49 protein-coding genes and 1 riboswitch (2 of these 50 only partly in view) are annotated in these 57,671 nt (G+C 62.5%); of the genes, 21 read left to right on the top strand and 28 right to left on the bottom strand.

Translation table 11 applies throughout. The features are described 5' to 3' along the window. Positions 1–191, top strand: the end of a protein-coding gene (locus H8S23_RS06195) for an ECF transporter S component (RefSeq protein ID WP_186887461.1). It extends 382 nt beyond the left edge of the window; 191 of the gene's 573 nt are visible here — the last part of the coding sequence; its start codon lies beyond the left edge, outside the window; its stop codon occupies positions 189–191. A gap of 428 nt (positions 192–619) precedes the next feature. Continuing rightward, positions 620–1,342 carry a DUF5131 family protein gene (locus H8S23_RS06190; RefSeq protein WP_186887460.1) on the top strand — a complete coding sequence of 241 codons (723 nt, stop codon included), beginning with the start codon at positions 620–622 and terminating at the stop codon, positions 1,340–1,342. A gap of 512 nt (positions 1,343–1,854) precedes the next feature. Here the strand turns inward: H8S23_RS06190 and H8S23_RS06185 are convergent. The 6 genes from H8S23_RS06185 to H8S23_RS06160 form a co-directional block, all read right to left on the bottom strand. After that, entirely contained in the window at positions 1,855–2,364 is a 510-nt protein-coding gene (locus tag H8S23_RS06185) for a hypothetical protein (protein ID WP_186887459.1), read from the bottom strand. A gap of 599 nt (positions 2,365–2,963) precedes the next feature. Next, positions 2,964–3,776 (bottom strand): HAD family hydrolase, encoded by an 813-nt coding sequence (locus tag H8S23_RS06180; protein WP_186887458.1) that lies wholly within the window; start codon positions 3,774–3,776, stop codon positions 2,964–2,966. Between the two features lie 183 nt (positions 3,777–3,959). Next, positions 3,960–4,937 carry a DUF6198 family protein gene (locus H8S23_RS06175; protein WP_186887457.1) on the bottom strand — a complete coding sequence of 326 codons (978 nt, stop codon included), beginning with the start codon at positions 4,935–4,937 and terminating at the stop codon, positions 3,960–3,962. Positions 4,938–5,318: 381 nt separating this feature from the next. Next, on the bottom strand, positions 5,319–5,759 hold the full coding sequence (locus H8S23_RS06170) for an Hsp20/alpha crystallin family protein (protein WP_186887456.1): 441 nt from the start codon (positions 5,757–5,759) through the stop codon (positions 5,319–5,321). Between the two features lie 318 nt (positions 5,760–6,077). Next, positions 6,078–6,782 (bottom strand): NAD-dependent protein deacylase, encoded by a 705-nt coding sequence (locus H8S23_RS06165; RefSeq protein WP_186887455.1) that lies wholly within the window; start codon positions 6,780–6,782, stop codon positions 6,078–6,080. Then, a complete protein-coding gene (locus tag H8S23_RS06160) occupies positions 6,782–7,141 on the bottom strand; it encodes a hypothetical protein (RefSeq protein WP_186887454.1) in 360 nt (119 codons plus the stop codon). Before H8S23_RS06160 ends, H8S23_RS06165 begins: the two co-directional genes overlap by 1 nt. Positions 7,142–7,426: 285 nt before the next feature. On the opposite strand from H8S23_RS06160, the gene H8S23_RS06155 reads away from it, so the two are divergent. Next, positions 7,427–8,983 carry an acyl CoA:acetate/3-ketoacid CoA transferase gene (locus H8S23_RS06155; RefSeq protein ID WP_186887453.1) on the top strand — a complete coding sequence of 519 codons (1,557 nt, stop codon included), beginning with the start codon at positions 7,427–7,429 and terminating at the stop codon, positions 8,981–8,983. A 764-nt stretch (positions 8,984–9,747) separates the two neighbouring features. On the opposite strand, the gene H8S23_RS06150 is transcribed toward H8S23_RS06155, so the two are convergent. The 4 genes from H8S23_RS06150 to H8S23_RS06135 all read right to left on the bottom strand — a co-directional run bounded on the left by H8S23_RS06150 (position 9,748) and on the right by H8S23_RS06135 (position 13,243). Beyond that, positions 9,748–10,647, bottom strand: a complete 900-nt coding sequence (locus H8S23_RS06150; protein WP_186887452.1) for a transporter substrate-binding domain-containing protein — start codon at positions 10,645–10,647, stop codon at positions 9,748–9,750. 57 nt (positions 10,648–10,704) lie between these two features. Further along, positions 10,705–11,745: an ornithine cyclodeaminase family protein gene (locus H8S23_RS06145; RefSeq protein WP_186887451.1), complete on the bottom strand. Its 1,041-nt coding sequence runs from the start codon at positions 11,743–11,745 to the stop codon at positions 10,705–10,707. 75 nt (positions 11,746–11,820) lie between these two features. Further along, on the bottom strand, positions 11,821–12,552 hold the full coding sequence (locus tag H8S23_RS06140; protein WP_186887925.1) for an amino acid ABC transporter ATP-binding protein: 732 nt from the start codon (positions 12,550–12,552) through the stop codon (positions 11,821–11,823). Positions 12,553–12,562: 10 nt separating this feature from the next. Beyond that, a complete protein-coding gene (locus H8S23_RS06135; RefSeq protein ID WP_243165907.1) occupies positions 12,563–13,243 on the bottom strand; it encodes an amino acid ABC transporter permease in 681 nt (226 codons plus the stop codon). Positions 13,244–13,821: 578 nt separating this feature from the next. Between H8S23_RS06135 and H8S23_RS06130 the strand changes: the two genes are divergently transcribed. From H8S23_RS06130 to H8S23_RS06110, 5 genes are all read left to right on the top strand, one after another. After that, positions 13,822–14,730 carry a helix-turn-helix domain-containing protein gene (locus tag H8S23_RS06130; RefSeq protein ID WP_186887450.1) on the top strand — a complete coding sequence of 303 codons (909 nt, stop codon included), beginning with the start codon at positions 13,822–13,824 and terminating at the stop codon, positions 14,728–14,730. Positions 14,731–14,950: 220 nt separating this feature from the next. After that, a complete protein-coding gene (locus H8S23_RS06125) occupies positions 14,951–15,355 on the top strand; it encodes a hypothetical protein (RefSeq protein WP_186887449.1) in 405 nt (134 codons plus the stop codon). Positions 15,356–15,753: 398 nt separating this feature from the next. Beyond that, entirely contained in the window at positions 15,754–17,112 is a 1,359-nt protein-coding gene (locus tag H8S23_RS06120; RefSeq protein WP_186887448.1) for an MATE family efflux transporter, read from the top strand. A 601-nt stretch (positions 17,113–17,713) separates the two neighbouring features. Next, positions 17,714–20,302, top strand: coding sequence for a heavy metal translocating P-type ATPase (locus tag H8S23_RS06115; RefSeq protein ID WP_186887447.1), 2,589 nt, complete (start codon positions 17,714–17,716; stop codon positions 20,300–20,302). Positions 20,303–20,361: 59 nt separating this feature from the next. Continuing rightward, positions 20,362–20,634: a metal-sensing transcriptional repressor gene (locus tag H8S23_RS06110; protein ID WP_186887446.1), complete on the top strand. Its 273-nt coding sequence runs from the start codon at positions 20,362–20,364 to the stop codon at positions 20,632–20,634. Positions 20,635–20,967: 333 nt separating this feature from the next. On the opposite strand, the gene H8S23_RS06105 is transcribed toward H8S23_RS06110, so the two are convergent. The 10 genes from H8S23_RS06105 to H8S23_RS06060 all read right to left on the bottom strand — a co-directional run bounded on the left by H8S23_RS06105 (position 20,968) and on the right by H8S23_RS06060 (position 33,356). Next, positions 20,968–21,687: a DUF2461 domain-containing protein gene (locus H8S23_RS06105; protein ID WP_186887445.1), complete on the bottom strand. Its 720-nt coding sequence runs from the start codon at positions 21,685–21,687 to the stop codon at positions 20,968–20,970. 125 nt (positions 21,688–21,812) lie between these two features. Continuing rightward, positions 21,813–22,985: a M20 metallopeptidase family protein gene (locus H8S23_RS06100; protein ID WP_186887444.1), complete on the bottom strand. Its 1,173-nt coding sequence runs from the start codon at positions 22,983–22,985 to the stop codon at positions 21,813–21,815. Positions 22,986–23,184: 199 nt separating this feature from the next. Beyond that, a complete protein-coding gene (gene pyrE, locus H8S23_RS06095) occupies positions 23,185–23,826 on the bottom strand; it encodes an orotate phosphoribosyltransferase (protein WP_186887443.1) in 642 nt (213 codons plus the stop codon). 186 nt (positions 23,827–24,012) lie between these two features. Continuing rightward, complete coding sequence (gene pyrF / locus H8S23_RS06090; protein WP_186887442.1) at positions 24,013–24,711, bottom strand: orotidine-5'-phosphate decarboxylase; 699 nt, start codon at positions 24,709–24,711, stop codon at positions 24,013–24,015. A gap of 241 nt (positions 24,712–24,952) precedes the next feature. Further along, a complete protein-coding gene (locus tag H8S23_RS06085; RefSeq protein WP_186887441.1) occupies positions 24,953–25,876 on the bottom strand; it encodes a dihydroorotate dehydrogenase in 924 nt (307 codons plus the stop codon). Next, the gene (locus H8S23_RS06080) at positions 25,870–26,613 is read right to left on the bottom strand and encodes a dihydroorotate dehydrogenase electron transfer subunit (protein ID WP_186887440.1); all 744 of its coding nucleotides are present in this window, start codon (positions 26,611–26,613) and stop codon (positions 25,870–25,872) included. The genes H8S23_RS06085 and H8S23_RS06080 overlap by 7 nt, the downstream gene beginning before the upstream one ends. A 79-nt stretch (positions 26,614–26,692) precedes the next feature. Beyond that, on the bottom strand, positions 26,693–29,872 hold the full coding sequence (carB, locus tag H8S23_RS06075; protein ID WP_186887439.1) for a carbamoyl-phosphate synthase large subunit: 3,180 nt from the start codon (positions 29,870–29,872) through the stop codon (positions 26,693–26,695). Between the two features lie 287 nt (positions 29,873–30,159). Next, complete coding sequence (gene carA, locus H8S23_RS06070; RefSeq protein ID WP_186887438.1) at positions 30,160–31,284, bottom strand: glutamine-hydrolyzing carbamoyl-phosphate synthase small subunit; 1,125 nt, start codon at positions 31,282–31,284, stop codon at positions 30,160–30,162. Continuing rightward, complete coding sequence (locus tag H8S23_RS06065; protein ID WP_186887437.1) at positions 31,257–32,540, bottom strand: dihydroorotase; 1,284 nt, start codon at positions 32,538–32,540, stop codon at positions 31,257–31,259. The genes carA and H8S23_RS06065 overlap by 28 nt, the downstream gene beginning before the upstream one ends. 261 nt (positions 32,541–32,801) lie before the next feature. Further along, on the bottom strand, positions 32,802–33,356 hold the full coding sequence (locus H8S23_RS06060) for a hydrolase (RefSeq protein WP_186887436.1): 555 nt from the start codon (positions 33,354–33,356) through the stop codon (positions 32,802–32,804). Positions 33,357–33,544: 188 nt separating this feature from the next. On the opposite strand from H8S23_RS06060, the gene H8S23_RS06055 reads away from it, so the two are divergent. Then, positions 33,545–34,093: a cysteine hydrolase family protein gene (locus H8S23_RS06055; protein WP_186887435.1), complete on the top strand. Its 549-nt coding sequence runs from the start codon at positions 33,545–33,547 to the stop codon at positions 34,091–34,093. A gap of 403 nt (positions 34,094–34,496) precedes the next feature. Here the strand turns inward: H8S23_RS06055 and H8S23_RS06050 are convergent, their stop codons facing one another. From H8S23_RS06050 to H8S23_RS06040, 3 genes are all read right to left on the bottom strand, one after another. Further along, a complete protein-coding gene (locus H8S23_RS06050) occupies positions 34,497–34,853 on the bottom strand; it encodes a hypothetical protein (RefSeq protein WP_186887434.1) in 357 nt (118 codons plus the stop codon). A 17-nt stretch (positions 34,854–34,870) separates the two neighbouring features. Beyond that, positions 34,871–35,410 (bottom strand): DUF1697 domain-containing protein, encoded by a 540-nt coding sequence (locus H8S23_RS06045; protein WP_186887433.1) that lies wholly within the window; start codon positions 35,408–35,410, stop codon positions 34,871–34,873. 221 nt (positions 35,411–35,631) lie between these two features. Beyond that, positions 35,632–36,072, bottom strand: coding sequence for a hypothetical protein (locus H8S23_RS06040; RefSeq protein WP_186887432.1), 441 nt, complete (start codon positions 36,070–36,072; stop codon positions 35,632–35,634). A 355-nt stretch (positions 36,073–36,427) separates the two neighbouring features. Continuing rightward, a riboswitch (purine riboswitch) is annotated at positions 36,428–36,525 on the top strand. A gap of 152 nt (positions 36,526–36,677) precedes the next feature. Between H8S23_RS06040 and H8S23_RS06035 the strand changes: the two genes are divergently transcribed. The 3 genes from H8S23_RS06035 (at position 36,678) to H8S23_RS06025 (ending at position 40,715) form a co-directional block, all read left to right on the top strand. Beyond that, a complete protein-coding gene (locus H8S23_RS06035) occupies positions 36,678–38,000 on the top strand; it encodes an NCS2 family permease (RefSeq protein WP_243165906.1) in 1,323 nt (440 codons plus the stop codon). Positions 38,001–38,244: 244 nt separating this feature from the next. Beyond that, positions 38,245–40,020 carry an adenine deaminase gene (locus tag H8S23_RS06030; RefSeq protein WP_186887431.1) on the top strand — a complete coding sequence of 592 codons (1,776 nt, stop codon included), beginning with the start codon at positions 38,245–38,247 and terminating at the stop codon, positions 40,018–40,020. Between the two features lie 320 nt (positions 40,021–40,340). Continuing rightward, positions 40,341–40,715, top strand: coding sequence for a RidA family protein (locus H8S23_RS06025; protein ID WP_186887430.1), 375 nt, complete (start codon positions 40,341–40,343; stop codon positions 40,713–40,715). A gap of 391 nt (positions 40,716–41,106) precedes the next feature. Here the strand turns inward: H8S23_RS06025 and H8S23_RS06020 are convergent, their stop codons facing one another. The 3 genes from H8S23_RS06020 to H8S23_RS06010 all read right to left on the bottom strand — a co-directional run bounded on the left by H8S23_RS06020 (position 41,107) and on the right by H8S23_RS06010 (position 43,338). Continuing rightward, positions 41,107–41,838 (bottom strand): ABC transporter permease, encoded by a 732-nt coding sequence (locus H8S23_RS06020; protein ID WP_186887429.1) that lies wholly within the window; start codon positions 41,836–41,838, stop codon positions 41,107–41,109. Further along, entirely contained in the window at positions 41,835–42,566 is a 732-nt protein-coding gene (locus H8S23_RS06015) for an ABC transporter ATP-binding protein (RefSeq protein ID WP_186887428.1), read from the bottom strand. The genes H8S23_RS06020 and H8S23_RS06015 overlap by 4 nt, the downstream gene beginning before the upstream one ends. Positions 42,567–42,768: 202 nt before the next feature. Continuing rightward, complete coding sequence (locus tag H8S23_RS06010; RefSeq protein WP_186887427.1) at positions 42,769–43,338, bottom strand: TetR/AcrR family transcriptional regulator; 570 nt, start codon at positions 43,336–43,338, stop codon at positions 42,769–42,771. 857 nt (positions 43,339–44,195) lie between these two features. Between H8S23_RS06010 and H8S23_RS06005 the strand changes: the two genes are divergently transcribed. From H8S23_RS06005 to H8S23_RS05970, 8 genes are all read left to right on the top strand, one after another. Next, a complete protein-coding gene (locus H8S23_RS06005; RefSeq protein WP_186887426.1) occupies positions 44,196–44,639 on the top strand; it encodes a MarR family winged helix-turn-helix transcriptional regulator in 444 nt (147 codons plus the stop codon). A gap of 127 nt (positions 44,640–44,766) precedes the next feature. Beyond that, the gene (locus tag H8S23_RS06000; RefSeq protein ID WP_186887425.1) at positions 44,767–45,240 is read left to right on the top strand and encodes a MarR family winged helix-turn-helix transcriptional regulator; all 474 of its coding nucleotides are present in this window, start codon (positions 44,767–44,769) and stop codon (positions 45,238–45,240) included. Further along, the gene (ftsH, locus tag H8S23_RS05995) at positions 45,237–47,171 is read left to right on the top strand and encodes an ATP-dependent zinc metalloprotease FtsH (RefSeq protein ID WP_186887424.1); all 1,935 of its coding nucleotides are present in this window, start codon (positions 45,237–45,239) and stop codon (positions 47,169–47,171) included. Before H8S23_RS06000 ends, ftsH begins: the two co-directional genes overlap by 4 nt. Continuing rightward, on the top strand, positions 47,168–47,563 hold the full coding sequence (locus tag H8S23_RS05990) for a hypothetical protein (RefSeq protein WP_186887423.1): 396 nt from the start codon (positions 47,168–47,170) through the stop codon (positions 47,561–47,563). Before ftsH ends, H8S23_RS05990 begins: the two co-directional genes overlap by 4 nt. Before the next feature lie 584 nt (positions 47,564–48,147). Next, positions 48,148–48,645 (top strand): RNA polymerase sigma factor, encoded by a 498-nt coding sequence (locus tag H8S23_RS05985; RefSeq protein WP_186887422.1) that lies wholly within the window; start codon positions 48,148–48,150, stop codon positions 48,643–48,645. Continuing rightward, a complete protein-coding gene (locus H8S23_RS05980; protein ID WP_186887421.1) occupies positions 48,633–49,550 on the top strand; it encodes an RsiV family protein in 918 nt (305 codons plus the stop codon). Before H8S23_RS05985 ends, H8S23_RS05980 begins: the two co-directional genes overlap by 13 nt. 572 nt (positions 49,551–50,122) lie before the next feature. Further along, a complete protein-coding gene (locus tag H8S23_RS05975; protein WP_186887420.1) occupies positions 50,123–50,869 on the top strand; it encodes a gamma-glutamyl-gamma-aminobutyrate hydrolase family protein in 747 nt (248 codons plus the stop codon). A gap of 38 nt (positions 50,870–50,907) precedes the next feature. Next, entirely contained in the window at positions 50,908–51,372 is a 465-nt protein-coding gene (locus H8S23_RS05970) for an RrF2 family transcriptional regulator (RefSeq protein WP_186887419.1), read from the top strand. 514 nt (positions 51,373–51,886) lie between these two features. Here H8S23_RS05970 and putP read toward each other — a convergent pair. Both putP and H8S23_RS05960 read right to left on the bottom strand, forming a co-directional pair. Further along, positions 51,887–53,452 (bottom strand): sodium/proline symporter PutP, encoded by a 1,566-nt coding sequence (putP, locus tag H8S23_RS05965; protein WP_341479898.1) that lies wholly within the window; start codon positions 53,450–53,452, stop codon positions 51,887–51,889. A 1,198-nt stretch (positions 53,453–54,650) separates the two neighbouring features. Then, positions 54,651–55,283, bottom strand: a complete 633-nt coding sequence (locus H8S23_RS05960) for a manganese efflux pump (protein WP_186887418.1) — start codon at positions 55,281–55,283, stop codon at positions 54,651–54,653. Positions 55,284–55,526: 243 nt separating this feature from the next. Between H8S23_RS05960 and H8S23_RS05955 the strand changes: the two genes are divergently transcribed. Next, positions 55,527–57,671, top strand: the 5' portion of a protein-coding gene (locus H8S23_RS05955; protein WP_186887417.1) for an EAL domain-containing protein. 66 nt of this gene lie beyond the right edge of the window; only the first 2,145 of its 2,211 coding nucleotides appear in the window; the start codon lies at positions 55,527–55,529; its stop codon lies beyond the right edge, outside the window.

Here is a 57,671-nt window from a genome sequence, read left to right as displayed (position 1 = left end):
TTATCGTCATGACCATTGAAGGGCAGGCGCAGGGGGCCATCGTCACCCAGCTCTACACCAAAGGGGCCACCTCGCTGACCAACGCCGTGATGGCTGTGATCGCCTCGGTGCTTCTGGCGCGCGCGCTGCGTCCCGCCCTGCGCCGGGCAGGCATCCTGCCGCTGGACAGCGGCCGCTCCGCAAAGGGGTGAGCCCCGGGCCGGAAAACCGGTCCGTCTGCAGCTCTCCTGGCGGCATGTGAAACAACATCATAAAGCGCGCCTTGAAAAACTTTCGGTTTTCAAGGCGCGCTTTTTTTGAGACGGAAAACGCCCGGCCGCGCCGGGGTCGCGCATAGTAAATATCCTTTGCTGCTATTGTACATTTCCTTTCCCGATTTATCATGCTATAATAAAAATCCTTGTCGGTGAATTTTTTTGAAAGGTTTGGTGCGCATGGAACCTTTGAGGGATTTTCCCTGGAACAAGGATACGCCGAAATCGCTGGTGCACCAGTCGATCGTGTCAAAGAACAGTCACATGATTTTCAAGTCTATTTTGGAGCCGTACTTTGATAGATGACCCGCAGCGGCTTTGGTGAATCAAAGCCGCGATTTTACCCTAAACAAAGGAGGCCGCCTATGAATTGGGAGCCGTGGACCGGCTGTTACAAAATAAGTGATGGTTGCACAAACTGTTATTTTTACGGGCCATATGCAAAACGATATGGGCAGAATACAATTCTAAAAACAGACAAATTCGACTGGCCCATAAGGAGAAATAAAAAGGGCGAATATAACATCAAAGGGGATAAAATTCTCGCTACTTGTTTTGCCACTGATTTTTTCCTGCCCGAAGCGGACGAGTGGCGGGGCGAGGTCTGGGCGATGATCAAGGAACGGGCGGACATCGATTTTTTGATTTTGACAAAACGGATCGACCGCTTTCTCATATCGCTTCCGTCAGATTGGGGAGCAGGATATGACAATGTGAATATTGGATGTACTGTTGAAAATCAAAAATCAGCCGATTACAGACTTCCTTTATTTCTGTCTTATCCGATAAAGCGGCGATTTATCGCTTGCGCCCCACTTTTAGAAGCGATAGACTTGACCCCGTATCTTCATGGCGTAGAGCATGTTACCGTTGGCGGCGAAACAGGCCGGGAAGCCCGTGAATGCGACTATGATTGGGTACTGAATATCCGTGAGCAATGCGAAAAGGCAAGCAAAACGTTTTGGTTCAAAAATACAGGCTCACTTTTTAGGCGTAATGGAATAGTTGAAAAAATAAATCCTTTTAAGCAAGCAAGTATAGCCAAAGAACTTGGAATAGATATTTCAGATGGAAAAAGGTTGTTTTGACAGGGTTTTGAGCCAACTTGACCCAAAGTCCGGACGGGGTCTGTCTCCCACTGCCGCCCCGGCTGCTGCTTCCCGCCCTCCCCCATCTCATCTGCCCGCCCGCAAACATGAGGGAGGGAGGAAAAACAAATGGAGAAGTCTTTCGTAAAGATAGAATATCAAAACGCCTCTGGGGGCCGGATTTGTGTTGAGGACTCAGCTTCGGTCAAAGAACTGCTGGAACAGTCTGACCGGCAGATCCGATCCCAAAGGCGGCAAGACAGGCGATACCTTGATTTCAGCTCACAGATGAAGTGCCTGAAATCTCCCTGTCAGGCACATTGGAGGACACCGCCGATCCTATGGAAAGAGGGAAGCGCCTATCCTCGGCACCAGGATCCTCGATTCCGGTCCTTGTACCGCGGCTCTGGATACTTTTCCTATCTCATCAGGCTGTTTTTTGCCTTTAGAACTCCCGATACAACTACACAAAAAAAATAGCCGCACTGCGGCTATTTTTTTGCGGCATCTATTCAGATCTTTTCATACAGGCCGCTGAATGCGACATTGGGATTCAGCTCCTTGCCCTCTGTCACCGTGACGCCGCTGCGGCCCAGCGACAGGGTCAGGTTGCCCTGCGCCTCGCAGAGCGCGCCGCCGTCCTTGTAGACCGTGGCGTCTCCCTCCACCGTCAGGCCCTTGGCGTCCAGCACAAAATGGATGAGCCCCGTCTCGCTGCCCTCGGTGACGGTGAGCAGGATCTGGCCGGCGCTGCCCGGCTGCTTGGCATAACTGCCCACCCAGGCGGAGACGTCCTGCGCCACCTCGGAGGAGGACGGCGCAGCGGAAGAGGACGCGTCTTTCTGCGGGGTCGCGGTGGGCGCGGCGGTGGCTTTCGGCGTGGCGGTGGGCTGTGCCGCGGCGGAGGACGAGGAACCCGGCTGAGAAGAGGACGCGCCGCCGGCAGCGGAAGAACTGTTTCCCCCGCAGGCGGTGAACAGCAGGCAGGCCAGTGCGGCCAGGATCACAAGCTTCTTTTTCATAAAAAGCACCTCGCTTTTGTATTTTGAAGACGGGCGGCAGGTCGAATGGGGGCAAAAAAGCAGCAGGCAGCGCCGCGGCCCGTCCTCCTGCCAAACGCCCGGAAAAACCGATTTTTTGCGCTCCCGCAGCGCTGCGGGCCAAAAACAGCAGCTGCGCCGTCTTTGGCCCGCCCAGGCGTCCCCGCGGGGCAAGCGTAGGATGAGGCCGGCCCTGCGTGCAGGGCGTCCAAACGCCTGTTTTTCTGGCGGAACGCTAAAAAACAGCGCCGCAGCACCGCTGTGGCCGCACTGCCGTCAAAAGTGCGGGGCGGCAAGTTTTTGGCTCCCTGCCATGCTGCGCGGCAAAAAGCAGCCGCGGCGCGCAAAAGCTTTCTCCCCGGGTCTGCGCCCTTATCCCGGACTGCCTGCGCCGCAGAGACCGACCGTTTCCCTGCGCGGCGATAAAAGGCCGCCGCAGATCCCGGGGGACCGGCCGCGCCCAGCGCCATGCGGCGGGAAGCGGGTTTTCGGCACGAGGCTTTTCCCGGCAGGGCGCTCAAAAATTTTTCGCCGCCCGGCCGCCGCCCTTTATAGAATAAACGGAACAGCGCGCGATTTTACTACTTTTCACCCGAACCAAAAATTTTTTCCAGCACCTGGGCCGCGCCGTCTTCCCACACGGGGGGCGCGAGATAGCCGGTGAGGGCTTTGGCCTCGGGGCAGGCGTTGCCCATGGCATAACCGCGCCCGGCCGCCGCCAGCATCTCCAGATCGTTGGGGCTGTCCCCGAACGCGATCACGTCTTTCCAGTCGATGCCGTGCCGCTGCAGCACCTGACTGATGCCGGCCGCCTTGGTGGTGGCCACCGGATAAATGTCAAAGTGGTCCTGCCACTGCCGCGCGCCCTGCAGGCGCGGCTGCGCGCGCAGATAACGGTACACCTCGCCCTCATTGCCGATCAGAAAAGCGCTGAAAGGCGCTTCCCGCAGATGCCGGTCCCTGCCGGCAGTCTCATCAGTGATGCCGCCGTCCATGCCGGTGCTCTCCAGATACATCCGGCGCATCCGCTCATAGTTGCAGTAAGCGCCGTACCCGCTGGGGAAAGAAAAGCTCAGCGCGGCGCCGATGCGGATGCAGAACGCGGTCAGCTCTTCCACCAGATCCGGCGCATAGGAGGTCTCGCAGACCACGGCGCCGCTGCGGTCCAGCACGATGCCCCCGTTGCCGCACACACAGTAATCCGCCATCTCCCGCAGCGCCGCGGGCACCAGCTGCCGGATGCGGCCCGAGGCGACCATCACCAGCGCCCCCTGCTGCCGGGCGCGTTCCAGGCAGGCCAGCAGGCGGGGGGTGGGGTCCTGCCTCTCCCGGTCCACCAGGGTGCCGTCCACATCGCAGATCACTGCGCGCGGCAGATCATGGTTGTCTTTCAAACGCTCACTCCTCCTCCCGACAGGCGGGCCGCCGCAAAGAGCCAAAAGCCGTGTTCTCCGCGCCGACCGGCGTCCGCACCGCCCCAAACCCGGGACGCCGCGGGTATCCCGCCCACGCCGGCCGCAGCGCCTTGCGCAGAAAAAAAACGGCGCCCGCGCTTTTTCCACAAGCTCCGGCAAGCCCTAGACGCCTGTCTTTGCCTCTTTTTTCTCTTTTTCTTTTTTGTGGGCTTTTTTCTTCTTTTTGCCTCCCGGCACCGGGATCACCGGCAGTTCGGGCGCATCCACGGGGGTCTCGTCCGCAAAGCCCTTGAAGCCGCGCCCCAGCACCTCGTTGACCTCCGCCATCACCACAAAGGCCTTTTCGTCCAGCCCCTGCACCACCTCTTTGAGGTGGTAGGTCTCCCGGGGGCGCACCACCGTCATCAGGATATTGTGCTCATATCCCTGATACATACCCACGCCCCGCTGCAGCGTCACGCCGCGGTGGATCTCTTTCTGGATGGCGTCCGAGAGCGCCACCGGGTCTTTGTCGCTGATGATATAGCACATGTTGGCCTTGTCGAAGCCGTTGAGGATGCGGTCGTTCACCATGCCGCAGACGTAGATGGTGATGATGGCGTAAATGCCCGCTTCAATGTCGCGGAACATCAGCATCGCAAACAGCACCACGCTTCCGTCCACGATCAGAAACATCTTGCCCACCGACATGGACCGGAAGCGGATCAGCAGCAGCCGCGCCACCAGGTCGGTGCCGCCGTTGGAGGCCCCCGACTTGAGAAACAGCACCGCCCCCACCCCGTAGATCAGGCCGCCGAACACCGCCGCCACCAGCTTGTTTTCCGTGATGGTGGGCAAAAAGGAGATCGCGTTGAGGATCACGGCGTATACCGTGGAGCCGCACAGCGTGAGCAGGGTGTAGCGCGGCCCCTTGATGAAAAACGCGAGGATGATGAAAGGGATGTTCAGCAAAAACACAAAGGTGCCGATGGACACGGGCAGAAGGGAGGAGAGCACGATGGCGATGCCGGAAAAGCCCCCCGCCGCGATGTTGTTGCCCGCCAGGAACAGCTGGATGGCAAACGCGTAACAGCCGTTTGCCAGCAGAAAATAGATGATCTTGCGCACCTCGTTCGCAAAACGGGACTTTTGCTTTGCCACGGCCGCAGCCTCCTTTTCCGGCGCCCTCAAAATGCGGCGTCCGGCGCCGGTCCCGCGCAGGACCGGCTTTTTACAGCACTAGCATAGCACGCCGGGCCCAGCGGCGCAACAACTGCCTGCGCACCGGGCGCTGAAATAGTCGTTTCGCTAAAACAGGGCCCTCTCTGTGGGAAACTGACCGACACTTTTACCTGTCTTTGTCCCTCCCATGCACACAGCAAAAGGCCCGCAGGGGGGTCCCCCTGCGGGCCGGTATCTCAAACGCGGTCAAAACCGCGGCAGCTTTTTCAGGCGAGCCGCCTGTCCCACGGCCGGGCACATTCCTTTTCCGGCCCCGTGCCGGCGGGCCGGCGGCGCTGTTCCGATCCCGATCCCATCCGCTTACTCGATCTCGATGGCGCGGGCCGCGGGCGCCGGCGCAGCCTCCTTTTTGGGCAGCGTCAGCTCCAGCACGCCGTTTTTATAGGTGGCCCTGATCTCCTCCTGGCGGATGGCGGAAACGTCGAAGCTGCGGCTGTAAGAGCCGTAATGGCGCTCGCGGCAGACATAGCTGCCGTCCTTTTCTTTTTTCTCGCTCTCCCCGCTGTGGGCGGCCGAGATGGTCAGCACGTCCCCGTCCAGATCCAGCCGGATATCCTCCTTGCTGAAACCGGGCAGCTCGGCGCTGAGCAGATAACTGTCTCCCCTGTCCTCGATGTCCGTCCTGCAGCTCAGGGCCGGCATCGACGGCATGCTCTTGTCGCCGAAGAAATATTTATCCAGATCATTGAACAGATCCATCATACCGCGCTCGCGGCGCTCATAAGGCATAAGACCAAACATAAAGCATTCCCCTTTCGTCTGCATCGTCATTTTTGCACTGTAAACCGAAAACTTCTGCGGATCAGCTCCGCCCATCCCTGCGGCACATGTTTCATCACCCGTTTCCCTTTGCGCCTTTGCGGGCGTATCCTGTTTTTTGTTTACGGCTACAGTATACCGCCGCCATGTTAAAAAACAACGGATGATTTTTGAACAAACTGTAAAAAATTAGCACTCTTTAAGTTAGAGTGCTAATTTTTTATGAATTCAATTTTTCCGCTTTGCTGCGTTGTTTTCTCCACATTTCATAAAAGAATCCGGCCGAGTGCCAAACCGTTTTCACTCCCCTAATATCTCTCCTATCGACCCGTGAAACAGATGATCAGCCCGCCGGTCGGCCGGTGTGGGGGTGCGGTTGATGACCACCAGCCTGTCCCCGCGGTAATAGTCGATCAGCCCCGCCGCCGGATAAACGGCAAGCGAGGTGCCGCCGATGATCAGCATGTCGCAGGCCGCGATGGCGCGGACCGCGCCCTCCAGCACATCGCTGTCCAGGCCCTCCTCATACAATATCACGTCCGGCTTGATGACGCCGCCGCAGCTGCACCGGGGGACGCCGGTGCTCTCTGTGACCGCCTTTACGCCGTAAGCCCTGCCGCAGCGCATGCAGTGGTTGCGCAGCACGCTGCCGTGCAGCTCGAAAACATTTTTGCTGCCCGCGCGCTGATGCAGGCCGTCGATGTTCTGGGTCACCACGGCGCGGCATTTCCCCTGCGCTTCCAGCTTTGCCAGCATGCGGTGGGCCGCGTTGGGCGCCGCGTCCAGGTAAAGCATCCTGTCGCGGTAAAAATCGAAAAACGCCTGGGTATGGCGCTCAAAAAAGGTATGGCTCAAGATGGTCTCGGGCGGGTAGTCATACTTTTGATGATAGAGCCCGTCCACGCTGCGGAAATCCGGGATGCCGCTCTCGGTAGACACCCCCGCGCCCCCGAAAAAGACGATATTGCCGCTGCTTTCGACGAGTTCTCTCAGTTTTGCATCCATCAGCTTTCCCTCCCCATGCCGTCCCGCCGCTTTTTGCGGCAGAAAGCGGCGGCCGCCAGCGCCGCATAGCTCAGCGCCAGATACAGCAGCGGATAAAACGGTTCCCGCATCTGCAGCACCAGGCCGTAACCGGCGGCAAAAAGGGCCGTCAGCAGTGCGGGCAGCGCCCAGCGCCGGGACGCCTGCCAGCCGCAGAAAACGCCGGCAGCCAGAAAAAAGGCCGGATGCAGGACCAGCAGAAAAAACATGGAAAAAGCCATTCCCGCCCCGGGCGGCAGCAGGGCCCGCGCCAGTGCCGGCACCCCGGCAAAAAGGATAAGGCCCAGCCCCAGGGCCAAAAGCGCCTCTTTTTTGTTCATCTTTCGTCCTCCCTTTCCCGGCCCCGGCGGGCGCGGCGTTGCTGCGCCGGGGCCGGGGCTGTCCGCAAAATGGATAAAACGCCGCTCCCTTTTTTCCGTGTTTTTATTATACTTCTAAAAAAGCGGCGGCACAATGTCCGGCGCATTGACTTTGCGCCCTCACTTTGTTATAATTTTAACATATAAAAACACCTCCCGCTCGCCAATGCCCAAAGCAGGCGGCTGCGCTGCAGGGCGGAGCTGGGAGCGCGGCTTTAAAACTGATAAAAAAGGGATGGGATCACAATGTCAGTCAAGATCATGACCGCCCGCGAGGCGATGGATCTGGTGCCGGACGGCGCCACTGTGGCCACCGGCGGCTTCATCGGCGCCAGCTTTGCCGAGGAGCTGGCGCTGGAACTGGAAAACCGCTTTCTCGAGACCGGGCGGCCGCGCGATCTGTCGCTGATCTTCTGCGCCGCCCAGGGCGACCGCAAGGACAAGGGGCTGAACCATCTGGCCCACGACGGCATGCTGAAAGCCGCCATGGGCGCCCACTGGGGCCTGGCGCCCAAGATCGGCCAGATGGTGGCTGACAACAAGATCCTGGCCTATGTGTTCCCGCAGGGGGTCATGTGCCACATGCTGCGCGATTCTGCCGCGCACCGGCCCGGCACCCTCACCCACGTGGGGCTGGGCACCTTTGTGGACCCGCGCCTTGGCGGCGGCAAGATCAACGATCTGACCCGCGCTGCCCCGGACCGGGTGCATCTGATGGAACTGGGCGGCAGGGACTATCTGTTTTATGATTATCAAAAGGTGGATTTCGCGCTGCTGTGCGGCACCTACGCGGACGAAAACGGCAATATCAGCATGGAGCGCTGCGCCGTCACCGGCGAGATGCTGGCCACCGCCCAGGCCTGCAAAAACAGCGGCGGCACCGTGGTGGTGCAGGTGGAGCGGGTGGTCAAAGCCGGCTCACTGGACCCCAAAAAGGTGGAGATCCCCGGCATCCTGGTGGACGCGGTGGTGCCGGTGAGCGATATGAAATACCACATGCAGACCTTTGACGTGGACTATAACCCCGCCCTTTCGGGCGAGCACCGGGTGAGCCTGAAAGCGGCGGACCCGCTGCCCCTGACCGACAAAAAGATCATCGCCCGCCGCGCCGCCATGGAGCTGCGCAAGGGCACGGTGGTCAACCTGGGCATCGGCGCGCCGGAGTTTATCTCCAACGTGGCGGCCGAGGAGGGCATCACCAGCCATTTCACCCTGACCGTGGAGGCCGGCATCACCGGCGGCGCGCCCCAGGGCGGCCTCTCTTTCGGCACCAGCCTGAACCCGGACTGCATCATGTGCCAGCCCAGCATGTTCGACTACTATCAGGGCGGCGGCCTGGACCAGACCTATCTGGGCTTTGCTGAGGGCGACGGCGCGGGCAATGTCAACGTCTCCAAATTCGGCCCCAAGCTGCCGGGCTGCGGCGGCTTTATCGACATCAGCCAGAACTCAAAACAGGTCTTTTTCTGCGGCACCTTTACTGCCAGCGGCCTCAAGACCCATGTGGAGGACGGCAAACTGGTGATCGACCAGGAGGGCCGCATCGACAAATTCCTCAAAGAGGTGGAGCAGATCACCTTCAGCGCCAAGACCGCGCTGGCAAACGGCGTACCCGTGGTCTACTTTACCGAGCGGGCGGTATTCCGTCTCACCGCCCAGGGCCTGGAGCTGACCGAGATCGCCCCGGGCATCGATCTGGAGCGGGATATCTGTGCGCATATGGCGGTGCGCCCAGCCATCTCCCCCGATCTGCGGCTGATGGACGCGCGCATCTTCCGGGACGAGCCGATGGGCCTGAAATAAAGGGACTGCGCGCCGCGCGGCGGCGCCAAATCTCCAAATACAGAAAAGCGGGAGGGGCTTTCGCCCCTCCCTCTCTTTTTTATCGGTCCGACTGAAAAACAGGGCCTTGTCCGCTCCGCCGCTCCCCAGGGGGCGCGGTCCCCGCCGCAGAAAACCAGGCGGCAGGGCGCGCCCGCAGCCGGTCTGCCCGGGCGGGCGCGCAGCCGGCACTGAAAAAACAGCCGCGCTGAAAAGGCGCTTTCCCGCAGCCGCCCCCCTGCAGCCGGGCCCTGCCCTGGAGTAAGGGAATGCCGCAAAAGCGCGAAAAAACAAAAAGACAGGGCCCGGGCCTTGCGGCGTCCGCCTCACGCGGCGCCCAATCCGCAAATTTTTTTGAAAAGCCCCGTTTGGGCCATCTCAAAACAGCGTTTTGGAAAAAAGCGCAGCACAGCATTTCTGTGCCGGAGCGCCCGGCAAACGCAGTCCCGCATAAGGGGCCGCGCTGTTTTGAGGCAGCGGGGCTTGACCAGCAGCGCCGGCCCGAACGCCGCCCCTCCCCAGCGTGGCTAGGGGCGGGCCTAAGGCGGATCTTAACACGCAGCGCCGGCCCAAACGCCGCCATCCCCAAGAGACCCCTGCCTGTTTTGCGACAGGCAGGGGTTTCTTTCATTTTTACCATTCCGCTGCCGCCGGGCAGCGTTTCTTTTCGGGATAGCCCCGCGGCCCCCGTCCTTTTTTGACCACAGCGGAGGCGGTCGGCCTGCGGGACGCGCCGTCAAAAGTTCTTACTCTTCGACGATGCCGGCCGTGGCCTGCGCCTCGCCCAGCAGGGCGTTGATCTCCTCTTCCGTCAGCGCGTCGAAAACCTCGCTGATAAAAGCCGCCAGATCAGCGTCGCCCTTTTTGACCGCCGCCACGTTGCCGTTGCTCTCATAGACGATACCGATGTCCTGCATGACCAGATCGTCGTGCACCGCCGCGTAGCCCGCGCCGATGGTGTTGTCCAGAAAGACCGCTTCCACCTTGCCGGCTTTCAGCTCGGTGATCATGTCCCCCACCTTGGTCAGCTGCACCACATTTTCCGCCCCGGCGATCTCGTTTGCCAGAGGCACCTGGATAGCGCCTTTCTGCGCCGCCACTTGGCAGCCGGCCAGGCTTTCCTGGGTGGTGTATTTGTCCGCGTCCTCCGCGCGCACCAGCACCACCTGCGCGCCGCGGAAATAAGAGGAGGAGAAGTCCACCGCTTTGGCACGCTCGGGCGTGTTGGACAGCGAGGCCATGACAAAGTCGAAATCCCCTTTGTCCAGGCTGATGAGCAGGTTGTCAAAGGACATGTCCACGACCTCCAGCTCTACCCCCAGCGCGTCGGCGACCTTCTGCGCCAGGGCGACGTCAAAGCCCACAATGGTGTCTGTGCCGTCGATCTCGGTGTGGAACTCAAACGGCGGGTAATCTGCCGAGGTGCCCAGCACGATCTTGCCGGCCGCTTTGATGCCGGCGATGCGCTCACTGGCAGACCAGTCGCCCGCGCCCGAGTCCGGCGCGGAGGAGCCCGCAGCGGGGGCGGATGCGGATGGACCGGTCCCCGACGCGTCCGGCGGGACAGAACTGGAGTCCGAGCCGCCGCAGGCGGCCAGGGAAAGCGCCATTGCCAGCGCCAAAACCATTGCAGTGATCTTTTTCATCTTTTCTCCCTCTCTCTTCTCTTCATGTTTCCCCGGTGCCGCCCTGGCGGCGTCCGCTTACTCCCACAGGGGCTTATCCCACAGCTTGAGCGGGGTGCCGATCCCCATCTTCTGCGCGTTCAGGAACAGCTGGTAGCCGATCATGATATCCAGCGCGCCCAGCCCCAGCGAGGAGCAGTTGATCACCTGGGCCGGGTCGGTGCGGCCGCCCCATTTGCCCAGCACCATGTCGGACAGCTCGACCACCGTGTCCTTGGTCAGTTTGCCCGCCTTGTACAGCTGGGCCGCCGCCTTGGTCTCGTAGGTGATGATCTGGTCCCAATAGTCCACCGCGATGACGTCGCTGGCGGTCACCACGTCCAGCTCCGCCTCCATGCTGCCCATATTGATGACCGTGACGCCCGGTTTGACCCACGACTGGTCCAGGAACGGCTTGCGGGCCGTGGTCTCGGTGATGATGATCTGCGAGGCCAGCGCCGCCGTCTTTGCGTCCGCGGTGGGCACGATCTCTGCCGGATAGACGTCCTTGTATTCCGCCGCCAGCCCCTCCGCCTTGGACAGGTCCAGGTCGGACAGATAGATCGTTTCCACCTGGGGCAGGCTCTCGCAGACCGCCATGATCATGGTGCGCCCGATGACCCCCGCGCCCACCAGCGTGACCGCCTTGGTATCGGCGGGCGCCGTGTGCTTTGCGAAGACGCCGGCCACCGCCGAGGTCCGCATCGCGGTGATCAGGGTGCCGTCCAGGATGCAGAAAGGCAGCACGGTCTCCGGGTCGCTGAGGATGGTGATGTCGATGCCGTAGGGGATGCCGGGGATGGCGCTGTTCTTTTTGGACTCGGCCGCCCACTTGGTGCCGCCGATGTTGACATCCCCGCCGATATAGCAGGGCATGGAGTTGAAAAACGAGTTCCAGTCGGCGCCCGAGCCGATGGGCATGCCGATGTGGGTCTTGGGCGGGTTGATGACCTGCCCCTGGCCCAGCAGCGCATAGGTCTTTTCCACCGTCTCGATGGTCATCTTCATATCCAGAGCGCCTGCCTTGATAACGTCCTCTTCCTGCAAAAACAGAATACCCGGGTCAATGGAATGGATCATGATTCTCTCCTCCTGAAAAGTTTTGATGTTTGTTTTTTATTTTCACACCTGGTCCCGGACCGCGCGGGGCAGCCCTCAGATGCAGTTGAGCACCTTTGACAGAAAATCCTGTGTGCGCGGATGCTGCGGGGAAGTGAAAAGCTTCTGCGGCGCGCCCTGCTCCAGGATCTGTCCCTCGTCCATAAACAGCACCCGGGTGCCCACCTTTTGGGCAAAGCCCATCTCGTGGGTGACCACCACCATCGTGATGCCCTCCCCGGCCAGATCTTTCATCACGCCCAGCACCTCGCCCACCATCTCGGGGTCCAGGGCGCTTGTGGGCTCGTCAAAAAGCATCACGTCCGGGTTCATGGCCAGGGCGCGCACGATGGCGATGCGCTGCTTTTGTCCGCCCGACAGGCGCGAGGGGTATTCCTGCGCTTTGTCCGCCAGGCCGATCCGCTCCAGCAGCTTCATGGCCTCCTGCTCCGCTTCCTCCTGGCTGCACTTTTTTACCAGCTTGGGGCCGATGACGATGTTTTCCAGCACCGTGAGATGGTTGAAGAGGTTGAACTGCTGAAACACCATGCCCATCTTCTGCCGCAGCAGATTGATGTTGGCGCCCTTGGCGCAGATATCGCTGCCCTCAAAAATGATCTGCCCGCCGCTGGGTTCTTCCAGCCGGTTCAGGCATCGCAGAAAGGTGGACTTGCCGGACCCTGACGGCCCGATGACCACCACGACCTCGCCCCGGCTGATCTGCACGTCGATCCCTTTCAGCACCTCGTTGCCGCCAAAGCTCTTGCGCAGGCCCCTGGCCTCGATCAACAGATTTGTTTCACCGGTCACTGCGCTTCAGCCTCCTCTCAAAGATGCTCACGCCCTTGCCCGCCACCAGATTCAGGATCAGATAGATCACGGCCGAGATGTAATAGCAGGGCAGCGGGTTGTAGGTGGCCGTGACCACGATGCCGTTGTTGTACATCAGATCGCTGATGCCGAGATACTGGATGACCGAGGTCTCCTTGATCATGGTGACAAACTCGTTGCCGATGGCCGGCAGGATGTTTTTGATCGCCTGCGGCATAACGATGTGCAGCATCGTCTGTCCGCCCGTCATGCCGATGGAGCGCGCCGCCTCGCTTTGCCCCACATCCACCGCCTGGATGCCCGAGCGGATGACCTCCGCCACATAGGCGGCCGAGTTCATCGACAGGGCGATGACGCAGGGCAGCGCCCGCTCCAGTGCGATCCCCCAGACGCTCACCTTGGGATAGGGGATAAAATCCAGCTGGTAATAGACGATATACAGCTGTACCAGCAGCGGCGTGCCGCGCAGCACGGTGATGTAAAACCGGGCAAATCCGTTCAGCAGCCGGTTCTTGGACAGCCGCAGCAGCGAGATCACGCAGCCCAGCAAAAACCCGCAGAACACGGTGATCAGCGAGATCAGAATGGTGGTTCGGGTCCCCTGCAAAAAGTAGTGATAATAATTAGTAAGTATTTCCAGGATGTTCAAAGGGACGTCACCTCCCCGTTCTGCAGCCCTTTGTTCTGCGATGGGTCCATTGTATCAGATAATGAATAAATATTCAATATATTTTTTAAAATTTGTATATATATTCATTTGTGCCTGTGTTTTATCCTTTTTGCGGCATTTAAATTCAACAAAATGCACAAGTATTTTGCCCGCCCGATCCGCATAGGGCCTTTTTTGCCGCCCCCGCCGGCGGGGAGGTGCCGCGGGGGCGGCGGGCAAGGGGCTGCGGCGCGCTTTCCCCGGACAGGCGCCCCATGCCGGCCCCAACGCCGTTTTCCGCCCCGGCTTTCGGGGGACGCCTGCCCCGCTTTGCGGCGGCGGACCTCTCTGTGGTATAATCAGGTCACCGGCCCCGCGGCTTCCGCGCGGCCGCTTTTCAGGGCCGAAAAAACCGGCGCAACCGCAACTTTACATCGCGAAACCAAAACGCAACAGCAAGTTGGTGGAGGTTGCCGTCCCGCCACGGTAAACTGAGAGCACAGAAAAGGCCTCCCGGCCCGCCGCCCGCTGCGGCGGCGGGGAGAGAGCGCCTCATCAACGCCAAGGAGGAACTTGTCATGAGTTTCAGTGAAAATCTTCAGTTTTACCGCCAGCAGGGCGGCCTCACCCAGGAGCAGCTGGCCGAGACGCTGGGCGTCTCCCGCCAGTCGGTCTCCAAGTGGGAGTCCGGGCAGAGCTACCCGGAAATGGAAAAGCTGCTCGCGCTTTGCGAGTTGTTCCGCTGCGATCTGGACACCCTGCTGAAAGGCAGCGCCGTCGCCGCCAGCGCCGACGTGGGCAGAGCCTATGACGCCTATAAAAACCGCTCTGCGGTGATGAGCGCCGCCGGGGTGGGCATTTTGATCTCCGCCCTTGCCCTCGCCTGCCTGCTGGACGGGCTGGGGATGCACGAAATGGTGGCCGGTATGGCCTTTTTTGCGGCGGCCCTGCTCGGCTGCATGGTGCTCATCGTCAGCGGCCTGCTGTCCAGCGAATTCAACCGCAAACACCCGCGCATGGAAGATTGCTACACCGAGGCCCAGCGGGACGCTTTCCACAGCCGTTATGTGGTGCTGACCGCTTCCGCCCTGGGGGTCATTTTTCTCAGCGTCCTCTGGCTGCTGGGCTCCCAGGCGCTGCCTCTGCCCGCCCGCTGGAACGACAGCTTCTCCGGCTCGATCTTTTTTGTGGGCATCGCGCTGGGCGTGGCCCTGCTCATCTGGACAGGCATCCAGGAAGAAAAATATCATATCGACAACTACAACCGGGAAAACGACCCCGACGACGAGACCCGCGCCCGCCGCAGCCGGATCGGCCGCCTTTGCGCCTGCATCATGCTGGCGTCCACCGCGGTGTTTGTGGTCTGTATCTTTGCCCTGCCCCAGTGGCGGGACGAGGCTGCCGCCATCATCTACTCGGTCGGCGGCATCGGCTGCGGCATCACGGCCGTGGCGCTGAACCACACGGGCAAGAGCGAAAAAAAATAGACGCCGCCCTGCGGCCTTTCCGCGCCTTGTTTGGTGCGGAAAGGCCGGACCGGAAACGCCGCCGTCAAAAACCAAAAAACGACCCCCGCCTCTGTACAGAAGGCGGGGGCCGTTTTTGAGGAAGAAAAATGAAAAAAGCCGTTGCATCGTTGGCAGCTCTGCAACACTTACAGTTTACCCCGGTCTGCCTTTTTTAAACACCAACCGGGTGTAAAATTTTTTGAAAAGCCCTGCCGGTGCAAAAGGACGCTTTTGCGGCCCGGCTCCTTTACCCCTCGAAGATGACTTTCAAACCCGCCGCTTTGGCCCCTACCGGGATACAATAAGGGCTTACCAGGGAAAGATTGTTCTGAAGCGCCCCGGCAGCCAGCAGCAGAGCGCGGTATCCATCAGCGCCCTGTTGGCGAAGCACCGGCGGTGCCTGCCGATGGATCCGACCGGGGACCTGAATAAAGATGCCGCTGCTGACACCACATCGATCCTCAAAGGCAGCACCTGTCCATCCGGCAAATGCGTTGTGATCACCGCCCACTCAAATGGACCAGAAAAAACGGATATGATTTTCCGGCTTAAAAAGGCCAACTGCAAATCTCGGATACTTCTGACAGACGGTGAGCGCCATTGACGATCCTGAATAAATCACAAAAAAGCAGAGAAGAAAGCCCTCTTTCCCCCACTTGACAAGAGGCGCCAAAATGCTTACGATTGGTAATGTCCTGTTGACAGGAGGTGAACATGGTGTTATTCGGAAAATTTACGATTGATTTTGGCTCCACACAAGTTTATACCACGAAACATTGTGCGGAGCCTTTTCTGAGCGTTGATGGATAAACGGGGAGGCAAAGGCAGCCAGGGACTGCCTTTGGTTTTTATACCCTTTTGACCAATCGACAATAGAAAACAAACGGTTCGGGCCACAGACAATGTTTTGTTTGCGGCCTTTTGTTCTGCCTGTTTTGAGGCAATCACGCAGAGGGCGCACAGTTTTGTGTGCCCTCTTTTCTTTGAAAGGGGAACAGATCTATGACTGAGGAACAAAACTTATTGACCGGGAGCGTGCCCAAAAGGTTGGTCGCTTTTGCGTTTCCGCTGCTTTTGGCAAATCTCCTGCAATCTTTTTATAACGTCGCAGATATGTTGGTGGTTGGACGGACCGTCGGAGAAGCGGGTCTTGCGGCCATCAGCAACGCATCCAAACTATGCTATATTATCAACTCCATCTGCATCGGCCTCACGATGGGGGGAGCTGTATTGATCGCTCAATATAAAGGCGCAAATGATAAGAAAGGACAGGCTGAAACTTTTCAAACGCTGGCTTTGGTCTCCCTTGCGTCAGCGCTGCTTGTAACCGTTGTGAGTTTGGCATTCTATCAGCCGCTTTTTCAAGTGTTAGGCATTCCGGCAGACGCCTATCAGGCTGCCTGCGATTACATGAAAATCATCTGCTGGGGAACGGTCTTTGTCTTTGGATATAATGCGGTCTGTTCCATTCTAAAAGGCCTGGGGGATTCCAGATCGCCCCTTTATTTCGTTGGGATCGCTGCATTTGTTAATGTAATACTGGATATTTTACTGGTGGGTCCCCTGGAAATGGGAACGGCAGGAGCCGCTTATGCAACGATCACGGCGCAAGGGATCTCTTTTGTGATCTCAATTTTCTACTTGCGGAAGCATAAAGTATTTTTTTATGCTGACGGCCAGAAGAAATTCACATTACAAATGGATAAACTGATCGCCATTCTGAAAGTCGGTTTACCCACAGCCTTTCAGATGGCAGTGGTAAACACAGCCTATCTGATCGTAACAGGTATGCTGAATCAATTTGGCACTTCGGTGTCTGCAGCTTCCGGTATGGGATTGCAGATCAACACTTTTGCCGGTATGCCCTGTTGGGCTATTGGACAGGCGGTTACAGCAATGGCGGGCCAGTGTATCGGGGCAGGTCAGATAAAACGGGCACGAAAAGTAGTCAAAACGGGTTTGCTGCTCAATGTCTCCGCAACACTTGTGGTCGTATCAGGCGTCCAAATTTTTGCGGAACAGCTGATTCTGCTTTTCGGCAGCAGCAGTCCCCAAACAGTAAAGGATGGAATTTACTATCTGCGGGTCTGCTGTGGGATAAACAGCCTTGTTTATGCTGTGATGTACACATTGGACTCATTTGCGATCGGCATAGGGTCGGCAAATATCGCCATGCTGGACGCCTTGTTGGACGCGGTGATCGTACGCTTACCCGTGAGTTGGCTTCTCGCCTTTTCACTTAATATGGGATTCCCGGGTATTTATTGCGGACAGGCTCTTTCTCCGATCATTCCGGCTATTGTGGGGTTTCTCTATTTTCGCAGTAAGGGATGGGAAAGAAGAACGCTTGTTTCAAAATAAATATTTCGCGGAAAACTTCTTAACGCACCATAGAACTGCCGCGGTTATCTGCATAAAGATCCCCATCCGCCCTCCCACAGCACGAAAGAAAAATTTCTGCGGCTGGGCCAAAAAATCATCGGGAACGTCTGCTGCGGTGACTGCGGACGCTTGGTTCACAGGGGCCGTCAGGCTTTTCCGAAAGCGTTCCCGGCATGCTCGTGCAGCCGTGCGCCTTTCTGCAGGACCTGCGCATCTGGAAAAATCTCCCGGGACCGGCCGCCTCTCTTATCTCTATTCCAATCGTATTCGACTTTTTTGTCGAAATCAATTATAAAATGCAACAAATACTCGCAGCCAGTTTTTCCCGTACCTGCAAAACGGAAACTCTGCAGCTGATTTTAGCCGGTAAAAAGGAAAAATCGGGGGCGGACCTTGGGAAGCCCTCACGATCTTACCTCATTTTGGGCATACTGCCTCTTGACAGCCGGCGAAGAGAACGATATTATGAAGATACACCCCCCAGGGGTGGGGTATATGAAACGGCTGTCCTTTCAACAGCCTGGTATCCCGCCGGCCCGTTTTGCCGGCGATCGCCCCACAGAGAAAGGATAGGATGAGAATGAAACAAAAATTCGACGTGACCGGCATGACCTGCTCGGCCTGCAGCGCCCACGTGGAAAAAAGCGTGCGCAAACTGCCCGGCGTCTCGTCGGTGGCGGTCAATCTGCTGCAGAACACCATGCTGGTGGAATATGAGGAGGACAAGCTCAGCGCAGCGCAGATCTGCAGCGCGGTCAAGGCCGGCGGTTATGGCGCCGCCCCCCAGCAGCCCCGCGGCGCGGGGCCAAAACGCGCGGCCCCGCCCAAAGAGGCGCCCGGCGGCGTGATGTCAGCCGAGCTGGCGGCCATGAAGCAAAGGCTGATCGTCTCTTTCTGCTTTCTTGTGCCGCTGATGTACGTCTCCATGGGGCATATGATGGGGCTGCCGCTGCCCGCGTTCCTGCTGGGGCACGAAAACGCCGTCTCCTTTGCCATGACCCAGCTGCTGCTGACCCTGCCCATCCTGTATGTGAACCGCAAATACTACGAGGTCGGCTTCAAGACCCTGTTCCGCGGCGCGCCGAACATGGATTCGCTGATCGCCATCGGGTCCGCCGCGGCGGTGGTGTATGGCGTTGTGGCCATCTACGGCATCGGCTGGGGCCTGGGCCACGGCGACATGGAGCTGGTCGCTCATTACCACATGGACCTCTATTTTGAATCGGCCGGCACCATCCTGACCCTGATCACCGTGGGCAAGTATCTGGAGACCCGCTCCAAGGGACGCACCAGCGACGCCATCACCAAGCTGCTGGACCTGGCTCCCAAGACCGCGGTGGTGGAGCGGGACGGTGAAGAGCTCGAGCTCCCGGTGGAGGAGGTCGTCGTGGGCGACGTGGTCATCGTGCGGCCCGGCGGGCGCATCCCGGTGGACGGCGTGATCCTGGAGGGCAATGCGGCGCTGGACGAGTCCGCCCTCACCGGCGAGAGCCTGCCGGTGGAAAAAGGCCCCGGCGACAAGGTCATCTCCGCCTCCATCAACCAGTCCGGTTATCTGAAATGCAGGGCCCTGAAAGTGGGCGACGACACCACGCTGGCCCAGATCGTACAGCTGGTGGAGGACGCCAACGCCAGCAAGGCCCCCATCGCCAAGCTGGCGGATAAGGTCAGCGGCGTCTTTGTGCCGGTGGTCATCACGATCGCCGCGGCCGCGGCGGCGGTCTGGCTGCTGCTGGGCTATCCCATCGATTTTGCGCTTTCCATCGGTATTGCGGTGCTGGTCATCAGCTGCCCCTGCGCACTGGGCCTCGCCACCCCCACCGCCATCATGGTGGGCACGGGCAAGGGCGCCGAGCACGGCATCCTCTTCAAATCCGCCGAAAGCCTTGAGGTGGCGCACACCGTGAACACCGTGGTGCTGGACAAGACCGGCACCGTCACCGAGGGCAAGCCCGAGGTCACCGACCTGCTGCCCGCGCCCGGCGCAGACCCGCGCGAACTGCTGCGGGTGGCCGCCGCCGCCGAGCGCCCCAGCGAGCACCCGCTGGCCGCCGCCATCCTGCGCCGCGCTGGCGCCGAAGGGCTTGAGCCGGACGCGGCCGCGGGCTTTGAGACCGTCCCCGGCCAGGGCGTGACCGGGCAGGTGGATGGGCAGCCCGTGCTGGCGGGCAATCTGCGGATGATGGAGGCGAACGGCCTCTCCGCCGCCGATTTCGGCGCGGACGCGGACGCGCTGGCAAACGAGGGCAAGACCCCCCTGTTTTTCGCCTGGGCCGGCAGGCCGCTGGGCGTGATCGCGGTGGCGGACGTGGTCAAGCCCACCAGCCGTGCCGCCATCGAGGAGTTCCGGGCCCTGGGCGTGGATGTGGTCATGCTCACCGGCGACAACCGGCGCACCGCCGAGGCCATCCGCGGCCAGCTCGGCATCGACCGGGTCGTGGCCGAAGTGCTGCCCCAGGACAAAGAGCGGGAGGTCGCCGCCCTGCAGCAGGCGGGCAAAAAGGTGGCCATGATCGGGGACGGCATCAACGACGCCCCGGCCCTGGCCCGCGCAGACGTGGGCGTCGCCATCGGCGCGGGCACCGACATCGCCATCGAGAGCGCCGACGTGGTATTGATGAAAAGCGACCTGCTGGACGCGGTCACCGCGTTCCAGCTCTCCCGCTCGGTCATCCGCAACATTAAGGAAAATCTCTTCTGGGCATTCTTCTATAACTCCATCGGCATCCCCCTGGCGGCCGGCGTGTTCTACACCCTGCTGGGCTGGAGGCTGAACCCCATGTTTGGCGCGGCGGCCATGAGCCTTTCCTCTTTCTGCGTGGTGTCCAACGCGCTGCGGCTAAAACTGTTCCGGCCCAAATTCCGTCATCCCCTCCCGTCCCCCGCAAGCGGCTGTCCCATCGCGGCGGCCGCACCGTCCGAGATAGAAAACAACAAAAAAGAAAAGGAAGTGTCCGTGATGAACAAGACCCTGAAAATCGAAGGCATGATGTGCAACAACTGCAAGGCCCATGTGGAAAAAGCGCTGGCCGCCGTGGAGGGCGTGTCGGCCGTGGCGGTGGACCTGGAGTCCAAACAGGCCGTGGTGACGCTGGCCGCCGACGTCGCCGATGAAAAGCTGGTCACCGCCGTTACCGAGGCCGGCTATGAGGTCGTGTCGGTGGGCTGAGCGCCCCCTCACCAGCGGCCCGCACGGCCGTATTCTCAGGAAAGGACGGAACCTGCCCCGTGAAAGCTGATAAGGCCCAGATCACCCGCCTTTTAAAAACCGCGCGCGGCCAGATCGACGGCGTACTGCGTATGGTGGACGACGACAAATACTGCATCGATATCGCCAACCAGATCATGGCCGCCGAGGCGATCCTGCGCAAGGCCAACAAAGAGATCATCCGCGCCCATCTGGAGGGCTGCGTCAAGGACGCGTTTTCCTCCGGCAGCGAAGAGCGGATGGAACGTCAGATCGAAGAGATCCTGAATGTGATGGACTCTCTGGGCAAATGAAAGATCAAAAAACGCAGCGGCCGGACAAAATGTCCTCACAGCCGCTGCGTTTTTTTGATCTTTCTCCCGGGCAGTGCGCCGAAAGCCCGGGCTTTTCTATCTGGCCTGGGGCTTTCCTGCTCATCCCGTCTGCTCGGATGACGGCAAAGTGTGGCAATATTGCTGCGAGCGCTGCGGCGCTTTCTTTGCGGTGAGCAGATAGCGCGCCGCCCTTTGCGGGGCAGTTTCGGGCTCAAGATCAAAACGCGGCCTTTCCCCCCATTGCTGCGGGGAAAGGCCGCGTTTTTTGTTGCCTGTTCCGGCAGGGCCTGCGTGCTCCCTGCCGCTTTCCGGTCAACCTTTCTGTTCGAGTTCCCAGGGGCGCTGCACCGTCTCTGCGCGCTGCTGATGCGCCACTTCCAGCAAAAAGCGGTAGAGCGGCGCCAGCAGGCGAAAATCCTTTGCCAGCTCGTCCGCCAGCCGGTCGGAAAAGAGCAGCTCCGGGTCCCGCCGCCGGGCGTTGAAGCTGATGCCCCGCAGCTCCAGCCAGTCCCGCTGGGCGGCCGGCGCGTCGGGGAAATGGGGGCGCTTGTACCGCTCGCCGTCCAGCGCGAACACCTGCTGCGCGCGCAGGGCTTTATCCGCCTTTTTCCAGGCGGGCGTCCGCGCGCGCACCTGGGCGCGCAGCGTTTCCATATACGCGGTGGAGGCGTCGTAAAAACCGCAGCCATAGCCGAAGTGCCCGTCGCTGAACACCTCAAAATAGAGGCCCGGCACCTCGCGGCCGTACATTTTACCCCGCTTGTAGACGATCCACATATTGTCGCGGTACAGCGATTTGTCATGGGTGAAGCGGGTGTCCCGGCGGATGCGGCTGATGGTTTTGCCCACCGCCGGGTCGGTGGTGAGCTGCGGGTCCAGCTCCAGCATCACCGGCCCCAGCGCGGCGGAAAGCTCTGTCAGCGGCGCTTTCACCAGGGTCTCATACTCGTTTTTATGCTCTAAAAACCACTCTTTACTGTCATGGAGCCGGTTTTCAAACAAAAAATCCAGACTCTTCTGCGAAAAAGGCATTTTTCATCACTCCATAATAGAAAGGACAAGATCACCGCGGCGAGCCCGTCCCCCTCTGCGGAGGGGCGGAACGCGCGATGGAAACGGACGAAAACGGCACGGACGCCTTTGGACGCCGCCGTCTTTTACGCCTCCCCCGGCAAAAAATCGCAGGCCAGCGCCGTGAAAAAGGCGGCGCTCCAGCAGAGGGCGTCCTCGTTGATGGTATAGCCCGCATTGTGGATGGGCAGGCGCTCGCCCTGCAGCGGCGCGCTTCCGCCAAAGACATAGACGCCGGGGAACTCCTGCAGATAATCCCCCATGTCGTCCGCCGCCAGGGAGGGCACCATCTGCTCCACCCGGCCGCCGATCTGCTCGGCCGCCCGGGCCGCCACGGCCACGGCATCGGCGTCGTTCACCACCGGCAGGGTCGCGGGCCCGTGCACCAGCGTGGCCGTGGCCCCGTAGGACGCAGCCACATCCCGCGCCATCCCCTCCATCAGCGCGAAAAGCTCTTTCAGCTGGGGCACCGAGAAGAAGCGGTTGGTGCCGCTGATGAGCGCCGTGTCCGGCACGATGTTCTTGCCGGTGCCCGCTTGGAACATACAGGGGCTGATGACAAAATGGTCGAACGAGGAACGCCTGGTGCCCTGCACCGCGCCCAGCCGCAGCAGGATCTCCGCCGCCGGACGGATGGGGTCCACCGTGTTCCAGGGCGCCGACCCGTGGCCGCCGCGCCCGGTGACCGTGATGTCCCAGCCCACCGCGCCCGCCATAAAGGGGCCGGGCATGCAGACAAAGGTGCCCGGCTCCCACTCGGGCATCAGATGGATGCCCACCGCGAGGTCGACGCCGCCCTGGGCCTTGAGATACTCAATGATCTCCGCAGCGCCCCAGCCCTGCTCCTCCCCCATTTGAAAACAGAGGTAAACGGTGCCCGCCAGCTGATCGCGCAGATCCCACAGCAGTCTGGCCGCCCCCAGCAGCCCGGCCGCGTGCCCGTCATGGCCGCAGGCGTGCATGACGCCCGGGTTTTCCGAGGCAAAGGGCAGGCCCGTGGCCTCGGTCATGGGCAGGGCGTCAAAATCCGCCCGCAGGGCCAGCCGTTTGCCCGGCCGCGCCCCCTCGATCCTGCCGATCACATTGCGGCGCTCATCCACCACAAAGGGGATGCCCAGAGCGGTCAGCTCCTGCGCGATGCGCGCGGAAGTCCACACCTCTTCGCCCGCCAGCTCGGGGCGGCGGTGAAACTCCCGCCGCAGGCTCACCATATAGTCCCGCTGGCCCTCGGCCAGCGCCCTGATCCCGTTTTTATCCATCTCAGGTGCCCTCCTTTTTTTCTTTTATCGCGGTGCGATAAAAGCCTTGCTCCGGCGGCCGGGCAGCGCGCCCCACCGCACGAACGGCCGTTTTTGGGACCTGCGCAGGTCCCCGCGCGGCCGCAAAACAGTCCGCCTCACAAACCGGGGCCTGCCCGGCGCTCCGCATGGGCTGCAAAACGGCCCGCGGCTGTTTTTGTCACCTGCTCATCCAGCTCTCGTCAGAGGGGTCGTCGCGGAACGCCAGCAGCTTTTTGCAGTCGCTCTCCCGGATATATCCCTCGGCCGCCGCCACCTGGACCAGCGCGTCCAGGTTGGAGAGAGAGTGGTTTTCCACCCCATCCGCCGCCAGCCGCTCCAGGCCCTTTTTCATCCCGTAGGTGAAGATGGACACCACGCCCAGCACCTCGGCCCCGGCGGCGCGCAGCACGTCCACCACCTCCAGCACGCTGCCGCCGGTGGAGATCAGGTCCTCGACGACCACGACTTTCTGTCCCGGCTCCAGCCTGCCCTCGATCTGGTTTTTGCGGCCGTGATCCTTGCTGCCGCCGCGCACATAGCCCATGGGCAGGTCCAGAATGGTGGCGGTGATGGCGGCATGGGCGATGCCCGCGGTGGAGGTGCCCATCAGCACCTGCGCATCGGGGTAAAATTCTTCTACGAGCTCCGCCAGCCCGTTCTCGATCTCCTCGCGCACCGCCGGGGCCGACAGGGTCAGCCGGTTGTCGCAGTAGATCGGGCTTTTGATGCCGGATGCCCAGGTGAACGGCTCGTCCGGCCTCAGAAACACGGCCCCGATAGAGAGCAGGTCCTTTGCAATTCGGTTTTCGGTGTCCAGCATGATGATCTCTCCTTTTTTTCTATGTGTCGATGTTCCCGGGCAGCGGCAGCCGGCGGCCGGGTCCCCGGCGCGGCCCGCCGCCTGAAAAGTGCGCGGGACTTTTCCGGCGCGCTTGCCGGCCTGCCGCCGGGCCGGCGGCAGAGCGCACGGGCGGGCGCGCCCCGCAAAAAGGGGCGCAAAGCCCTGTCAGCCCACAAATTCCTCCACGCAGCGGCGATAGGCGGCCAGCGGGTCGGCGGCGGCGGTGATGGGGCGGCCGACCACGATGTAATCGGCCCCGATCTGCCGGGCCCGGGCCGGGGTGGTGATGCGCACCTGGTCCCCCGCCTCGCCGTCGGCAAAGCGGATGCCCGGGGTCACTGCGAGGAAGCCGCTGCCGCAGGCCTCCTTGACCATGCCCGCCTCCAGCGGGGAGCAGACCACGCCGTCCAGCCCCGCCGCCCTGGCGTTCTGGGCATATTTGACGATCACGTCGTTGATGGGCCGGTCGATGAGCAGCTCGTCCCGCATCCGCTCCTCACTGGTGGAGGTGAGCTGGGTCACCGCGATCAGCAGCGGGCGGCTCCCGTCTGGGCGGGTGAGGCCCTCCAGCGCGTACTTCATCATCTCTACGGTGCCCGCAGCGTGCAGGTTGCAGATGTCCACGTCCAGGCGGGAGAGGGCGGCCATGGCTTTTTTCACCGTGTTGGGGATATCGTGCAGCTTCAGGTCCAGAAAGATCTTGTGCCCGCGCCGCTTGATCTCCCGCACGATCTCCGGCCCCTCGGAATAGAACAGTTCCATGCCGATCTTGACAAACGGGCGCTCCTCCCCAAACCGGTCCAGAAAGGCATAGGTCTCCCCGGCGCCCGCAAAATCGCAGGCAATGATGACGTCTCTGTTCATGGCTTTCGTCTCCTTTTCAAATCGATTTTTTCTGCAGACAAAAATTATTTGACTCAGACTTTTAAAGACTTTTAAAAAAACAGTTTTGGGACAGCGGAAAAGCAAAAACGGGGCCGCGCGGACGCCCCGGCCCCGGGCGCGGCTCTGCGCTCACGCCGTTTCGGGGCTGTTGTTGCGCCGGCGGGCCCGCGCGCCGTTCTGCGACAGGCCCGGTTTATACAAAAAGTATATCTTTGCGCTTCTATTCCGTTTTTGCGGCTGCCATGCCGGTCAGCTCTGCAGCCCGCTCCACGCCCAGCCGGGCCAGCACCCCCGGCAGGGCTTCCACGATCTTTTTACAGGCAAAAGGATCCACCAGATTGGCGGCCCCCACCTGTACCGCCGAGGCGCCGGCCATCATCATCTCTGCGACCTTTTCGGCGCTGTCCACCCCGCCCATGCCGATCACGGGGATGTCCACCGCATGGGCCACCTGCCACACCATGCGCAGCGCCACCGGGAAAATGGCGGGCCCGGACAGGCCGCCCATCGTGTTGGCCAGCACCGGCCGGCGGTGGGCCAGGTCGATGCGCATGCCCAGCAGCGTGTTGATAAGGGAGAGGCCGTCCGCCCCCGCTTCCTCACAGGCCCGCGCCACCGCGGTGATATCGGTGACGTTGGGGGAGAGCTTGATGTAGACCGGCTTATCGGTGACCTGCTTGACGGCCCGGGTCACGGCGGCCGCGCCCTCCGGCGTGCTGCCGAAATTGATGCCGCCCTCGTGGACGTTGGGACAGCTGACATTCACCTCGATCAGGCCCACCTGCTCCTCTTTGCCGATGCGCTCGCAGCAGTACTGGAACTCCTCCACCGAAAAGCCGCCGATATTGGCGATGACCGGCTTGTGGAAATACCGCTTCATGCGGGGCAGCTCTTCCCGGATGACCGCGTCGATGCCGGGGTTCTGCAGGCCCACCGCGTTGAGCATCCCCGCGTCGCACTCGGCGATGCGGGGGGTGGCGTTGCCGAAGCGCGGTTCCTTTGTGGTGCCCTTGAACGAAAACGATCCCAAAATATCCAGATCGTAAAAATCTTTGAACTCGTTGCCGTAGCCAAAGGTGCCGCTGGCCGGGATCACCGGGTTGTCCAGCACCAGGCCGGAAAGCGTTACCCGCAGGTCTACCATACCACTTCCTCCTTTGCCAGCACCGGGCCGTCTTTGCAGATGCGCTTTGAGCCGTATTTTGTCTTGCAGCTGCAGCCCATACAGGCGCCGAACCCGCAGCCCATCCGCTCTTCAAAGCTGAGCTGTCCCGGGCAGGCGCAGGCGCTGTACACAGCCCGCAGCATCGGCTCAGGGCCGCAGGTGTAAAAGTAGTCATACCGCATGCCCGCCGTGTTCAGCAGGTCGGTGACAAAGCCTTTCTGCCCATAGCTGCCGTCCGCGGTGGCCACCATGGTGGGGCAGCCCAGGTCGCGGAACTCCTGCTCGTAAAAGACGTCGGCCGCCGTATTGAAGCCCAGCAGCACCGCGGGGGGACGGCCCTGCCGCCAAAGCCGCTTTGCCAGCCCGTAGAGCGGGGGCACGCCCACGCCGCCCCCCAACAGCACCGGCGCCGCGCCGCAGGCCGCCAGATCATAGCCGTTGCCCAGGCCCACCAGCAGGTCCAGCGCGGCCCCGGGGCCGCCCATGCCCGCCATGCGGCGCGTGCCCTCGCCCACCACCTTGTAGATCAGGGTGATGGTGGCGTCGTCCCAGTCCGCGATGGAGATGGGGCGGCGCAGGTAACAGCCGTCCAGACGCACGTTGACAAACTGCCCGGGTGCCGTGACGGCGGAGGTGTCGCCGGCCAGCACCATGCGGTAGACGTCGCGGGTGAGGGGGGCGTTTTCCTGGATGGTATAAAGTCCCTGTTTCTGCATCGTGATCTTCCTTTTTTCAATCAATCCCTGCGGGCGGCCGGGCCGCTGTTCTCAGGCTGCCCGGCCCGCGCCCGCGCGCTCAGTCCTCGTCGATGGTGGACACGCCCAGCGTGATCTCCTCCAGCACGTCCAGCAGCACTTTTACCGTCTCCAGCGCCGTAAACATGGTCACGCCGTTCTCCACAGCGCAGCGGCGGATCTCGTAGCCGTCGGTCTCGGCCCCCGCGCCGCCGATGACGCTGGTGTTGATGACGTAGTTGACATGCCCGCGCCGCAGCGATTCCAGGATCTCCTCACTGCCCTCGCTGATCTTTTTCTTTGACCGGGTGCGGATGCCGTGCTCTTTCAGAAAAGCCGCCGTGCCCTCGGTGGCCTCGATGTTGAAGCCCAGGTCGTAAAAGCGCCGGATGAGCGGCAGCGCCTCTTCCTTGTCCTTGTCCGCTATGGTGACGAAGATGGTGCCGTAGTTGGCCACGTTCATGCCGCTGGCCTGCAGCGCTTTGTACAGCGCGCGGGTCAGGCTGCGGTCATAGCCGATGGCCTCGCCGGTGGACTTCATCTCCGGCGAGAGGTAGGCGTCCAGACCGCGGATCTTGGAAAACGAGAAAGCCGGCGCCTTGACATACCACTTTTTGCGCTCGGGCGGGTAAAGCTGGGTGCAGCCCTGCTGCGCCAGCGGCTGGCCCAGGATCACTTTGGTGGCGATGTTGGCAATAGGGATGCCGGTGGCTTTGGACAAAAACGGCACGGTGCGGGACGAGCGCGGGTTGACCTCGATGACATACACGTCGTCCCCCACGGCGATGAACTGGATGTTGAACAGCCCCACGATGCCGATGCCAAGGCCGAGGCGCTTTGTGTAATCCAGGATCGTGTCCTTCACTTTCTGGCTGACGCTGAAGGTGGGGTAGACGCTGATCGAGTCGCCCGAGTGGACGCCGGTGCGCTCCACATGCTCCATGATGCCCGGCACGAACACGTCCCGGCCGTCGCAGATGGCGTCCACCTCCAGCTCCTTGCCCAGGATGTACTTGTCCACCAGCACCGGCTGGTCGGCGTCCAGCTCCACGGCGGTCTGAAGATAGCGGCGCAGCGCGTCCTCGTCGGCCACGATCTGCATGGCCCGCCCGCCCAACACATAGCTGGGCCGCACCAGCACCGGATAGCCGATGCGGGCCGCCACCCGGCAGCCGTCCTCAATGTTGGTCACCGCCTCGCCCTTGGGCTGGGGGATCTGCAGCTGCTCCATGATCTTTTCAAAGCAGTCGCGGTTCTCGGCGTTCTCGATGGCCTCCACGCCGGTGCCGATGATGTTGACCCCCAGCTCATGCAGCGGCCCCGCCAGATTGATGGCGGTCTGCCCGCCCAGCGAGGCCACCACGCCCAGCGGTTTTTCCAGCTCCAGCACGTTCATCACGTCCTCGACGGTGAGCGGCTCAAAGTACAGCTTGTCGCTGGTGGTGTAATCGGTGGAGACGGTCTCGGGGTTGTTGTTGATGATGATGGCCTCGTACCCCGCCTCGCGGATGCCCCAGATGGCATGCACCGTGGAGTAGTCGAACTCCACCCCCTGCCCGATGCGGATGGGGCCGCTGCCCAGCACCACGATCTTCTTTTTGTCCGAGACGATGGATTCGTTTTCCTGCTCATAGGTGGAGTAAAAATAGGGCACATAGCTGTCGAACTCGGACGCGCAGGTGTCGATCATCTTATAGACCGGAAAAACGTTCTGCTTTTTGCGCAGCCGGTATACCGACGCCTCGGTCATGCCCCAGCGCTCGGCGATGTACTTGTCGCTGATCCCCATCCGCTTTGCATCCCGCAGCACCGCGGGGTCCTTGGGCCCCGCGGCCAGGACCTTTTCAAAGTCGACGATGTTTTTGAACTTTTCCAAAAACAGCAGGTCGATCTTGGTCGCATTGTAGATCAGCCCCAGGTCCACCCCCTGACGGATCAGCTCGGCGATGGCGAACAGCCGGTCGTCGGTGCCCTCGCGCACATAGCGCAGCAGCTCGTCCGCGGCCATGCCGTCAAACTTTTTGCTGTGCAGGTGCCACACCCCGGTCTCCAGGCTGCGGATGGCTTTCAGCAGGCTCTCCTCAATGGTGCGCCCAATGCTCATCACCTCGCCGGTGGCTTTCATCTGGGTGGAGAGGCGGTTGCTGGCGGAGGCGAACTTGTCAAACGGGAAGCGGGCGATCTTGGTCACCACATAGTCCAGCGTGGGCTCAAAGCTGGCGGGCGTGTTGGCGATGGCGATCTCGTCCAGCGTCATGCCCACCGCGATCTTGGCGCTCACCCGGGCGATGGGGTACCCGCTTGCCTTGCTGGCCAGCGCCGACGAGCGGGAGACGCGGGGATTGACCTCGATCAGGTAATATTTGAAAGAGTGGGGGTCCAGCGCGAACTGCACGTTGCAGCCGCCCTCGATCTTCAGCGCCCGGATCAGCCGCAGCGCAGAGTCCCGCAGCAGCTGGTATTCCTTGTTGGTCAGGGTCTGGCTGGGGGCGACCACCACCGAGTCACCGGTGTGGATGCCCACCGGGTCGATGTTCTCCATGTTGCAGATGGTGATGGCGGTGTCCTTTTTGTCCCGCATCACCTCGTATTCGATCTCCTTATAGCCCTTGATGCTCTTTTCCACCAGCACCTGGTGCACAGGCGAGAGCTTGAGGGCGTTTTTCATCACTTCCCGGAACTCGGCCTCGTCGTCGGCAAAGCCGCCGCCGGTGCCGCCCAGCGTGAAAGCCGGCCGCAGCACCACCGGATAGCCGATCTCCTCGGCCGCGGCGAGCCCCTGCTCCATGCTGCCGGCGATGATGCTGGGCAGCACCGGCTCGCCCAGGCTCTCGCAGAGCTCCTTGAATTTTTCCCGGTCCTCCGCCTGCTCGATGCTGGCAAAGCTGGTGCCCAGGATCTCCACCTGGCACTCGTCCAGCACCCCCTTTTTGGCCAGCTGCACGGCAAGGTTGAGACCGGTCTGGCCGCCCAGGCCGGGCACGATGGCGTCCGGGCGCTCGTAGCGGATGATCTTGGCCACATATTCCAGGTTCAGAGGCTCCATATAGACCTTGTCGGCGATGGCGGTGTCGGTCATGATGGTGGCGGGGTTCGAGTTGACCAGCACGACCTCGTAGCCCTCCTCTTTCAGGGCAAGGCAGGCCTGGGTGCCCGCGTAATCAAACTCGGCGGCCTGCCCGATGACGATGGGGCCGCTGCCAATGACCATGATCTTATGGATATCGGTGCGTTTTGGCATATCTGAAACAACCTCCTTGGTGGTGATGCACAGGCGGAACGGCCTGCAGTGAAAAGCGATCCTGGCCGGGCTGGGCGCCGCGGTCTTTTGGCGGCTGCCGCCGGCGCCGCCCGCGAGCCGTCAGGGCAGACGAGACCGGCGGCCTGCCGGTCCGCTCTCCGGCAAACCGGAAGAGCTCCGCCGGAAGCCGCCCGCTCCCCGCAGGGCGGCTCCAGTGCGCCCATAAGCGGTCCAAAGACGGAGACCGGCGGCCGGCAGGCCCGGCCCGCCGCGGCCTTTTCGCCTTTTTAAAACGCCCCGGCTCTCTGCTTTTCTTCCTTCTCCCTCTTGTCCTGCTCCATCAGCTGCAGGAACTCGTCGAACAGATAGGCGGAATCCTGCGGGCCGGGGGCGCTCTCCGGGTGGTACTGCACGCTGAACAGCCTGTCCTCACTGCAGCGCACCCCCTCGGCGGTGCCGTCCAGCAGGTTGCGGTGGGTCATGGTCAGGCCGGTGCCCTCCAGCGAGGCCGCGTCCACGGCAAAGCTGTGGTTCTGGCTGGTGATCTCCACCTTGCCGGTGACCAGGTTCTCCACCGGATGGTTGCCGCCCCGGTGCCCGAACTTCATCTTATACGTCCTTGCGCCGTAGGCCAGGCTGATCAGCTGGTGGCCCAGGCAGATGCCGAAGATGGGCAGCCGGCCGCGCAGGGTGCGCACCAGGTCGATGACCTCGGGCACGTCCTCCGGGTCCCCGGGCCCGTTGGAGAGGAACAGCCCGTCCGGCCGCAGGGCCATGATCTCCGCGGCGCTGGTGTCGTAGGGCACCACGGTGATATTGCAGCCCCGCTCGTTCAGCCTGCGGATGATGTTCAGCTTGATGCCGCAGTCCACCGCCACCACGTCGAAGCGGGGGCCCGCAGTGCGGGAATACCAGCGCTTTTTGCAGCTCACCCGCGCCACCTGGTCGCGGGGCAGCCGGGCCTTTTTCAGCTTGTCCATCGCTTCCTCATGGCTGAGGTAGGGCTCGCAGATCAGCACTTTCTGACTGCCCTCGCTGCGGATGATGCGGGTCAGCGCCCGGGTGTCGACCCCCTCGATGCCGGGAATGCCGTTCTCCTCCAGCACTTCGCCCACCGTTTTGGTGTAGCGGAAATTGGAGGGGATGTCGTTGTATTCCCGCACGATCAGGCCGCCCATGGTGGGCACCCGGGTCTCAAAATCCTCGTCGGTGATGCCGTAGTTGCCGATCAGCGGATAGGTCATGACCACCATCTGGCCGGTATAGCTGGGGTCGGAGATGATCTCCTGATACCCCACCATCGAGGTGTTGAAAACGATCTCATTCACCGCTTCCACCTTGGCCCCAAAGCCGTAGCCGTAAAACTCGCGCCCGTTTTCCAGCACTATCTTTTTTGTGTATTCCGCTGCCATACGACACATCCTTTCACCATTGTCAGCATATTGCGTCCCTGGACCCGCCAGCCCGCAAAGGGAGTCGCTCTCCCCATCGAGAGAAAAGTTTCCGGGTCGATCTCGTATTCCCCGTCCAGGTCAAAGACGGCGAGGTCCGCCTCCTGCCCCGGCCCGGCGCCGCCCGGCAGCCCGAAGATGCGGCGCGGGGCCAGGCTCATCTTTTCCACCAGGCCGGCCAGGCTCAGCACACCGCGCTTTACCAGGCCGGTGTACAGCACCGCGAAAGCCGTCTCCAGCCCCACCACCCCCATCAGGCTGCCGTCCAGGCCTTTCGCCTTTTCCTGCGCCGTGTGGGGGGCGTGATCGGTGGCGATCACATCGATCGTGCCGTCCGCGAGGCCCTCCAGCAGCGCGTCCCGGTCCGCCGCCGTCCGCAGCGGCGGATTCATCTTAAAGCGCCCGTCCTCCCCGAGATCGTCCTCGCACAGCAGCAGGTAGTGGGGGGCCGTCTCGCAGCTCACCGCCGTCCCGGCGGCTTTTGCCTGCCGGATCAGGGCCACGCTCTCCTTGGTGGAGATGTGGCAGACGTGATAGCGGCAGCCCGTCTTTGCGGCCAGCTTCAGATCCCGTTCGACCTGCCGCCACTCGCTTTCAGAGGAGATGCCCACATGCCCGTGGGCGGCGGCGTAGCGGCCCTCATGGATACAGCCGCCGGGCTTCAAGAGCGCGTTGTCCTCGCAGTGGGCCACAATGGGCCTGTCCAGCCGCTTTGCCAGCCGCATGGCGGCCTCCATCAGCTCTTCCGCCTGCACCCCGCGGCCGTCGTCGGAAAAGCCCGCCACATAGGGGGCCATCGCCTCCATGTCCGCAAGTTCCCCCGCGCCCCGCTGCCCGCGGGTGATGCAGCCAAAGGGGGTCACCCGGACCCGCGCGTCCCGGCGGACGGCCTTCAGCTGGGCCTGCAGATGCTCCATACCGTCCGGCGGCGGAGACAGGTTGGGCATGCTGCACACCTGGGTGACCCCGCCGGCAGCCGCAGCAGCGGTGCCGGTGGCGATGGTCTCCTTAAAAGAAAAGCCAGGCTCGCGAAGATGTACGTGGACATCAACGAGACCTGGCAAAATAAAAAGCCCGCGGCAATCGATGGAATTGCCGCTCTCAAATTTTGAAACGGAAACACCGGCCCCTGCGACGAGGCCGTTTTCAATAACGAGATCCCCGGGGTGAAAAGCGCCTTCGCGGAAAACCTGTCCGCCGGTGAGCAACTGCCGCATAGGACCCTCCTGTTCGGTGAGATGGGCGCGCGCGGCGCGGTGCGCCGCGCCTTACGGCCCTAAAAAAAGCAGCCGAGCGCGCGGGGCCATCAGCCCGCCGCGCCAGTCAGCCGCTTTGCATTTTCATTATTATACGAAACGAAAATCCTCAAGTCAAGGCGGCGGACAAAGCTTTTCGGTTTTCACCAAAAACAGCCGCTGATTTTCACCGCGTTTTGTCAGCGCCCCGCCCCGGCAAAGGGGCCGCCGCAGCGCGCCCCTTTATCCGCAGTCCTCCTCGCAGGCTTTCATCGCCTCCAGGGTGTCGCCCAGCAGCCGGTCCAGGTCCCAGCCCAGCAGCTCTGCGCCCTGGGCGATCACCTCGCGGGAGCAGCCGGCGGCGAACTTTTTGTCCTTGAATTTCTTTTTCAGGCTTTTCAGTTCCATGTCCTGCACCGATCTTGAGGGGCGCATCAGGGCCGCCGCACCGATCAGGCCGGTCAGTTCGTCGGCGGCAAACAGCACCTTTTCCATCTCATGCTCCGGTTTCAGGTCGGTGCACAGACCCCAGCCGTGGCAGGCCGCGGCGCGGATCAGCCGCTCGTCCAGCCCGCGGCCGCGCATGATCTCCACCTCTTTTTTGCAGTGCTGCTCCGGGTACATCTCAAAATCCAGATCGTGCAGGATGCCCACGATCTCCCAAAAATCAGCCTCGCCGCCATAGCCCAGTTTTTCGGCATACCAGCGCATCACGGCCCCGACTGTTTTTGCATGGTGCTGGTGGAACTCCTCGTGATTGTATTCGGTGAGCAGGGCCCACGCCTCCTGTTTGGTCATCTTCCGTCCACTCCTCTTCCGATTTTTTCGCCCTTTTGGGGACGATCTCAGCGTAATTATTACCTATTATAACGCCTCTGCCGCCGGATGCAAGCGCAATCGCGGCGCCGGGCTTGCGCGAAACCGCGTCTTGCGGTAGGATAAGGTCAGACAAACGCTTCCCACTCAGGATAAGGAGGGCATGTTCCATGAAAGATCTGCTGCTGGTGATCGACATGCAGAAAGTGTACGAGGAGGGAGAGCCCTGGGCCTGCCGCGGCGTGGACCGGGTGTCGCAGAACATCCTGCGGCTGCTGGCGGCCGGCAGGGCGGAAAACACGATCTTCACCCGCTTTGACGCCGTGGCGGACCCGGTGGGGGCCTGGGCGGATTACAACCGCGAATTTGCGGACGTCAACGCGGACCCGCGCCTGGCCGAGATCGTGGACGCCCTGGCGGGCGCGGCGGCAGAGTATCCGGTCTACACCAAGCACACCTATTCCTCCCTGCCCATCCCGCAGGTGGCCGAAGCCGTCGCCCGGGCCGACCGGGTGGTGGTCACCGGCGTGGTGGCCGAGTGCTGCATCCTCTCCACCGTGGAGGGGCTGATCGACGCAGGCGCAAAGGTGGTCTACCTCACCGACGCGGTGGCCGGCCAGACCGCCGCGTTCGAGCAGGCGGTGGAAAAGATCGTCGCCAGCTTCTCCCCCATCCACACCAGCGTCATGACGGTGGACGACTATCTGGCGGGCCGGTGAAAAGCCTGTCTTTTGCCGCCCGCCCTGCAGAGGGCCCGGCTGCTCCCGGCCTGACCCCGACCGACCGGTGCGCGCCTGTCCCTCGCGGGCGGCGGGTCCCGGTGCACTTTCGCGGGGACCGTCAGAGGGGCCAGCCCGACCGCGCGGGCGGTGAAATGGGGTTTCCCGCGCGGCCGGAAGCAAAGAGCCGACGGGGAACAGGCGCCCGGCTGCATGTCAGGTCACCGGCGGCCCCGCAGGGAAAAAAGCGCCCTTCACCGCGGCTTTGCCGCGATCAAATGACCCCGCGGCGCTGTGAGAAAGGACCGGGACGCCCAACAGGGCGTTCCGGTCCTTTCCATTTTCTCAAAAAAAGCCCGCCTGCGCAGAGGAAAAGCGCCCTGCGCGGCGCGGGCTCGCCGCGCTATTCCACGGTAACTTTAAATCTGCATTTTTCAGCCCCGCTCAAAACCGTCTCGATGACTTCCACCTCTATGTGTTTTTGGGGCATCATGTTTTCCAAAACATAGATCATCCCCTGTCTGGAACACTCGCAGAAAGAGGCGTCCTTTCCGCCTGCCAGCGCTTCCGGGCAGACGCATTTGGGATATCCCATCTCATAGACATGTCCCGGCTCGATCACCTTTGCAAAGAAAAACTCCGTCTCTCCATACTTCTGACAATAGGCCTCCAAATTGGAGCCGCATTCCCGAAACCACTGCATCTGGACCGGCAGTGCGGTGTCCTTGACGCAGTTTACTGCCTTTTCCCGGTAATCCATTTTCTCCTCCTCTGATGTTACATCCCCGCTGTTTTCCGCACCGTATTTGCGGTCCGTATCGTGATCTTGTCCTTTATGCTGGAGCTGGCGGTCCTGGACCACCAGTTCGTCTTTTGATAATACCGGCGGCTGAAAGACCAGAAAACCACATTTTTGTAACGATATGCCCTCTCATACTCCTCTTTGAGGCCGCCCATTTCCCGGCAGAACTCCTCATAAGACAAAGGGGGGATGAGAAAGATCAGGTCGTCGTATCTCTCCTGATCGCCGCTCCCCCACCAGTCGGGGGCATGGTCCAGGATATCCGCGATCGATTCCTGCGGAACGACCAAAACCGGCAGATCCAATCCAAATTTTTCTCTGAGCATCAGCCGGATCTTGTCTGAAAGGGCGCCCTCGTCGTCCAGGGTACTGGAAAAGGCCGCATTCCCGCTGTTCAGATAGGTGACCGCCTCTGCAAAGCCAAGGCCTGTGAGCCCCGCTTTCAATTCAGGCATGGAGACCTTGTTTTTCCCGCTTATATTGATCCCTCTCAGCAGTGCGACGTATCTTTTCATGGGTCCCTCTTCTCCCCCGCGGGCAAGGTTGCTCCGGGAGTTTTTCCTGTTTTCAGCCGCGCCGCGGGACGGGCCGCCGCGAGACCCGGGCGCGCATCGTCTTTGCGGCCCCGCCGCGCTGCGCATGGAAAAAACGGCCCCCGCCGTGCGGGAGCCGTTTTTTCGGCCGCCTGTTCCACTCGGGCCGCAGCCGCCCGGACAGGTCGTTTTTGTCTTTTCCTTTACAGCAGGGGCGGCTGGCCCGACTGCTTGTTCCAGGAAGCCCCCACCGTGTAGCAGATGGGCAGGATCAGGCCGATCAGGCCGCCCAAGATCCCCCCTGCCGAGCTGTCAAACACTTGTCCCAACAGGTTCAGGGCCGCAAAGACGATCAGGATCACGCCCAGCACAAAGCAGGTTTGCGCTTTTTCGGGCTTATCGCAGTAGCGCACGCCCAAGATGCCGGCGACCAGGCCCAGGATATTCCCCAGGATCAGCACCAGGCCGCTGAGCAGTATCATGCCGCCCAGGGCCGCCCCCAGATAGGCGTTGGCCCCGATGCCGCCCAGGGCGAACAGGCCTCCGCCCAGCATGGTCAGCAGGCCCCCCAGCATACTCAGCACCGCAAAGATGATGTACAGGATCCCCGTGACCTTGAGCATCGTTTTCCCTCTCAGTTCCATCACACACCGCTCCTTCCCCAAATGGGTGTCCGGCCGCTTTTCTTCCCCTGTCGCAGCGGGGAGCGGCCCGTTGCTTTCATTATAGCTTACCGCCGCCGCTTTCGTCAATTTTCTTCCCGGGGCGCTGCGGGCTTTCCCGCCGCCCGGAACGCCCGCAGCATCTTTCCCCCGGCCGGGCGCAGGGCTTTTCCCGCCCGCGCGCCCCCGCCCTCCCGGCAGGGGTCTTCTTTGCCGGGGCTTTGGGTGCGCGCGCGGCGCGGCCCGGATTTTGTCGATTGTCCCCAAATTCCTCCCTCCCCGCCCGGGATATTTCTACGGCGTCCCGCCTTGCTTTTTTCCTCCTCATCCCCCATAATGATTACTTGTCGATAGTTGTTGTTTAATATCCGGATATGGCGGATAGTTTCTACACCTCACCGTAAATGAGGTACAATGACAACAGGCGCAGCTTTGCTGTGCCCTGACGACCCTGAAAAGAGCGGTTCTCCTCTTTGCGGGGCTGTTTTGTGCTGCAACCAACTGTTGACATGTCCGCGCGCCTGTCACAGCCGGTTCGCCTTTGGCGGGTGCAACACACACAGCTCTGCAAGGAGGAGTTTTTTCGTATGGAGAAATTTTTCAAGCTCAAGGAACGCGGCACCACGGTCAAGACCGAGATCATCGCCGGCCTGACCACTTTCATGACCATGGCCTATGTGCTGGCGGTACAGCCCTCGGCCATCGTCGGTTTCGGCCCCGACCCCTTTATCACCGACGTCAACGGCGTGGTCATCAGCAAGCAGGCCATCCTCATCATGTGCGCGCTGATCTCCGGCCTTGTCACCCTGTTCATGGGCCTGTACGCCAACTTCCCGTTTGCGCTGTCCACCGGCATGGGCACCAACTTTCTGCTGGGCGCCATGCTGCAGAGCGGCCAGCTCTCTTTCGGCGCCATGATGGCCATCGTCCTCATCTCCGGCGTCATCTTCGTCCTGCTCAGCGTCTTTGGCATCCGCGATCTGATCGTGCGCATGATCCCCAAAAACATCAAGGTCGCCATCTCGGCCTCCATCGGCTTTTTCATCGCCTATCTGGGCTTTAAAAACACCGGCATCGGCACCTACGCCGACGGCATCGGCATGGGCGATTTCACCCAGCCCTCGGTCATCCTGGCCCTGGTGGGGCTGCTCATCATCGCCGTGCTCACCGCTTTCAAGGTAAAGGGCGCCATCTTGTACGGCATTGTCGCCGTCACCGTGCTGGGCATCCCCTTCGGCGTCACCCAGCTGCCCGCCAGCATCTTCGAGGTCCCCAGCTTTGCCACGGTGAGCAACGTCTGCTTTAACTTCGACTTTAAAGGCCTGCTTTCCGGCAGCACGCTGGTGCTGATCTTCATCGCCTTTTTCGGCGATTTCTTCTCCACCCTGGGCACTGTGCTGGGCGTTGCCGGCAAGGCCAAAATGCTGGATGAGGACGGCAACCTGCCCGGCATCCAGAAGCCGTTCCTGGTGGACGCCGTCGGCACCGTGGTGGGCGCCTGCACCGGCAACACCACCATCACCACCTTTGTGGAGTCCTCCGCCGGCGTGGAGGCGGGCGGCCGCACCGGCCTGACCGCGTTGGTCACCTCGGCCTGCTTCCTGCTGGCCACCTTCCTCTCGCCGCTGTTCGTCATCATCCCGGACGCCGCCACCGGCCCGGCTCTGATCTTTGTGGGCTTTTTGATGATCAGCGGCATCACCGAGGTGGACTTCTCCAACTTCAGCGAGGCGTTCGGCCCCTTTGTGATGATCATGTTCGGCACTTTCTGCGGGTCCATCGCCACCGGCATCGCCGCCGGCATCCTGGCCCATGTCTTTATCAAGGTGCTCACCGGCAAATTCAAAGAGATCCACCCCGGCATGTATGTGCTGTGCGTCCCCCTGATCATGTACTTCATCTTCAACTGACCCCGGCGCGCAGCGCGGACGGAGCGTCTGCGCCCTGCCGGCCCCAAACGCCGGCCCCGCGCCCGCTTTGCCGGCCGCGCCTCTCGCGCCGCTTTTCAAACGGCGGCGCGGATGCTATACTGTTTTTAAACAGACTTTTTATCCCCGCCCCCAAGACCCGGCGCAGCGCGCAGGCCCCGGCGGCCGACCGCCCCGGGCGCCCGCTTTTCTGCACCGGAGCGCAAAAAACAAAGGAGGACGACCCATGAAGATCCAGCCCAGGGACAAACGCGCCCTGATGGCCGCCGCACTCGGCCGCACCGACTGCGATCTGGCCATCAAAAACACCAGATACGTCAACCTTTTCACCGGCGAGGTCTACCCCGCCACCGTCTACATCCACCAGGGTTTTGTGGTCCACGTGGAGGACAAAGACCTGGACGCCGGGCTGGAAAAAGCCCGCCGCGTGGTGGACGCGGAGGGCCGCTATATCGTGCCCGGCCTGATCGACGCCCATGTGCACATTGAGAGCAGCCTGATGACCCCGCGCGTCTTTGCCAGCGCGGTGGTGCCCCGGGGCGTGACCTCGGTCATCACCGACCCGCACGAGATCGGCAACGTGCTGGGGGAAGAGGCTGTGGTCTATATGCACGACGCGGGCTGCGGCCTGCCGATGCGCCAGTTCATCAACATCCCCTCCTGCGTGCCCTCGGTGCCCGGCCTGGAGGAGGCGGGCGCCAGCTTTGACGCCGCCGCGATCGACCGCCTGGCCAAACTGCCCAACGTCATCGGCCTGGCCGAGGTGATGGATTTTCTGGGTGTGGTGGACGGCGAGGAGCGCATGATGTCCATCATCGAGACCGCCGAAAAAAATGGGCTTTACCTGCAGGGGCACCTGCCCGCCGGCTTCGGCCGCTTGGTGAGCGCCTACCGCATCGGCGGCCCGGCCACCTGCCATGAGACCAGCCGCCCGGGCGAGGCAAAGGACAAGCTGCGCGCCGGCATGTATGTGGACGCGCGCGAGTCCTCCATGTGCTACAATCTGCCCGCCATCTGGGAGGACGTCCGCGACATGCCCTGGCGGGACCGTCTGTGCCTGTGCACCGACGACCGGGAGGCCGACGACATCCTGGAAAACGGCCAGCTGGATCTGGTGCTGCGCAACATCATCAAACTGGGCATGCCGCCCATTGAGGCCATCCGGGCCGCCACCCTGCACACGGCCGAGGCCGCACATCTGGAAAATCTGGGCGCCGTGGCGCCCGGCTACGCGGCGGACCTGCTGCTGGTGGACGATCTGGAGCAGTTCTCGGTCCACTCGGTCTATTTTGCCGGCGAGGAGGTCGCCCGCGAGGGCAGGCTGCTGGCCGATATCGAAAAGAAAGAATTTGCGGTGGAGCGCAAAAACAGCGTCAATGTCCTCGACCTGACGCTGGAGGACTTCCGCCTCCAGGCCCCGGCGGGCTGCGGCGGCAAGGTGAAAATCAACGTGCTCACCTATGCCGACCAGACCTCCCTGACCCGCTGTGTCACCGAAGAGCTGCCCGTCAAGGACGGCTATGTGGACATCAGCGGCGACGAGGAGCTCTGCTACGCCATGGTGGTCAACCGCTTCGGCAGCGGCAGACGCATGTTCGGGCTGGTGCGGGGCTTTGGCATCGACCAGGGCGCCGACGGCAGCACGGTCAGCCACGACTGCCACAACCTGACCCTGGTCTTTAAAGACGCGGCCAGCGGCCTTGCCGTTTACAACGAGCTGCGCAGCTGCGGCGGCGGCATCTCGGCAGCGCTGGACGGGCGCATCCTGCACACGCTGCGGCTGCCGGTGGGCGGCCTGATGAGCGCCGCCCCGGCCCCGGAAACCGCTGCGGAGGCCACCGCGATGAAAGCGGCGCTTCGCCAGCTGGGCCTGCAGATGGTAAACCCGCTGCTGCGCATCGCCACCCTGGCTCTCCCCGTCGTGCCCGAGGCCAAGTTCAGCGATCTGGGCCTGGTCGACGTGATGAAAAAAGAGTTCATCCCGCTTTTCCCCGAGGCCTGACGGAGCTTTTCCGCAATATCCGTTCAAAAGGCGCGCCCTCACCCGGCGCGCCTTTTTTATTTCTTTGTACCACCCCGGTCTCACTGCCCCGGCTCCGCCGCGCGCCCTGCGCAGACCTGCGGGCCGCTTTGTCTTGCCCCATCGCTTTATCCTGCCCTGCTGCTTTGCCCTGCTCTGTCACTTTGTCCTGCTCTGTCACTTTGTCCCGCCCTGTCGCTTTGTCCCGCCCTGTCGTTTTGTTCCCTCCCGCCGCTTTACCCTCGGCCCGCGGCGTGGTATACTGAGACCACAAACTTTTGGCAAAGGACAGGTGAATGGATATGGCAGAGATCATCAGCACCCAGAACGCGCCCGCGGCCATCGGCCCCTACTCACAGGCGGTCAAGGCAAACGGCATGCTCTACACTTCGGGCCAGATCGGCATTGTGCCCTCCACCGGCGAACTGGCCGGGGACAGCCTTGCCGCACAGGCGGAACAGGTGATGAAAAACCTGGACGCCGTGCTCACCGCGGCGGGGACCTGCTTTGAAAAAGCGGTCAAGACCACCTGCTATCTGGCGGACATGGGCGATTTTGCGGCTTTCAACGAGGTCTATGCGCGCTATTTTGTGGGCAAACCCGCCCGCAGCTGCTTTGCGGTGAAGGGCCTGCCCAAGGGCGCCCTGTGCGAAGTTGAGGTCGTGGCCGAGCTGTAAGGCCGGGGCGGAACTGAAAGCGTTTGCGGGGCCCACGGCGCGCAGCGCCGGAAAGAGCCTTTCCCGCGCTGCGGCTGCGCGGCAAAAATGGATATGCACGGCACAAGAGGCGCACTGCCGGCTGACCTCAGCCGGCAGTGCGCCTCTTGTGCCATCGCGCGGCGGGGGGCGTTTCAGTGTTGGAGTGACCCCGCCCCGCCCGCGAAGCTTTTTTTCCAGCGGCGGCCAGTACGAAACCGCAGCCGCACCGTTCTTTCCGGCAAAGGGGACGCATCGGGAGGCCGCTTTGGGCGCGCGGCTGCCGCAGAATCTCGGAGCGCGCTTTTTTCTCCCGCTTTGCGCGAGGTCTGCGGCGCCGGTGGGCCGCGCCCGCTTTTGTGCGGGAAAGCGCTCAGCTGCGGCGCATTTTATGCGTAAAAACAGCGGCTGCCGCCACGGCGGTCAAAACGCCGTATCCCAGCACCCAGGCCAGGTGAGGCAGAATATCCGCCGCCCTGCCCGCCAGCGCCGCCCGCTCCAGCTCCACCGCATGCACAAAAGGCAGCGCATAGGCCACCCGTTTGAACCCTCCCCCCACCAGTTCCAGGTCAAACCAGGTGCCGGAGAGCCAGGCCGCCACGTTGGTCAGCAGGGCCCCGCAGATGCCGCCCACCTGTTTGTCGCTGAACAGGGTGCCGCACAAAAGGCCCAGCGAGATAAAAAACAGCGAGACCGGCAGCACCCACAGCACCGCCCAGAGAATTTCCACCCGCATTTTCAGGCCGAGAAAGAGGGCCGCGGTATAGCAGACGGCACTTTGCGCCAACGCCAGCGGCAGCATCGGCAGCAGATAGCCGCCGATATAGTCCGCCGCGGTCAGCGGCGTGGTGTACAGCCGCTCCAGCAGGGCGCTGGTGCGGTCCCGCGAGATGAGCGTGGCCGAGAACAGCGTCATAAAAGAGAGGCCGAACACCGCGATGCCGGGCGCCAGACGGCTGATCTCGAAAAGATCGACCGGGATATTGGCCTGGATCGCCGAGAGCAGCAGAAGAAGCACGAGGGGAAACCCCGCCCCGAACGCCGCCGTCAGCGGGTCGCGCAGGATCTCTTTTGCGGTGCGGCTTGAAAAGGTCAGCATCCTCATTGCAGTGTCTCCCCCTTTACCAGTTTCACAAAGGCGTCCTCAAACCGTTCCGCGCCCGCTTTCTGTTTGATCTGGGCGGCGGTGCCCACAAAGATCAGCCGTCCGTTTTTCAAAATGCCGATGCGGTCCGACAGCGCCTCTGCCTCTTCCATATAATGCGTGGTCAGGATCAGCGTCATCTTCCCCCTGAGCGCGCGGATCATCTCCCACAGGTCGCTGCGGGCCAACACGTCCAGGCCCAGCGTCGGCTCATCCAGAAACAGGATCTCCGGCTCTGAGATCAGCGCCATGGCGATGCTCAGCCGCCGCTGCCATCCCCCGGAAAGCCGCTTTGCCCGCTTGCCCGCGATCTGGTCCAGGCCAAAGCGCTCCGCCAGCGCCGCCGCCTTTTCGCGGGCCTGCGCCCGCGAAAGGCCGTGTATGCCGCCCATCAGCTCCAGGTTTTCCCGCACCGTCAGGTTGGGGGCTATCGCGGTCTCCTGCGGCGAGACCGCGATGATCGACTTCACCGCCTGGCTGTCTGAGACCACGCTTTTCCCGCCCAGCAGCGCGTCGCCCGCCGTGGGCCGGGTGAGGCAGGAAAGCATGCGGATCGTCGTCGTCTTTCCCGCGCCGTTGACCCCCAGCAGCGCGAACAGCTCACCGCGGTGGACCGTCAGGTCCAGCCCCTCCACCGCCGCAGCGTCCCGATAGCGCTTGCTCAATCCCCGCGTTACGATCGCTTCCATCCCGATCTCCTCCTTTTATAATGTTGCAGGCCCCATCTGTCCGCCCATCTTTTCTGCGGGCCGCAGCACCCTGCGCCGCAGCCCCTCGCCGCCTGACGGAAAGGGCGGGGCGGTCCCCTGCGGGGGCTCTCCCGCACCCGGTCCGCCCGGGGAACGGGCTGCACCGCGCACCAAAAGCATCCTCCCGCGGCGGGAGCGCCCCTCAGCTGCCCCCGACGCGGCGGCTGCGGATGCCCTCGTAGGCGTCGGCCATCATCCTGCCGATCTGCTCTTCATCCCAGTTGAGATAGCCGGTGGCGATCATCGTGGCGATGCCGTGTACATAGATCCACATTTCCAGATGGAAAAAATAGGCGTCGTCCTCGCTCATGCCCGTGTTGGCCGAGATCAGGCGCAGCAGCGGCGCCACGGAGCGGCGGTCCTCCTCGATCTTTTCACCGGTGCGGTCCCGCATAAACAGCAGCTTGAACAGCTCCTTCTCCCGGCGCGCAAAGCTGATATAGGCCATGCCGCTTGCCTTGTAAGGCGGGCAGCCGGTCGCCCGGTCCCGCATCCCCTCTGCAATATGCTTCTGATAGCATCCATCCGCCGCCTGCAGTACGTCCTGCCGCAGCTCTTCCATGGTGGCATAATTGCTGAACACCGGCTGGGTGGAGCATCCCAGCCGGTTTGCCACCGCGCGGGCATTCAGGGCCGCGGCCCCGCTCTGCCGCACCAGATCAAGGGCGGCCCGCACGATCTCCTCTTTTGTCACCTTTACTTTTGGCGGCATTCGATCGCCTCCTGTTTAAATATCATAAGTTATATATCAATTGCTATTTTACTCTGTTTTTTCTTTTTGTCAAGCCTTTTTCCCTCCGGGTACTTTTTCTGCCCTTTTCGCCGCCGTCGGGGCGGCCGCCCGCGCGGGGGAGAACCGCCAGTCTCAACTGGTGACGATCTGTCACCGTTTCCTGGGTCGGCCGCGCGGGCGGAGGACCTGCCTGCGCGGGGAGGCCCCAAAAATGCGTCGGAGCGGGGATAAGCGCCGCGCCCAAGCAGCCCGCTGTGCGCGTGGGACCTGCCTGCGCGGAGACGCTCCCCAAAAGCAGCGGACGAAAAAAGTGTCGCCTTCACAAGCGCCACGCCGGAGCAGGCCGCCGTTTAGGGCCTCGCGGCGGCAAAGGCCCTTTTATCCCCTGCCCTTGCACATTCCCGTACCCTGAAAGCCGCCGCCGGAACTGACGCTCTGCCGGGTCGAACTGCTGCGCACAGAGAATCTGCCTGCGCGGGGAGGGTTGCCAAAATGCGTCGGAGCGGGGATAAGCGCCGCGCCCAAGCAGCCCGCTGTGCGCGTGGGACCCGCCTGCGCGGAGACGCTCCCCAAAAGCAGCGGACGAAAAAAGTGCCGCCCTCACAAGCGCCACGCCGGCGCGCGCCGCCGTTTGGGGCCTCGCGGCGGCAAAAGCCCTTTCGTCCCCTGCCCTCGCACATTCCCGTACCCTGAAAGCCACCGCTGGAATCGGCTCTTTTCTATCCCCGCACACCGAAAGCTGATTTGTTATTGACTTTGCGCCCCGAAATGGTAAACTGATACTGATAATCCAATAACGGGACATCTTTGTGCCGGGAAAGTGAAGTTTCGCTCAAATGGAAGATATGCTTCGTCAATGCATCCGCAAGGCCCTCAACCTGACGCCGCTGCTGCGCTCCACCCTGATCCGTCCCCAGGAGGTCAGCCCGGTGGCCGACCTGCCCTCCACCCAGCTGCAGGCCCTTTTCGTGCTCAACGTCACGCCCCCGCTCAGTATGAGCGTGCTGGCCCGCAAGCTGGCCATCTCCAAACAGCAGCTCACCAAGATCGCCGACGCTTTGGTCCTGCGCGGATGCGTGTCCCGGTCCAGCGATGAAAAAAACCGCCGGGTGATCCTGCTCTCCCTCACGCAGGAGGGCAAAGCGCTGGTGCGCGCGCTGCAAGACGAGGTCGTGGAGCGGATGCTGCCCCAGTTCGGCCGCCTGGACGAAACCGAACTGCAGGAGTTCTCCCAGGCGGCCGACACCATCCGCCGCCTGCTGGACAAGGTCAAAAACTGATCTTCCTTTCTCTTCCCCGCTGCTGTCGGCAGCGGGGAATTTTGATTTTCATTGAATGTTAACAATTGTGTCATATCACCGTTTTATTCCTGCTGTATCCTGTGTTACATGCAAAGGAGGCGATCCCATGATGCGGGAGGATGCGCGCCGCATGGCGGCGGACCTGATCCGGCTCGCGCCCATTTTCACCAGTTCGGTGCTGCGCCCCATCGGCAGCTGCCCGGGCTGCCCGCTCACCGCGGGCCAGCTGCAGGCGCTCATCTGCATCCAGTGCCGGCCCGGCCTCAACATGACCGCTCTGGCCCGGCGCCTGGGGGTAAGCCGCCAGCAGCTGACCCGCACGGTGGACGCGCTTGTGGCCCAGGGCCTGGTGGAGCGGGCCGCCCAGACGGACAACCGGCGGGTGATCTTATTGCAGCCCACGCCCCGGGCCGACCAGCTGCGGGAGTGTTGGGCCGACGCCCTGTCCGAAAATCTTTTCGGCGCGCTCAAGGGCCTTTCCGCGCCGGAGCAGCAGGCCTTGACCGCGGCCTGCGAAACGATAACGGAGATCCTGCTGCGGCATCTGCCGGCCGAAAGAGAGGAAGACAACACACAATGAAAGAGACCAAGAACCCCAAAAAGCCGCTCATCTATTACTATCTTCTCGCCATGCTGGCGCTGCTGCTGATCAACGCGTTCCTTGCCCCCATGCTGCAGAAGAACCGGGTGCAGGAAGTGAGCTATGACACCTTTTTGTCCATGGTGAGCGAGGGCAAGGTAAAAGAGGTGGAGATGGACGACAGCCAGATTGCCTTCTCCCCCACCGACGAGAGCGACCGCAATATCTATATCACCGGCATCTGGGACGACCCCGATCTCACCGAGACCCTGAACGCCGCGCACGTCAGCTACGGCCGGGTGATCCCGCAGGAGGCCAGCCCGCTGCAGAATTTCATCTTCGGCATCCTGCTGCCGGTAGTGGGCATCGTGCTCATCGGCCAGCTCATCGGGCGCATGCTCACCAAACGCATGGGCGGCGCCAACGCCATGAGCTTTGGCAAAAGCAACGCCAAGATTTATGTGGAGGCCAAAACCGGCAAGACCTTTGCCGACGTGGCAGGGCAGGACGAGGCCAAAGCGGCCCTGACCGAGATCGTCGATTTTCTGCACGACCCGGGCAAATACCGGGAGATCGGCGCACGGCTGCCCAAGGGCGCGCTGCTGGTGGGCCCTCCGGGCACCGGCAAAACGCTGCTGGCCCAGGCGGTGGCGGGCGAGGCCGGCGTGCCGTTTTTCTCCATCTCGGGCAGCGAGTTTGTGGAAATGTTCGTGGGCATGGGCGCCGCGCGGGTGCGCGACCTGTTCAAACAGGCGGGTGAAAAGGCCCCCTGCATCGTCTTTATCGACGAGATCGACGCCATCGGCAAAAAGCGCGACAACAGCGGCATGGGCGGCAACGACGAGCGCGAGCAGACCTTAAACCAGCTGCTCACCGAGATGGACGGCTTTGACGCGGGCAAGGGCGTGGTGATCCTGGCCGCGACCAACCGGCCCGAAACGCTGGATCCCGCCCTGCTGCGCCCCGGCCGCTTTGACCGGCGCATCCCGGTGGAGCTGCCCGACCTTGCGGGCCGGGAGGCCATCTTAAAAGTACACTCCAAAGACGTGCGCATCGCCCCGAACGCAGATTTCAACGCGGTGGCGCGCGCCACCAGCGGCGCTTCGGGCGCAGATCTCGCCAATATCATCAACGAGGCCGCTCTGGGCGCGGTAAAGGCAGGGCGCAAGGCGGTGATGCAGGCGGATCTCGACGAGGCCGTAGAAACGGTGATCGCCGGCTACCAGCGCAAAAACGCAGTCATCAGCACCAAGGACCGGCTGATCGTCAGCTACCATGAATGCGGCCACGCGCTGGTGGCGGCGCTGCAAAAGCACTCGGCCCCGGTGCACAAGATCACCATCGTGCCGCGCACCAGCGGCGCGTTGGGCTACACCATGCAGGTGGATGAAGAGGAACAGGTGCTGATGAGCCGGGAGACCATCCTGGACAAGATCGCCACCTTTACCGCCGGGCGGGCCGCCGAGGAGCTGATCTTCGGCTCGGTGACCAGCGGCGCCTCCAACGACATCGAGCAGGCCACCCGGCTGGCGCGGGCCATGGTCACCCAGCTGGGGATGACCGACGAATTTGACATGACGGCGCTGGCAAGCCAGCAGAGCGCTTATCTGGGCGGGGACGCCTCGCTGGTCTGCAGCGCGGACACGGCCGCCCGCATCGACCGCAAAGTGGTGGAGATCATCCGCGGGCAGCATCAAAAGGCGCTGGAACTGCTGCGGGAGAACAAGGCCAAATTACACGAGCTGGCCCGCGAGCTGTACGAGCGCGAGACCCTCACCGGCGACGATTTCATGGAGATCCTCTCCCGCCCGGTGCCGCTGCCCGCAGCCCCCGGCGCGGAGAGCGGCGCGGCCCCGGCGGCCGGCGCCGCCCCCACGGCCCCCGCGCCGGACACCACTTCACCCGCAGGACAGGAGGAAACTGACGAATGAACGGCTTTCGCAACTTTTTCGGCAATCGCTACGGCATCGACAACCTGAACATCACGCTGATGGTGACGGCGCTGGCGCTCTCCATCATCTCCCGCTTTTTTCCCCGCTCGGTGCTGCTGCCCGCGCTGGGCATGCTGCTGATCGTGCTGGTCTTTTACCGCGCGCTGTCCACCAAGCTGGTGGTGCGCCGGGCGGAGAATGAAAAATTTCTCGATCTCTGGTACGCGGTGCGGGACTGGTTCCGTCACCCGCATTTCGGCGGCGGCTCCCAGGGCGGCAAGCGCTGCTTCAAATGCCCCAACTGCGGCCAAAAATGCCGCGTGCCCCGGGGCAAGGGCATGATCGCCATCACCTGCCCCCGCTGCGGGCAGGACTTTGTTAAAAAGACCTGAGCCCCCGCTGCGGCCGCCCCCCAAACGGCGGCAAAAAAGAACAGCTGCGGGCCGAGACGCGCACAGCCGCCGGGAGCGTTAGCCGGCGGCTGTTTTTTTGCAGTGCCGCTTGTCCTGTCTGCACAAATGCGCTACACTGGTGTCGGGCAGCGCTTTTGTTGAAAGTTGGGGGGCGCTTTTCTATCCCCTTGGCCGCGCGGCGCCGCTCTGCGGGCGCTGCGGCGTACAGCGGTGCGGGGGAGAAAGGCCGCATCCCGAAAGCTTTGACAAGGTTTTCCCCGCGCGGCAAAAGGGGACCGCAGCCCGCCCGCAGCCCGGCCGCAGCCCCGCCGCCAGGTTCCGCAGGGCAGGCGATCTCACGGTCCGCCCGACTTTTTTCAGCAGGCGCGTTCGGACCGGCTTTTTGCCCGGCAATACGGCAGCGCCGAAAAGCCGTCCCCTGCAAAAAGGGCGGGGCACAGAGGCGTTCTGCGCGGCAAAAAATGGGCTGCCGCGCACTTTTAAAGTTCGCCCCGGAACTATTTTTACCGCCGCGCCAAACTTTTTGCCCCGCCGCGCCGTCATTCTATCAGGGAGGTCCGCAGATGCCGCATGTCGATCCCACCGCTGACCCGCTCGCCCGCGCTGTCACCGAAAACGCGGGCCGGCTCTATCGGCTTGCCTACAGCTACCTTAAAAATGAACAGGACGCCATGGACGTGGTACAGGAGGCTGCCTGCCGCCTGTTGAAAAACCGCGGCAGCGTCGCCCCGGACCGCGCTTTTGCCTGGCTGTGGCGGGTGACGGTCAACGCCTCGCTGGACCTGCTGCGCCGCCGCAGGCGGGAGAGCGTGGGCCTGCCCGACGCCGCGGAGGGCCGCGAGGACAGCTACCAGCGGCTCTATCTGCTGGATGCGCTGCAGCAGCTGGACGAAAAAAGCCGCGCTATCGTGATCCTGCGCTTTTTTGAGGATAAGCCCCTGGCGGAGATCGCCGGGATCATGGGGATGAACTTGAGCACCGTGAAAGGCAGGCTCTATGCGTCGCTGCGCGTCCTGAGACGCTATTTTGAGGACAGGGAGGCCGAGGAATGGCCGGATTAAAAGAGGGAATGGCGCGCCTGCGCGCCGCATACGAGGCGATCACACCGCCCGACGCGCTGTCAGCACAGCTGTCGGCGCTGGCGGCGGGCGACGGCGGCAGCGCCGCCCCGGCCCAAAACAAAAAGCCCGGGCGGCGGATCTGGCTGCGCCGCGTCGCCGGCTGCGCCGCAGCGGCCGCCATAGCGCTGACCATCACGGTGAACAGCAGCGCAGCGGCGGCCCAGGCGCTGGGCGGCGTGCCGGTGCTGGGGGCCGTGGTGCGGGTCGTCACTTTCCGCACCTACCGGGACCAGACCCCTGCCGGCAATGCCGAAGCGCAGATCGACACGCTGCTGGCACACGGCCTGGCCGACGCCGCGCTGGAGGAGCAGCTCAATCAGGCCTTTGCCGACGACGCAGAGGCCCTGATCGCCCGCTATGAGGCCGATATCGCCGAGTTGGGAGAGACCGGGCATGAGAGCGTGGTCTCCTCGCTGGGCCGGGTGACGGCCACAAAGCGCTTTATCTCCATAGAAGTCACCACCACGATCGCGCAGGGCAGCGCCCAGCAGCTGACGCGCTGGTATACGGTGGACAGAGAAGCGGGGCGCCTGCTTGCCCTGGCAGATCTGTTCCGGCCGGGTGCGGACTATGTAGAGGCCGTCAGCGCCGAGATCCGCAGCCAGATGCAGGCGGCCCTTGACGCCGACCCCGACGCCGGGTATTTTCTCCGCTCAGAACAGGAGCCGGAGGGCTTTTGGCAGATCCGCCCCGACCAGCAGTTTACCATCACGGAGGACGGCGAGCTGGTGATCTGCTTTGACGAAGCGGAGGCCGCTGTGGCCGCCATGGGAACTCTGGAATTCACCATCCCCTCCAGGGCGCTCTCAGGGCTTCTTGCGGCCGGCTGCCCTCTGTCGGCTTAGAAGCGGCGCGGCCCCGGACACAAAGAAAACGCGTTTTTCCGCCACTGCCCCTGCGCGGAGAGGGAAAAGCGGTCTTTTCCCTCCCCTGTTTTCCGAAAAGAAACTGCCGCCGCCCCAGCCCAAAGGTCCCGGCAGCGCACCCGGGCAGTGCCGCCAGCGGTCTCTGCCCCGGCCCGGGTCCGGGCAAGAAGTTCCGCCGCCGCACCTTGCCGCCGTGCGTGCCTCTGCCGCAGCGCCGGTGTCCGCAGTAAACGGCGGCGCGGGGGCCAAAAATCGGGCTCAAAGGGCGCAGAGCAGGCCTCTCCGGCCACCCTGCGCCCTTTTTTGCACTCCAAAAACCAGGGCACAAAAAGGCGCCGGTCTGCCCGGCGCCTTTTTGTTCGGCCGTTAGTTTTGCCCGCGGGAAAGCGGCTTTCGCCCGTCTGTCCATCGCCGGGCTTTTTTTGTGAAAAAAAGTCAAAAAAGTCCATCCGAAATCTATACAATCCCACCGGGATATGGTAGAATGAAGCTGTCTTGAGTTCGACACAAAAATAACAAAGTTCCCCGCTGCGGGAACGGGAGGACTGCAGATGAGACCCCTGATCGGCATTACCGCCAACTACACCGACAACGGAGGCCCCTTTCGCGAGCTGGGGATCGGCGCCCCCGGCCAGCGCTGGGACCTGCTGCCGGAGGACTATATCCGCGCGGTCGAGCGGGCCGGCGGCCTGCCGGTGATCTTGCCCCTCACCGACCCTGAAACGGCGCTGGCGCTTGCCGGGCGGATGGACGGCATCGTCTTTTCCGGCGGCAGCGACCTTGATCCCTCTCTTTACGGCGAATCTCCCATCGAGGGGGCAAACCCGCCGCAGGCGGCGCGGGACGCCCATGAGCTGCCCCTGCTGCGCGCGGTGCTGAAAGGCGCGCAGCCGCTGCTGTGCGTCTGCCGCGGCTGCCAGCTGCTCAATGCGGCGCTGGGCGGCACGCTGTACCAGGACCTGGAAAAAGCCGGCCTGCCCCCGCACTCCGCTGCGGGACGGCCGCTGGGCCAGGCGGCGCACCGCGCGCGGGTGCTGCCCGGCACCCTGCTGGAACAGCTGGTGGGCGCCGCGGAGATCCCCGTCAATTCGTTCCATCACCAGGCGGTAAAATCGCCCGCCCCCGGTGTGCGCATCGCCGCCGTCGACACGGACTGCGAAAAGGTCGTGGAGGCCATCGAACTGCCCTCCCGCCCGGCTTTTACGCTGGGGGTGCAATGGCATCCGGAGGCGCTGGTGGGCAGCGAGCCCTCCAGCCTTGCCATCTGGCAGGGCTTTCTGCGGGCTGCAGGGCGCTGATTTTTTCTTTTTTATCCCTTTGCAAAGGAGCGGGCATCATGAAGATCTCTACAAAAGGGCGCTACGCTCTGCGGCTGATGGTGGACCTCGCCGTCCACACTGAAAACGGCGGTTACGCCCCCATCCGCAGCATCGCCGAGCGGCAGGAGCTCAGCGACAAATACCTGGAACAGCTGATCGCGCAGCTCTCCCGCGCCGGCTTTGTACGCAGCGCGCGCGGCGCGCAGGGCGGCTACCGCCTCTCCCGCGCCCCGGAAACCTACACGGTGGGGGATATTCTGCGGCTGATGGAGGGCGACCTTGCGCCTGTGGCCTGCGGCGGCAATTCCGCCAGCGACCCCTGCTGCGGCCGGTACGACAACTGCGCCACCGTGGAGGTCTGGCAAAAGCTGTCCGCCGCCATCAACCAGGTGGTGGACAGCATCACGCTGGCCGACCTGGTGCGGCGCTATCACGAAAAATGTCCCAGCGGCAACTGCGAGCCGCCGATCTTCGGCGGCTGAACTATGGTATAAGAGCAGAGAGCAGAAAAGCAAAAGAGAAAAAATAACGTGACAATACTTGACTTGATCATTGACACCTGGGGCGTTTGGGCTGCCAGAACAGTCGTATTATCAAGGGGAGTTGTCGGCGTTATCTTGTCTATCTTGTCCATGGCCTGCGCGGTAAAATATCTATTCGGCAACAAGTAATTAGTAATATTTATCTGCCCTCTGCAGCCGCCGAAAGGCGCTTTAAGAAAATTTTTTTAGGATCAGTGGTGCGGCTAAGGGGATTTCCGGGCCCCGCTGCCGCAGGCCCTGCGCGGGCGGCGGGCCGCAAACGCGCGGGCGGTCTTGCCAAAAAGCGGCCAACCCGTTGTCCGGCCGCTTCCCCGCTGTGCCCCGGTATGGAAAGAGCGGGGCCGCGCGCCGTCCGTGCGGGCGGCCCGTATAAAAAAGGCCGGGACAGCCATCCTCCGCTTGGGGAAGGCTGTCCCGGCTTTCTTTGTTCTGTTTTTTTCCGGACAGGCCGCCCTCAGGCTTCCGCCGCCATCCGTTTCGCCTCTTCAAATTCCGCCGCGATCTCCGGCGCGGGCTCTTTGTCCAGCAGGGACACCCCCACGATAAAGGCGAGGCTCACCAGAAAAGCGGGCAGCAGCTCATAAACGCCGAACGCGCCGCCCAGCGGCTTGAGGCACAGCTTCCAGATAAACACGGTCACAGCGCCGCTCACCATGCCGGCCACCGCACCGCGCCAGGTGGTGCGCTTCCAGAACAGGCTCAGCAGCATAATGGGACCGAACGTGGCCCCAAAGCCCGCCCAGGCAAAAGCCACCAGCGTAAAGATGACGCTGTTCTCATCCAGCGCGACGAGGATGCCCACCGCGGAGATGGCCAGCAGCATGAGCCGCGAGACCCACAGCACCTTTTTGTCGCTGGCATCCCGGCGCAGTACGCCCTGATAGATGTTTTTTGCAAAGGCCGAGGCCGCGATCAGCAGGTAGGAGTCGGAAGAGCTGATCGTCGCCGCAAGGATGCCCGCCATCACCACGCCCGCCAGCAGCGGGGGCAGCAGGTTGGTGGAGAGCACCACAAAAATATTCTCCGCCTCCGACGAGGTCTGCAGCGCGGTGGGATACAGCGCGCGGCCGATCATGCCGATGAGCACGGCGCTGGCAAGCGAGACGGCGCACCAGACCGTGGCGATGCGGCGGGACTTTTTCAGCTCAGAGGCCTTGCGGATGGCCATAAAGCGCAGCAGTACCTGAGGTACCCCGAAATAGCCCAGCCCCCAGGAGAGGGTGGACAAAATGGTCAGCAGCCCATAGCTGCCCGCCTCGCCAAACACAGGCGCGCCGCCCGACACCTGCTGCACGCCGTTTTCCATCACCGGCTGGGCGATACCGAAAAAGCTGGTGAAGCCGGGGATCGCCCGGATGTTCTGCGCCACCGCCGCGGGGCCGCCGGCGGCCGCCGTGCCCGTGATCAGGATCACGCCCAGCGCGAAGATCATCACGATGCTCTGCATAAAATCCGACGCGCTCTCTGCCAGAAAGCCGCCGAGGACCGTGTAAAAGATCACAAACAGCGCCCCTGCGATCATCATGCTGTGATAGGACAGGCCGAACAGGGTCGAAAACAGCTTGCCGCAGGTGACAAAACAGCTGGACGCATAAACGGTAAAAAAGATCAGGATGAAAACCGCTGAAATGGTCAGCAGCACCTTTTTCTTCTCTTTAAAACGGGCGGAGAAAAATTCCGGGATCGTGATGGCGTCCCCCGCGACCACCGAATAGCTGCGCAGCCGCTTTGCCACCAGCAGCCAGTTGATATAGGTGCCCACGCCCAGGCCGATGGCCGTCCAGGCCGCATCGGCAACGCCGCACCAATAGGCCACGCCCGGCAGGCCCATCAGCAGCCAGCCGCTCATATCCGACGCCTCGGCGCTCATGGCGGCGATCCACGGGCCCAGACTGCGCCCGCCCAGAAAATAGTTCTCCGTGCTCTGGTTTGCCCTTCTGGCGAACACCAGCCCGATGATGACCACGCAGGCCATATAGCAGCACATGGCCACCAACGTCTGTACAGTTTTAAAATCCACCCCTTGTTTCCTCCCTGTGTTCAAGATAGCTTTGCCCGCAGGCCGGGCAGGGCGCGCCGCTGCGCCCTGCCGCTGAAAAAAGATTCAATTTATCATACCTGATTTTCAGCTTTTTGGCAAATTTTCGCCGCTGTTCCCTCTTTTGGGCCCTGCGCGGCGTCATCAGCGCATCCGCCGCCCGCAGTAGGTGCAGCTCCCCCTGCGGCAGATCGCTGCCAAAAAAAGCGGCGTTTCAGGGAGGCGTTTCCTGCGGCGGCCAGGGAACCACGCCCCGGCCGCCGCGCGGGCAGAGCGCCGCCTCAGCGGGCCTGCGCTTCCCGTCCCCACACCGCCGCCGGACGCGCCGCCGGGCCGGGGGCAGCAGCCTGCAAAACTCTTTTTTATTGCCGCACTATAAAAACCACTTATCCTGACGGCTTGTCCCCCGTCCCTATAAGACGACCCGGGCGCTCGCCGAACGAGTAACCTTGCGGCCGTTGGTGCGCAGCGCGTTTTGCGCGGCAAAACAAGGGGATGTTCTGCCAAAAATGGGGGCGCTTAGATGCGCCAGCGTCCAAACCTGCGCCGTAAGGCGCGCTCCTGTGCGGCCGGCGGCCGTTTTTTATTGCTGCGCAATAAAAAACAACTTATCTTGATGGCCCTGCCCTCGCCGCTTGCGCGGCAACCGGGCAGATGGCCAAAAAAATAGCCGCTGCGCAGCTATTTTTTATCGCTCCGCAATAAAAAACAACTTATCTTGTTGGCCTGCCCCTCGTCCCTGCAGGACAACCGGGGCATTGGCCGAAAAAAATAGCCTCACGGCTATTTTTTATTGCTTCGCAATAAAAACAACTCATTTTAATGGCCCCACCCTCGCCGCTTGCGCGGCAACCGGGCGGATGGCCAAAAAAAATAGCCTTGCGGCTATTTTTTATCGCTTCGCAGCGCAGAGAGGCCGTGCCGCCGCGAAAAGGCATGTCCCGATAAACACCGGGAAATGTGTGCGCCTCCGCCGCAAATCATACCTCTGACCGCATTTTCCCTCTGCTTTCTCCAGCCCCGCGCAAAAGTTTTGTCTTTCTGCGCCGCGGCGGGAGAACAGCAAAGGCTGCGGCACGCCCGGTCTTTCCGCCGGGCGCGCCGCGCCGCCGTATGCTTTATATTTTATCGTCTTGTCACATTGTCACATTTTACCGCGTCTGCCCAGACGGCCGCGGTTTTACAGCCGCAGCACCGCCAGCGCGATCAGCAGCACGCCTCCCACCGGGGACAGGTCCAATGAGACCCGCGACGACGCCCAGCGTGCACAGGCGCTGCCGGCCGCCAGCATCCCCATGCCCAGCAGCAGGCTGGCCGCCAAAGTCGGCAGCACGGCCACCTGTCCCAGCCCGGCCCCCAGCCCGGCCGCAAGGCTGTCCACCGACAGCCCCACCCCAAGGCTCACCGCTTCCAGCGCGCCCAGCCGTTTGCTGTGGTCGGCGTCGGCCTCCTCCGGGCAGGCGTATACGGCCAGTAAAAATTGCAGCCCCAGGGCGGTAAACCGCACGCTTCCGCGGCCCCCGTGCCGCCGCAGCGCGATCTTCAGCGTGCTCTCAAAAAATTTAAAGGCTCCAAGGCCGAATAAAAGCAAAAAACTGGCCGCTTTGGCCGCCTGCTGCGGCAGCACCGGCTCCAGCAGGTCCCCCAGCAGCAGCGCGGCGGCGAGGCACCCGGTGCCCATGACCGATACGATAAACGCGCTGAAAGGCGGTACCCGTATCTTCTGCGCGCCCAGCCCCAGCCCCGCCACAAACGAGTCGGTGGTCAGCGCCGCGGCCAGCGCCAGCCCCGGCAGCACCCCGGTAAGATCCATCCTCCCCACCCCGCTCTCCGCCGCCCCATCCCGCGGGGGCCGCTTATAGACCAGAGTATGCGCCGCCCGGCCAAAGCGTCCGTAAAAAAGCGGCACTGGGCAGAACGCAGGGCCGGCAGGGCGCCGGGGCCGTATTTCTGCCGCCGGCGGTGAGACTTTGCAGCGCTTTTCTGTTATAATAAAGACGAACTTTCCCGCCCCGGGCCGTGGGGCGGGGCCGCTCCGCAAAAAGGGGGCCCAAATGTGAAACAGAAAAAGAAGCTGCTGCACCTGGCCGTCCTGGTGATCCTGGCGGCAGCCGCGGTCTGCGCGATGCTGATCTGGTACTCCCGCACGCTCTCGGCCCGTCTTGAGGACGAGATCATCGGCACCCTGGCCGAGGTCTCGAATCAGAGCGCCGTTTTACTGCGCGGCGAGGTGGAGAACATGACCGGCACGCTGGAAGATCTGGCCAGCGTGCTGGGGCAGTGGGAGGAATGGGACCCCCGCCGCGCGGCGGAAGAGCTGGACCCCGTGGCGAAAAACCACGGCCTCAAGCGCATGGGCATCATCACCGCCGGCGGGCAGACCTTTACCACCGACGGCGCGCAGATGGATCTGACCGCGCGGCCCTATTTCGAAGCCGGCCTACTGGGGGAAAGCCGGGTCTCCGTGGGGCTTTTCGATCAGGCAGGGGGTGGGCGCATCACCGTTTACAGCGTCCCTCTCCGCCGCGGCGGCGAGGTGCTCGGGGTGCTGTTCGCCACCGCAGATACCTCCCGCTATCTGCCCATGGTCCGGCTGGATCTGTTCGACGGTCAGGGGACCTGCTACCTTGTAGAGGCGGACGGCGCTCCCATCATGGACTCGGGCAGCAGCGACCTGACCGGCGGTTTTGACAACTTTTTCGACGCGCTTGCCGCCTCGCCGGACGGGGCGCGGGCGGCGGCGGAGCTGAAAACGGCCGTAGAAGAGGGGCGTTCGGGCTATCTGGCCCTGCAGAGCGGCGGGGTAGAAAAATATCTCTATTATGAGCCGGTGGAGTGCAACGGCTGGTATCTTTTCACGCTGGCGCCCACCGCCGTGCTGGGCAGGCAGCGCGCCTCCATCCTCCACTCCGCCTACCTGCTCTGCCTGGTCATCACGCTGGTCTTCGCCGCCCTGCTGACGCTGCTGCTGCGCATGCAGCGCCAGAACCGGCGCCGGCTGGAAGAGCTGGTCTACGTCGACCCCGTCACCGGCGGCTGGTCCCATGAACGGTTCTGCGCCGAGGCGCGGCGCGCCCTGGACACGGCCGGATCGACCCGCTGGATGGTCTGGGACCTGGACATCCAATACTTCAAATACATCAACGACATCTTCGGTCATGAGGAGGGAGACCGCGCCCTGCGCCATATCTGGGACTGCCTTTCCGTCTGCGCGGGCAGCCGGGGCCTTTTTGCCCGCCGCTCCGCCGACCGCTTTGAGCTGCTGCTTCCCTGCGCGGACCCGCAGGCGCTGGCCGGCCAGCTGAAAAGTTTCTGCGCCGCGCTGCACAGCGGACGTTCCGAGCGCCGTTATGAGCTCACCCCGGCCATCGGCGTGTACGAGATCGAGGACCCCGCGCTGGAAGTGGAGGAGCTGCTCGACCGCGCCCAGCTGGCGCGCAAGGCGATCAAAAACGGGCAGCCCGGGCCCTGGGCTTTTTATGACGAGGCCCTGCGCCGCCGCCGCAACCGCGAGCGGGAGATGGAAGATCAGATGGAAGCCTCGCTGCGGGACGGCGATTTCTTTGTGATGCTGCAGCCCGAGTACAGCGCCTGCGGAGAGCGCCTGGCCGGGGCCGAGGCCCTGGTGCGCTGGCGCGGGCCCGACGGCGGCGTGATCCCGCCCGCCGATTTTATCCCGCTGTTTGAGCGCAACGGCTTTGTGCTGCGGCTGGATGCGTTCGTTTTCGAATCCGTCTGCAGGCTGCTGCGCGGCTGGCTGGACGGGGGGCTGGCCCCGCCGCCCGTGTCGGTCAATCTGTCCCCTCTGCACCTGCACAGCGCTGACTTTGTGCGCACCTATGAGGAGATCCTGAAACGCTATTCCCTGCCCCCTGACCTCATCCAGCTGGAACTCACCGAGACCGCCCTTTTCGACAACGTGGCTCTGCTGCATCAGGTGGTGGGCCGTCTGCGGGAAGCGGGATTCCGGCTGCTCATGGATGATTTCGGCACCGGCTATTCCTCCCTCAAGCTGCTCAAAAATGTCCCCGTGGACGTGATCAAATTGGACAAAAGCTTTGTCGACGACATCGGCTCCCCGCGGGGCGAGAGCATCATCCGCACCGTGATCGGGCTCGCCCATTCCCTCTCCATGACGGTCGTGGCGGAAGGGGTGGAGCAGAAAAATCAGCTGGATTTTCTGGAAACCGCCGGCTGCGAC

The organism is Anaerofilum hominis (assembly GCF_014287275.1).
Taxonomy (GTDB): domain Bacteria; phylum Bacillota; class Clostridia; order Oscillospirales; family Ruminococcaceae; genus Pygmaiobacter; species Pygmaiobacter hominis.
Note: the sequence above shows the minus strand (reverse complement) of the source record. Positions and strands in the feature narration are given on the sequence as shown.

Coding starts and splice junctions, on each gene's coding strand:
- H8S23_RS06190 (WP_186887460.1), top strand. CDS start 620: ATGAATTGGGAGCCGTGGACCGGCTGTTACAAAATAAGTGATGGTTGC.
- H8S23_RS06185 (WP_186887459.1), bottom strand. CDS start 2,364: ATGAAAAAGAAGCTTGTGATCCTGGCCGCACTGGCCTGCCTGCTGTTC.
- H8S23_RS06170 (WP_186887456.1), bottom strand. CDS start 5,759: ATGTTTGGTCTTATGCCTTATGAGCGCCGCGAGCGCGGTATGATGGAT.
- H8S23_RS06165 (WP_186887455.1), bottom strand. CDS start 6,782: ATGGATGCAAAACTGAGAGAACTCGTCGAAAGCAGCGGCAATATCGTC.
- H8S23_RS06160 (WP_186887454.1), bottom strand. CDS start 7,141: ATGAACAAAAAAGAGGCGCTTTTGGCCCTGGGGCTGGGCCTTATCCTT.
- H8S23_RS06155 (WP_186887453.1), top strand. CDS start 7,427: ATGTCAGTCAAGATCATGACCGCCCGCGAGGCGATGGATCTGGTGCCG.
- H8S23_RS06150 (WP_186887452.1), bottom strand. CDS start 10,647: ATGAAAAAGATCACTGCAATGGTTTTGGCGCTGGCAATGGCGCTTTCC.
- H8S23_RS06145 (WP_186887451.1), bottom strand. CDS start 11,745: ATGATCCATTCCATTGACCCGGGTATTCTGTTTTTGCAGGAAGAGGAC.
- H8S23_RS06130 (WP_186887450.1), top strand. CDS start 13,822: ATGAGTTTCAGTGAAAATCTTCAGTTTTACCGCCAGCAGGGCGGCCTC.
- H8S23_RS06120 (WP_186887448.1), top strand. CDS start 15,754: ATGACTGAGGAACAAAACTTATTGACCGGGAGCGTGCCCAAAAGGTTG.
- H8S23_RS06115 (WP_186887447.1), top strand. CDS start 17,714: ATGAAACAAAAATTCGACGTGACCGGCATGACCTGCTCGGCCTGCAGC.
- H8S23_RS06105 (WP_186887445.1), bottom strand. CDS start 21,687: ATGCCTTTTTCGCAGAAGAGTCTGGATTTTTTGTTTGAAAACCGGCTC.
- H8S23_RS06100 (WP_186887444.1), bottom strand. CDS start 22,985: ATGGATAAAAACGGGATCAGGGCGCTGGCCGAGGGCCAGCGGGACTAT.
- pyrE (WP_186887443.1), bottom strand. CDS start 23,826: ATGCTGGACACCGAAAACCGAATTGCAAAGGACCTGCTCTCTATCGGG.
- pyrF (WP_186887442.1), bottom strand. CDS start 24,711: ATGAACAGAGACGTCATCATTGCCTGCGATTTTGCGGGCGCCGGGGAG.
- H8S23_RS06085 (WP_186887441.1), bottom strand. CDS start 25,876: ATGGTAGACCTGCGGGTAACGCTTTCCGGCCTGGTGCTGGACAACCCG.
- H8S23_RS06080 (WP_186887440.1), bottom strand. CDS start 26,613: ATGCAGAAACAGGGACTTTATACCATCCAGGAAAACGCCCCCCTCACC.
- carB (WP_186887439.1), bottom strand. CDS start 29,872: ATGCCAAAACGCACCGATATCCATAAGATCATGGTCATTGGCAGCGGC.
- carA (WP_186887438.1), bottom strand. CDS start 31,284: ATGGCAGCGGAATACACAAAAAAGATAGTGCTGGAAAACGGGCGCGAG.
- H8S23_RS06065 (WP_186887437.1), bottom strand. CDS start 32,540: ATGCGGCAGTTGCTCACCGGCGGACAGGTTTTCCGCGAAGGCGCTTTT.
- H8S23_RS06060 (WP_186887436.1), bottom strand. CDS start 33,356: ATGACCAAACAGGAGGCGTGGGCCCTGCTCACCGAATACAATCACGAG.
- H8S23_RS06055 (WP_186887435.1), top strand. CDS start 33,545: ATGAAAGATCTGCTGCTGGTGATCGACATGCAGAAAGTGTACGAGGAG.
- H8S23_RS06050 (WP_186887434.1), bottom strand. CDS start 34,853: ATGGATTACCGGGAAAAGGCAGTAAACTGCGTCAAGGACACCGCACTG.
- H8S23_RS06045 (WP_186887433.1), bottom strand. CDS start 35,410: ATGAAAAGATACGTCGCACTGCTGAGAGGGATCAATATAAGCGGGAAA.
- H8S23_RS06040 (WP_186887432.1), bottom strand. CDS start 36,072: ATGGAACTGAGAGGGAAAACGATGCTCAAGGTCACGGGGATCCTGTAC.
- H8S23_RS06035 (WP_243165906.1), top strand. CDS start 36,678: ATGGAGAAATTTTTCAAGCTCAAGGAACGCGGCACCACGGTCAAGACC.
- H8S23_RS06030 (WP_186887431.1), top strand. CDS start 38,245: ATGAAGATCCAGCCCAGGGACAAACGCGCCCTGATGGCCGCCGCACTC.
- H8S23_RS06025 (WP_186887430.1), top strand. CDS start 40,341: ATGGCAGAGATCATCAGCACCCAGAACGCGCCCGCGGCCATCGGCCCC.
- H8S23_RS06020 (WP_186887429.1), bottom strand. CDS start 41,838: ATGAGGATGCTGACCTTTTCAAGCCGCACCGCAAAAGAGATCCTGCGC.
- H8S23_RS06015 (WP_186887428.1), bottom strand. CDS start 42,566: ATGGAAGCGATCGTAACGCGGGGATTGAGCAAGCGCTATCGGGACGCT.
- H8S23_RS06010 (WP_186887427.1), bottom strand. CDS start 43,338: ATGCCGCCAAAAGTAAAGGTGACAAAAGAGGAGATCGTGCGGGCCGCC.
- H8S23_RS06005 (WP_186887426.1), top strand. CDS start 44,196: ATGGAAGATATGCTTCGTCAATGCATCCGCAAGGCCCTCAACCTGACG.
- H8S23_RS06000 (WP_186887425.1), top strand. CDS start 44,767: ATGATGCGGGAGGATGCGCGCCGCATGGCGGCGGACCTGATCCGGCTC.
- ftsH (WP_186887424.1), top strand. CDS start 45,237: ATGAAAGAGACCAAGAACCCCAAAAAGCCGCTCATCTATTACTATCTT.
- H8S23_RS05990 (WP_186887423.1), top strand. CDS start 47,168: ATGAACGGCTTTCGCAACTTTTTCGGCAATCGCTACGGCATCGACAAC.
- H8S23_RS05985 (WP_186887422.1), top strand. CDS start 48,148: ATGCCGCATGTCGATCCCACCGCTGACCCGCTCGCCCGCGCTGTCACC.
- H8S23_RS05980 (WP_186887421.1), top strand. CDS start 48,633: ATGGCCGGATTAAAAGAGGGAATGGCGCGCCTGCGCGCCGCATACGAG.
- H8S23_RS05975 (WP_186887420.1), top strand. CDS start 50,123: ATGAGACCCCTGATCGGCATTACCGCCAACTACACCGACAACGGAGGC.
- H8S23_RS05970 (WP_186887419.1), top strand. CDS start 50,908: ATGAAGATCTCTACAAAAGGGCGCTACGCTCTGCGGCTGATGGTGGAC.
- H8S23_RS05960 (WP_186887418.1), bottom strand. CDS start 55,283: ATGGATCTTACCGGGGTGCTGCCGGGGCTGGCGCTGGCCGCGGCGCTG.